This window comes from Spirillospora sp. NPDC049024, assembly GCF_040649235.1.
Lineage (GTDB): Bacteria > Actinomycetota > Actinomycetes > Streptosporangiales > Streptosporangiaceae > Spirillospora.
In genome coordinates this window covers 56,234-113,032 of record NZ_JBEZFD010000007.1, presented here as the reverse complement: position 1 = coordinate 113,032, position 56,799 = coordinate 56,234, and the positions used below count along the sequence as shown (strand labels likewise).

General features: G+C 72.8%; 49 protein-coding genes and 1 tRNA gene (2 of these 50 only partly in view). 31 read left to right on the top strand and 19 right to left on the bottom strand.

Features of this window, described 5'->3' with window-relative positions; genetic code table 11:
* The 3 genes from AB0C21_RS15110 to AB0C21_RS15100 form a co-directional block, all read left to right on the top strand.
* Positions 1–175: the 3' portion of a glutamate synthase subunit beta gene (locus AB0C21_RS15110; protein WP_500204714.1), read on the top strand. It extends 1,289 nt beyond the left edge of the window; only the last 175 of its 1,464 coding nucleotides appear in the window; its start codon lies beyond the left edge, outside the window; its stop codon occupies positions 173–175.
* A gap of 97 nt (positions 176–272) precedes the next feature.
* Positions 273–788 carry a helix-turn-helix transcriptional regulator gene (locus AB0C21_RS15105; protein ID WP_500204713.1) on the top strand — a complete coding sequence of 172 codons (516 nt, stop codon included), beginning with the start codon at positions 273–275 and terminating at the stop codon, positions 786–788.
* Entirely contained in the window at positions 785–1,237 is a 453-nt protein-coding gene (locus tag AB0C21_RS15100) for a VOC family protein (protein ID WP_500204711.1), read from the top strand. Before AB0C21_RS15105 ends, AB0C21_RS15100 begins: the two co-directional genes overlap by 4 nt.
* Before the next feature lie 7 nt (positions 1,238–1,244).
* Here AB0C21_RS15100 and AB0C21_RS15095 read toward each other — a convergent pair whose 3' ends face one another.
* Entirely contained in the window at positions 1,245–2,672 is a 1,428-nt protein-coding gene (locus AB0C21_RS15095) for a pyridoxal phosphate-dependent decarboxylase family protein (RefSeq protein ID WP_500204709.1), read from the bottom strand.
* Positions 2,673–2,961: 289 nt separating this feature from the next.
* Between AB0C21_RS15095 and AB0C21_RS15090 the strand changes: the two genes are divergently transcribed.
* Complete coding sequence (locus AB0C21_RS15090) at positions 2,962–3,822, top strand: hypothetical protein (protein ID WP_500204706.1); 861 nt, start codon at positions 2,962–2,964, stop codon at positions 3,820–3,822.
* Between the two features lie 15 nt (positions 3,823–3,837).
* On the opposite strand, the gene AB0C21_RS15085 is transcribed toward AB0C21_RS15090, so the two are convergent.
* Positions 3,838–4,521 carry a helix-turn-helix domain-containing protein gene (locus AB0C21_RS15085; RefSeq protein WP_500204704.1) on the bottom strand — a complete coding sequence of 228 codons (684 nt, stop codon included), beginning with the start codon at positions 4,519–4,521 and terminating at the stop codon, positions 3,838–3,840.
* Between the two features lie 108 nt (positions 4,522–4,629).
* Here AB0C21_RS15085 and AB0C21_RS15080 point away from each other — a divergent pair, with 108 nt between their 5' ends.
* A complete protein-coding gene (locus AB0C21_RS15080; RefSeq protein ID WP_500204702.1) occupies positions 4,630–5,187 on the top strand; it encodes a type 1 glutamine amidotransferase domain-containing protein in 558 nt (185 codons plus the stop codon).
* 109 nt (positions 5,188–5,296) lie between these two features.
* Positions 5,297–6,727, top strand: a complete 1,431-nt coding sequence (gene pyk / locus AB0C21_RS15075; protein WP_149257233.1) for a pyruvate kinase — start codon at positions 5,297–5,299, stop codon at positions 6,725–6,727.
* A 151-nt stretch (positions 6,728–6,878) separates the two neighbouring features.
* Here pyk and AB0C21_RS15070 read toward each other — a convergent pair whose 3' ends face one another.
* Complete coding sequence (locus tag AB0C21_RS15070) at positions 6,879–7,631, bottom strand: helix-turn-helix domain-containing protein (protein ID WP_500204699.1); 753 nt, start codon at positions 7,629–7,631, stop codon at positions 6,879–6,881.
* 208 nt (positions 7,632–7,839) lie between these two features.
* Positions 7,840–7,922: transfer RNA gene (locus AB0C21_RS15065), tRNA-Leu, on the bottom strand.
* Positions 7,923–8,014: 92 nt separating this feature from the next.
* Here AB0C21_RS15065 and AB0C21_RS15060 point away from each other — a divergent pair.
* The 6 genes from AB0C21_RS15060 to AB0C21_RS15035 all read left to right on the top strand — a co-directional run bounded on the left by AB0C21_RS15060 (position 8,015) and on the right by AB0C21_RS15035 (position 13,878).
* Complete coding sequence (locus AB0C21_RS15060) at positions 8,015–8,617, top strand: ANTAR domain-containing response regulator (RefSeq protein WP_160160842.1); 603 nt, start codon at positions 8,015–8,017, stop codon at positions 8,615–8,617.
* Positions 8,618–8,905: 288 nt separating this feature from the next.
* Entirely contained in the window at positions 8,906–10,078 is a 1,173-nt protein-coding gene (locus AB0C21_RS15055) for a branched-chain amino acid ABC transporter substrate-binding protein (protein ID WP_500204696.1), read from the top strand.
* A 105-nt stretch (positions 10,079–10,183) separates the two neighbouring features.
* The gene (locus AB0C21_RS15050) at positions 10,184–11,149 is read left to right on the top strand and encodes a branched-chain amino acid ABC transporter permease (RefSeq protein ID WP_149257231.1); all 966 of its coding nucleotides are present in this window, start codon (positions 10,184–10,186) and stop codon (positions 11,147–11,149) included.
* Positions 11,146–12,321 (top strand): branched-chain amino acid ABC transporter permease, encoded by a 1,176-nt coding sequence (locus AB0C21_RS15045; protein WP_500204693.1) that lies wholly within the window; start codon positions 11,146–11,148, stop codon positions 12,319–12,321. The genes AB0C21_RS15050 and AB0C21_RS15045 overlap by 4 nt, the downstream gene beginning before the upstream one ends.
* 47 nt (positions 12,322–12,368) lie before the next feature.
* Positions 12,369–13,109, top strand: coding sequence for an ABC transporter ATP-binding protein (locus AB0C21_RS15040; protein WP_149257983.1), 741 nt, complete (start codon positions 12,369–12,371; stop codon positions 13,107–13,109).
* The gene (locus AB0C21_RS15035) at positions 13,099–13,878 is read left to right on the top strand and encodes an ABC transporter ATP-binding protein (protein ID WP_500204691.1); all 780 of its coding nucleotides are present in this window, start codon (positions 13,099–13,101) and stop codon (positions 13,876–13,878) included. Before AB0C21_RS15040 ends, AB0C21_RS15035 begins: the two co-directional genes overlap by 11 nt.
* A gap of 73 nt (positions 13,879–13,951) precedes the next feature.
* Here the strand turns inward: AB0C21_RS15035 and AB0C21_RS15030 are convergent, their stop codons facing one another.
* Both AB0C21_RS15030 and AB0C21_RS15025 read right to left on the bottom strand, forming a co-directional pair.
* Positions 13,952–14,539 (bottom strand): DUF4352 domain-containing protein, encoded by a 588-nt coding sequence (locus AB0C21_RS15030; RefSeq protein ID WP_500204686.1) that lies wholly within the window; start codon positions 14,537–14,539, stop codon positions 13,952–13,954.
* Positions 14,540–14,822: 283 nt separating this feature from the next.
* On the bottom strand, positions 14,823–15,236 hold the full coding sequence (locus AB0C21_RS15025; protein ID WP_500204954.1) for a PaaI family thioesterase: 414 nt from the start codon (positions 15,234–15,236) through the stop codon (positions 14,823–14,825).
* An 81-nt stretch (positions 15,237–15,317) separates the two neighbouring features.
* Between AB0C21_RS15025 and polA the strand changes: the two genes are divergently transcribed.
* From polA to coaE, 6 genes are all read left to right on the top strand, one after another.
* A complete protein-coding gene (gene polA / locus AB0C21_RS15020) occupies positions 15,318–18,008 on the top strand; it encodes a DNA polymerase I (RefSeq protein ID WP_500204685.1) in 2,691 nt (896 codons plus the stop codon).
* A 1,821-nt stretch (positions 18,009–19,829) separates the two neighbouring features.
* Positions 19,830–20,864 (top strand): polysaccharide deacetylase family protein, encoded by a 1,035-nt coding sequence (locus tag AB0C21_RS15015; protein WP_500204684.1) that lies wholly within the window; start codon positions 19,830–19,832, stop codon positions 20,862–20,864.
* 238 nt (positions 20,865–21,102) lie between these two features.
* On the top strand, positions 21,103–22,587 hold the full coding sequence (gene rpsA, locus AB0C21_RS15010; RefSeq protein ID WP_500204682.1) for a 30S ribosomal protein S1: 1,485 nt from the start codon (positions 21,103–21,105) through the stop codon (positions 22,585–22,587).
* 214 nt (positions 22,588–22,801) lie between these two features.
* Positions 22,802–24,754: an endonuclease/exonuclease/phosphatase family protein gene (locus AB0C21_RS15005; RefSeq protein ID WP_500204680.1), complete on the top strand. Its 1,953-nt coding sequence runs from the start codon at positions 22,802–22,804 to the stop codon at positions 24,752–24,754.
* 36 nt (positions 24,755–24,790) lie between these two features.
* Entirely contained in the window at positions 24,791–25,282 is a 492-nt protein-coding gene (locus AB0C21_RS15000) for a GNAT family N-acetyltransferase (protein WP_500204678.1), read from the top strand.
* A gap of 25 nt (positions 25,283–25,307) precedes the next feature.
* Positions 25,308–25,904 (top strand): dephospho-CoA kinase, encoded by a 597-nt coding sequence (coaE, locus tag AB0C21_RS14995; protein ID WP_500204676.1) that lies wholly within the window; start codon positions 25,308–25,310, stop codon positions 25,902–25,904.
* A 9-nt stretch (positions 25,905–25,913) separates the two neighbouring features.
* Here coaE and AB0C21_RS14990 read toward each other — a convergent pair whose 3' ends face one another.
* Positions 25,914–31,778 carry a WD40 domain-containing protein gene (locus tag AB0C21_RS14990; RefSeq protein WP_500204674.1) on the bottom strand — a complete coding sequence of 1,955 codons (5,865 nt, stop codon included), beginning with the start codon at positions 31,776–31,778 and terminating at the stop codon, positions 25,914–25,916.
* Positions 31,779–31,802: 24 nt separating this feature from the next.
* Between AB0C21_RS14990 and AB0C21_RS14985 the strand changes: the two genes are divergently transcribed.
* On the top strand, positions 31,803–33,038 hold the full coding sequence (locus AB0C21_RS14985) for an ArsB/NhaD family transporter (protein WP_500204672.1): 1,236 nt from the start codon (positions 31,803–31,805) through the stop codon (positions 33,036–33,038).
* 34 nt (positions 33,039–33,072) lie between these two features.
* On the opposite strand, the gene AB0C21_RS14980 is transcribed toward AB0C21_RS14985, so the two are convergent.
* The 3 genes from AB0C21_RS14980 to AB0C21_RS14970 form a co-directional block, all read right to left on the bottom strand.
* Complete coding sequence (locus AB0C21_RS14980) at positions 33,073–33,930, bottom strand: inositol monophosphatase family protein (RefSeq protein WP_149257221.1); 858 nt, start codon at positions 33,928–33,930, stop codon at positions 33,073–33,075.
* A 30-nt stretch (positions 33,931–33,960) separates the two neighbouring features.
* The gene (locus tag AB0C21_RS14975) at positions 33,961–34,662 is read right to left on the bottom strand and encodes a hypothetical protein (protein ID WP_500204670.1); all 702 of its coding nucleotides are present in this window, start codon (positions 34,660–34,662) and stop codon (positions 33,961–33,963) included.
* A gap of 65 nt (positions 34,663–34,727) precedes the next feature.
* Entirely contained in the window at positions 34,728–35,741 is a 1,014-nt protein-coding gene (locus tag AB0C21_RS14970) for a hypothetical protein (RefSeq protein WP_500204668.1), read from the bottom strand.
* Between the two features lie 189 nt (positions 35,742–35,930).
* Between AB0C21_RS14970 and AB0C21_RS14965 the strand changes: the two genes are divergently transcribed.
* A complete protein-coding gene (locus AB0C21_RS14965; protein ID WP_500204666.1) occupies positions 35,931–37,091 on the top strand; it encodes a sensor histidine kinase in 1,161 nt (386 codons plus the stop codon).
* 92 nt (positions 37,092–37,183) lie between these two features.
* Positions 37,184–39,301 (top strand): excinuclease ABC subunit UvrB, encoded by a 2,118-nt coding sequence (uvrB, locus tag AB0C21_RS14960; RefSeq protein ID WP_149257218.1) that lies wholly within the window; start codon positions 37,184–37,186, stop codon positions 39,299–39,301.
* Positions 39,302–39,313: 12 nt separating this feature from the next.
* Here the strand turns inward: uvrB and AB0C21_RS14955 are convergent, their stop codons facing one another.
* Entirely contained in the window at positions 39,314–40,150 is an 837-nt protein-coding gene (locus AB0C21_RS14955; protein WP_500204664.1) for a GNAT family N-acetyltransferase, read from the bottom strand.
* 187 nt (positions 40,151–40,337) lie between these two features.
* Here AB0C21_RS14955 and AB0C21_RS14950 point away from each other — a divergent pair, with 187 nt between their 5' ends.
* The 4 genes from AB0C21_RS14950 (at position 40,338) to AB0C21_RS14935 (ending at position 44,209) form a co-directional block, all read left to right on the top strand.
* Entirely contained in the window at positions 40,338–41,456 is a 1,119-nt protein-coding gene (locus tag AB0C21_RS14950; RefSeq protein ID WP_500204662.1) for an ADP-ribosylglycohydrolase family protein, read from the top strand.
* Positions 41,457–41,512: 56 nt separating this feature from the next.
* The gene (locus AB0C21_RS14945; RefSeq protein ID WP_500204660.1) at positions 41,513–42,019 is read left to right on the top strand and encodes a GNAT family N-acetyltransferase; all 507 of its coding nucleotides are present in this window, start codon (positions 41,513–41,515) and stop codon (positions 42,017–42,019) included.
* 99 nt (positions 42,020–42,118) lie between these two features.
* Entirely contained in the window at positions 42,119–43,153 is a 1,035-nt protein-coding gene (locus AB0C21_RS14940; RefSeq protein ID WP_500204658.1) for an SGNH/GDSL hydrolase family protein, read from the top strand.
* A 90-nt stretch (positions 43,154–43,243) separates the two neighbouring features.
* Positions 43,244–44,209: a CapA family protein gene (locus AB0C21_RS14935; protein WP_500204656.1), complete on the top strand. Its 966-nt coding sequence runs from the start codon at positions 43,244–43,246 to the stop codon at positions 44,207–44,209.
* 15 nt (positions 44,210–44,224) lie between these two features.
* On the opposite strand, the gene AB0C21_RS14930 is transcribed toward AB0C21_RS14935, so the two are convergent.
* Positions 44,225–44,812, bottom strand: a complete 588-nt coding sequence (locus AB0C21_RS14930) for a TetR/AcrR family transcriptional regulator (protein WP_500204653.1) — start codon at positions 44,810–44,812, stop codon at positions 44,225–44,227.
* A gap of 48 nt (positions 44,813–44,860) precedes the next feature.
* Between AB0C21_RS14930 and AB0C21_RS14925 the strand changes: the two genes are divergently transcribed.
* The gene (locus AB0C21_RS14925; RefSeq protein ID WP_500204651.1) at positions 44,861–45,679 is read left to right on the top strand and encodes a class I SAM-dependent methyltransferase; all 819 of its coding nucleotides are present in this window, start codon (positions 44,861–44,863) and stop codon (positions 45,677–45,679) included.
* Positions 45,680–45,686: 7 nt separating this feature from the next.
* Here AB0C21_RS14925 and AB0C21_RS14920 read toward each other — a convergent pair whose 3' ends face one another.
* The gene (locus AB0C21_RS14920) at positions 45,687–46,181 is read right to left on the bottom strand and encodes a pyridoxamine 5'-phosphate oxidase family protein (protein WP_500204649.1); all 495 of its coding nucleotides are present in this window, start codon (positions 46,179–46,181) and stop codon (positions 45,687–45,689) included.
* A gap of 101 nt (positions 46,182–46,282) precedes the next feature.
* Here AB0C21_RS14920 and AB0C21_RS14915 point away from each other — a divergent pair, with 101 nt between their 5' ends.
* Together AB0C21_RS14915 and AB0C21_RS14910 are read left to right on the top strand one after the other, a co-directional pair.
* Positions 46,283–46,633, top strand: coding sequence for an ArsR/SmtB family transcription factor (locus tag AB0C21_RS14915; protein ID WP_500204647.1), 351 nt, complete (start codon positions 46,283–46,285; stop codon positions 46,631–46,633).
* Positions 46,630–47,151 carry a GNAT family N-acetyltransferase gene (locus AB0C21_RS14910; RefSeq protein ID WP_353821138.1) on the top strand — a complete coding sequence of 174 codons (522 nt, stop codon included), beginning with the start codon at positions 46,630–46,632 and terminating at the stop codon, positions 47,149–47,151. The genes AB0C21_RS14915 and AB0C21_RS14910 overlap by 4 nt, the downstream gene beginning before the upstream one ends.
* A gap of 49 nt (positions 47,152–47,200) precedes the next feature.
* On the opposite strand, the gene AB0C21_RS14905 is transcribed toward AB0C21_RS14910, so the two are convergent.
* Entirely contained in the window at positions 47,201–47,947 is a 747-nt protein-coding gene (locus tag AB0C21_RS14905) for a YqjF family protein (protein ID WP_500204644.1), read from the bottom strand.
* Between the two features lie 183 nt (positions 47,948–48,130).
* On the opposite strand from AB0C21_RS14905, the gene AB0C21_RS14900 reads away from it, so the two are divergent.
* A complete protein-coding gene (locus tag AB0C21_RS14900; RefSeq protein WP_500204642.1) occupies positions 48,131–49,582 on the top strand; it encodes an MFS transporter in 1,452 nt (483 codons plus the stop codon).
* A gap of 18 nt (positions 49,583–49,600) precedes the next feature.
* The gene (locus tag AB0C21_RS14895; protein WP_500204640.1) at positions 49,601–49,792 is read left to right on the top strand and encodes a hypothetical protein; all 192 of its coding nucleotides are present in this window, start codon (positions 49,601–49,603) and stop codon (positions 49,790–49,792) included.
* Between the two features lie 12 nt (positions 49,793–49,804).
* Here AB0C21_RS14895 and AB0C21_RS14890 read toward each other — a convergent pair whose 3' ends face one another.
* The 5 genes from AB0C21_RS14890 to AB0C21_RS14870 all read right to left on the bottom strand — a co-directional run bounded on the left by AB0C21_RS14890 (position 49,805) and on the right by AB0C21_RS14870 (position 56,531).
* Positions 49,805–52,651: an ABC transporter substrate-binding protein gene (locus AB0C21_RS14890; protein ID WP_500204637.1), complete on the bottom strand. Its 2,847-nt coding sequence runs from the start codon at positions 52,649–52,651 to the stop codon at positions 49,805–49,807.
* Positions 52,652–52,771: 120 nt separating this feature from the next.
* Positions 52,772–53,908, bottom strand: a complete 1,137-nt coding sequence (locus AB0C21_RS14885) for an NAD(P)H-dependent flavin oxidoreductase (RefSeq protein WP_500204635.1) — start codon at positions 53,906–53,908, stop codon at positions 52,772–52,774.
* 65 nt (positions 53,909–53,973) lie between these two features.
* The gene (locus tag AB0C21_RS14880; RefSeq protein WP_500204633.1) at positions 53,974–54,345 is read right to left on the bottom strand and encodes a Zn-ribbon domain-containing OB-fold protein; all 372 of its coding nucleotides are present in this window, start codon (positions 54,343–54,345) and stop codon (positions 53,974–53,976) included.
* 3 nt (positions 54,346–54,348) lie between these two features.
* On the bottom strand, positions 54,349–55,509 hold the full coding sequence (locus AB0C21_RS14875; RefSeq protein ID WP_500204631.1) for a thiolase family protein: 1,161 nt from the start codon (positions 55,507–55,509) through the stop codon (positions 54,349–54,351).
* Between the two features lie 68 nt (positions 55,510–55,577).
* The gene (locus AB0C21_RS14870; protein WP_500204629.1) at positions 55,578–56,531 is read right to left on the bottom strand and encodes a GlxA family transcriptional regulator; all 954 of its coding nucleotides are present in this window, start codon (positions 56,529–56,531) and stop codon (positions 55,578–55,580) included.
* Between the two features lie 94 nt (positions 56,532–56,625).
* On the opposite strand from AB0C21_RS14870, the gene AB0C21_RS14865 reads away from it, so the two are divergent.
* Positions 56,626–56,799: the 5' end (the start) of an HD domain-containing protein gene (locus tag AB0C21_RS14865; RefSeq protein ID WP_500204627.1), read on the top strand. It continues 480 nt past the right edge of the window; 174 of the gene's 654 nt are visible here — the first part of the coding sequence; it begins with the start codon at positions 56,626–56,628; the stop codon falls past the right edge of the window.

The window sequence follows — 56,799 nt, the reverse complement described above, 5'->3', positions numbered from 1 at the left end:
CTACCGGACGTCCGTGGACGGCGTGTACGCCGCGGGCGACATGGGCCGCGGCCAGTCCCTGATCGTCTGGGCCATCGCCGAGGGCCGCGCCGCCGCGCACGGCGTCGACGCCTACCTCGGCGGCCGGACGAACCTGCCGTACCCGATCCCGCCGACGGCGCGCCCGATCGCCTGACCATGCGGTGACGGCCGGGCCCTGGAGCACTCCTCCAGGGCCCGGCCGTCGTGCGCCGGCCTCCAGGCCTGTCGGAGGCGTGTGCCAGCATCGGGGCATGGGAACCGCTCGGGGGACGGCGGCCGCGCCGCCCGCCCTGGACACCGCCGTCCTGCGCCGGATGAGGATCGCCCGCGACGCCATGGACCGCGAGTGGGCCGAGCCGCTGGACGTCTCCGCCGTCGCCGCCCGCGCCGGGTACTCCCGCTACCACTTCGTCCGGCTCTTCCACGAGGTCTACGGCGAGCCGCCCGGCGCCTACCTCGCCCGGCGCCGCATCGAACGCGCGCAGGACCTGCTCCGCACCGCCAACCTCACCGTCACCGAGATCTGCATGCAGGTCGGCTTCAGCAGCCTCGGCACCTTCTGCACCCGCTTCAAGCAGCAGACCGGCACGACCCCCACCGAGTTCCGCAGGCGGGCCCGCGCCGGCGGCGCCTCCGCCATCCCCGGGTGCTTCGTGCTGTTCTGGGCGGGCGGCTTCCGCGAGCAGCAAGAATCGAGAAGGCCGGGCGGGCCGCCGCGTTCTAGCGTGAACGCGTCAACCCAGTTCACCAAGGAGACACCGGCATGATCACCAATCTCGGGCTGGCCACCGTCTGGGTGCTCGACCAGGACTCGGCCAAGGCGTTCTTCACCGAGAAGCTCGGCCTGGAGGTCCGCGACGACATGACGCTCGGCGAGGGCGGCATGCGGTGGGTCACCGTCGGCGCCAAGGGCCAGCCCGAACTGAGCCTCGCCCTCATGGTCCCCGGCCCGCCCACCATGGACCCCGACTCCGCCGCCCACATGAGGGCGCTCATCGCCAAGGGCGTCCTCGGCGCCGGCGCCTTCAACACCGACGACTGCCAGGCCGAGTACGAGCGGCTGTCGGCCCTCGGCGTCGAGTTCGTCCACCCTCCGGAGAGGCGCCCCTACGGGATCGAGGCGGTCTTCCGGGACGACTCCGGCTGCTGGTACAGCCTCACCCAGCCCTTCGACGAGCTCGACGAGACCGCCCCCTGGCCCGGCGGCGCGGGCTGAGCGGCCCTCACCCGGCGAGCCGGGCGCCGAGTTCCCGGAGCACGTCCACGAGCCGCTCCACGTCGGCCTTCGTCGTCCGCCAGTTCACCGGCGCCGGACGGAACACCGTCATGCCCCGGTAGGTGGTGGTGCCCGCGTAGACGCGGCCGTCCGCGAGCAGGGCCTCGCCCAGGCGCGCGTTCAGCTCGTCCAGACGCTCCTCCGGGACGCCCTCCGGGCGGTACCGGAAGCACGCGATGCAGAGCCGCACCGGCGCGAGCAGCTCCAGGTCGGGCGCCGCCTCGACGAGCCCGCCCAGATGGGCGGACACGTCGAGGTGGCGCTCCACCATCTCCCGGTACCCGTCCCGCCCGTACGCCCGCAGCGTCGCCCAGATCGGCAGCGCCCGCGCGCGGCGGGACGACTCCGGGCCCAGCATGTTGTAGTTGACCCGCTCGCCGTCGGGGTCCGGCAGGTACGCCGCGCCCCACGCGCCGAACGCGCGGCTCAGCCACGCCGGGTCCCGGACGAAGGAGAACCCGCTCTCGTACGGCACGTTCAGCCACTTGTGGCCGTCCGCCGTCACCGAGTCCGCCCGCTCGACACCGCGCGCGAGATGCGCCGTCCGCGGGCTGAGCGCCGCGAACAGGCCGAACGCGCCGTCCACGTGGAGCCACGCCCCGTGCCGCTCCGCGAGGTCCGCCAGCTCGGCGACCGGGTCGCTGTCGCCGGTGTTCACCTCGCCGAGATTCGCCACGACGACCGCGCGCCCGCCCGCCTCGGCGAGCGCGGCGTCCATCGCCGCGAGATCGACCCGCCCCGCGTCGTCGCGGGCGAACGTCCGGACGGTGTCGCGGCCGCAGCCCAGGATCTGCAGCGCCTTGCGGGTGCTGACGTGCACCAGCCCGCTGCTGAGCACCGGCATCGCCGGCAGCCCCGCCAGGCCCTGCGACGCGACGTCCACGCCGTGCTCGGCCGCCCACCAGTGCCGCGCGCACGCCAGACCCGTCACGTGCGCGAACGTGGCGCTCGGCGTCAGCACGCCGCCGAACCCCGCCGGCAGCCCGAACAGCTCCTTCAGCCAGCGCAGCACGACCGTCTCCGCCCGCGCCGCCAGCGGCGACGTCAGCCACAGCCCGGCGGCCTGGTCCAGCAGCGACGCCGCCCAGTCGCCCGCCATCGCCGCCGGCGTCGACCCGCCCACCACGAAATGGAAGAACCGCGGACCCGACGAGTGCGTCGCCGCCCGGGTGCCGACCCGCACCAGCCGCTCGACCGCGGCCACCGCGCCGTCCCCCTGCTCGGGCAGCGGCCCGTCGAGCTCGTCCAGCAGCGGGTCCATCGACCGGTCGTGGACGGGACGGTCCGGCAGGCTCGCCAGGTACGGTCCCGCCGCCCGGGCCACCACCGCGAGCGGGTCACCGGCCACGTCATGCTCGTCCAGCGGATCACTCATGGCGCAAGGAGATCACAGACACGGTCCCGCCGGGAACGCCCGATGGTTCGGAAAGGGGCGACTTGTGGTCTTCGCGCTGGTCGGCTACGGTCCCGCCAGGGTTCGCCCCGCGGCGGCCGGGCGCCTCCGCGGCTCCCTCCGCGCCCCCGGCGACCACCCCGGGGCCGCTCGCTCCCGCACCCCGCGACGCGGGACCTCAGGGGCCCGGCCACCCACCGCTGGGGTGGCCGGGCCCACCGCGTCCGATTCCTACAAGACGCGCGCCCCTCTCCCGCCTAGCGTCGGGACCATGAAGGTCCTGCACCGAACCGGCCTCGCACGCGCCGCGGAGTTCATGCGCCTCAACGCCCGCCTCATCGACCGGCACCGCTTCGCCCTCCACTTCCGCGGCGGCCCCGCCGCGCCCGTCCTCGCCGCCCTCAGGGCCTACGAGAACCCCGACGGCGGATACGGGCACGCCCTGGAACCCGACCTGCGCGGCGAGGACAGCCAGCCCGTCCCCGCCCAGCACGCCCTGCAGTTCCTCCACGAGGCCGGCGCCGACGACGACCCCGCCGTCACGCGCGTCGCCGGCTACCTCGCCTCCATCACCACCGACGGCGGGGGAGTGCCGTTCGTCCTGCCGACCGTCCGCGACGCGCCCCACGCCCCCTGGTGGCAGACCCCCGACGACCCGCCCGGCACCATCAACCCCACCGCCACCCTCGCCGGCATGCTCCACCGCGCCGGCGCCGACCACCCCTGGCTCGGACCCGCCACCGACTTCTGCTGGCGCTACCTGGAGGCCCCCGGAGCCGAACCCGGCGCCTACGACGTCCTCGCCGTGCTGACCTTCCTCGACCACGTCCCCGACCGCGACCGCGCGGAGGCCTCCTTCGCCCGCGTCCGCGACCTCCTCGCCGCCCACGCCCGCAGCGACCACCAGGAGCCCCTCGACTTCGCCCCCGACCCCGGCGGCTACGGGCGCCGCCTCTTCGACACCGACCGCATCGACGCCTGCCTGGACGCCCTCATCGACGAGCAGGGCGACGACGGCGGCTGGGACGTCGCCTTCCCCATCTGGACGCCGATCACCCGTCTCGAATGGCGCGGCTTCGTCACCGTCGAACGCCTCAGGGCGCTGCGCGCCTACGGGCGCCTCAAGCCCTGACCGGGCCGGAAGCGGTCACAGCAGGTTGCGGACGGGCTCGCCCGCCAAGTCCCGCACTTCGTGGGCGAAATGGGCCTGGTCGGCGTAACCCGCCGCGAACGCGGCCTCCGCCAGCGGCGACCCCGCCCGCGCCAGGCCCAGCGCCCGCTGGAACCGCAGCACCCGCTGCAGCGTCTTCGGCCCGTACCCGAACGCCGCCAGCGACCGGCGCCGCAACTGCCGCTCACCGATCCCGAGCGCGTCCGCCACCCCCCGGACCGAACCCCTCGCCAGGCCCGCGACCACCCCGGCGACGAACGGATCCGCGGGCCCCATCCGCTCCCGCACGGCCGCGACAAGCGCACCCCGGCGATCGTCCGCCGCCGCCACGGCCTCCGCCAGCCGGTCGGCCTCCCCGCCCCACAACTCCCGCAGCGGCACCCGCCCGTCCCGGAGCGCGTCGGCCGGGACGCCCAGCACCGGCGGCGCCGTCCCCGGCGCGAACCGCACCGCCGCGATCTCCTCACCCGGCCGCATGACCGCCGGCATCGGGCCCGTGTCCGGACCCGCCACCAGGATCCCGCCGCCCGCCCAGATGAGGTCCACGCAGCCGTCCGGGAGCACGCGCTGGACGAACGGCTCGGCGTCCGGCGGCAGCGCCGCCGTCCACGAGCAGGCCAGGCCCGGCGTCCGGTGCTCGCGATAGCCCGTGGGGTTCACCCCTCCTGCATACCACCCGCGTGCGCGGAGCCTGCATACCGCCCGCGTTCCCGGGCAGGGGCCACAGAGCCGACTTGACCGACCCCATCGGCTCAAATGGAGGAGACCATGCCTAACAACGATCTTCAGGGCAAGACCATCGCCTTCCTGTGCGCTCCCGAGGGCACCGAGCAGATCGAACTGACCGAGCCGTGGAAGGCCGTGGAGCAGGCCGGCGCCACCCCGCGCCTCGTCTCCACGCAGTCCGGCCGCCTCCAGGCGTTCAACCACCTGGACAAGGGCGACACCTTCCCCGTCGACACCACCGTCGACGTCTCCCGGCACACCGAGTTCGACGGCCTCGTCCTGCCCGGCGGCGTCGCCAACCCCGACTTCCTGCGCACCGACCCCGACGCCGTCGCGTTCGCCCGGTCCTTCTTCGACGCGGGCAAGCCCGTCGCCGTGATCTGCCACGCCTCCTGGACCCTCATCGAGGCCGGCGTCGTCCGGGGCCGGACCATGACGTCCTGGCCGAGCCTGCGGACCGACCTGCGCAACGCGGGGGCGACCTGGGTGGACGAGGAGGTCCAGATCTGCGAGGACGGCCCCAACGTCCTGGTCAGCAGCCGCAAGCCCGACGACCTCAAGGCGTTCTGCCAGGCCGCCGTGGAGGCGTTCAAGCGGTGACGCGGCCACATGTGGTCTAGACCTCTGACCTAGACCACTGGGTGAACCCCGGGGGACCATATCCTGCACGAATATCCGTACCAGCAAGTAACTAAGTACGGTTGTGCACGTGACCCGTCGAGCGAAGATCGTCAGCACCATCGGTCCGGCCTGCTCCAGCACCGAGCAGATCCACGCCCTCGTCGAAGCCGGCATCGACGTCGCCCGCCTCAACATGAGCCACGGCGAGCATGCCGTCCACGAAGAGGTCTACCACCGGATCCGCGCCGCCGCCGACGCCACCGGGCGCGGCGTCGGCATCCTCGCGGACCTGCAGGGCCCCAAGATCCGCATCGGGCGCTTCCCCGACGGCCCCGTACGGCTCACCCTCGGCGACGAGTTCACCATCACCACCGACGACGTCCCCGGCACCCGCCGCGAGGTGTCCACCACCTACGAGGGGCTGCCGGGCGACGTCAGCCCCGGCGACACCGTCCTCATCGACGACGGCCGCGTCGCCCTCAAGGTCACCTCCGTCGACGGCCCCCGCGTCAACACCACGGTCACCGTCGGCGGCATGGTGTCCGACAACAAGGGCCTCAACCTCCCCGGCGTCCCGGTCAGCGTCCCCGCCCTCACCGAGAAGGACGAGCGCGACCTGCGCTGGGCCCTGCGCCTCGGCGTCGACCTCGTCGCCCTGTCCTTCGTCCGCACCCCCGCCGACGCCGACATCTGCTACCAGATCATGGAGGAGGAGGGCGTCCGCGTCCCCCTCATCGGCAAGATCGAGAAGCCCCAGGCCGTCGAGCGGCTCCCCGAGATCGTCGCCGCCTTCGACGGCATCATGGTGGCCCGCGGCGACCTCGGCGTCGAGATGCCCCTCGAACAGGTGCCCATCGTCCAGAAGCGCGCCATCGAGCTGTGCCGCGAGAAGGCCCGCCCGGTCATCGTCGCCACCCAGATGCTCGAATCCATGATCTCCGCGCCCCGCCCCACCCGCGCCGAGACCTCCGACGTCGCCAACGCCGTCTTCGAGGGCGCCGACGCCGTCATGCTCTCCGGCGAGACCAGCGTCGGCCAGTACCCCATCGAGTCCGTCCTCACGATGAGCCGCATCGTGCAGACCGCCGAGCAGGCCTCCCTCCAGGCCACCCACACCCTCGAGCGGATGCCGGAGACCGTCGGCGGCGCCATCGCCCGCGCCGCCGCCGAGGTCGGCGCGATCGTCGGCGCCGAGGCCCTCGCCGCCTTCACCATGTCCGGCGAGACCGCCCGGCGCCTGTCCCGCTACCGCTCGCCCATCCCGCTGCTCGCCTTCACCTCCGTGCCCGCCGTCCGCGGGAGGCTGGCGCACGTCTGGGGCGTCGAGACCTTCATCGTCCCCCAGGTCGACCACACCGACGCCATGTTCCGCCAGGTCGAGCAGGCCCTCCTCGAAATCGGCCGCTGCCAGAAGGGCGACAAGGTCGTCGTCGTCGCCGGCTCGCCCCCCGGCACGCCCGGCTCGACGAACGCCCTCCGCGTCCACAGCCTCGGCGACGCCATCGCCATCCCGCACTGACCACCATCCTGCCGGGCACCGCGCGACCCGCACCCCGCGCGGTGCCCGGCTCCTCCCACGGCCCCTGCACGGCCGGTCCCGGAACCTTGCCCACCGGGCATTAATCACCGCGCGGTCTCATTTCCACGACGCTCCGGAAACCCGCGCACCCTCAGTACTTCGGCCCGACGAACCCGTCCAGCCGCGCCACCGCCTCCCTCTTCGCGACCGAGATGTTCCGCGCGTTCATCTGCGTCCACTCGACCCCGAGCCGATCCAGCGCACCGGTGAACATCCTCTGGATGTCCAGCGACACGTTGGCGAAGTTGTAGCGGGGGTACTCGTACCACCGGTCCCCGCCTCGGAGACGCTTGCGCACCCGGTTGATGACCCGGCACCCGTCCGAGTGGATCAGTCCGCGGACGAACTCCTCCGTGCGCGCGTCGACGATCTCCCGCTGCCACCCCTCCAGCTCGATCTTCCGGGTGTGCTTCGCCCCAGGCCCGTGCTGGGGGAACAGGCAGGGCCAGTGCTTGGAGTACGAGCCCACCATCGTGCAACCGGGTTTCTGGCGGCGCCCGACTCGCGACGACAGGACCGTCCCCACTGCCTCGGCCGCCGCGTCGATCAAGCCCGGCCACGCGTCGGAACAGGCAATCTCCAGCCGGTAGACGCCGTTGTGCTGCCGGGCGAGATGTCCATCTCCGAGATAGAGACCGAGAAGGTAGGAGTAGGCCGCGGGATCGACCGCCCGGTCGTGGCACCGGGGGCATAAAGGAGGGGTGTGGCTCGCGGCCTTTTCGGGATGTTTCTTCCAGTAGCCCAGTGTGGACTTGGGGACGCCGGTCTGGCGGTGGACCTCGGCGATGGTGAACCCTGCGGCCAGCAGGCGTAGCGCCACTGGGCGCTGTCGCGGATCGTACATGGCCGCAGTCTTGCGGCCGCCACCGACAGTTCTGCCTTGATCACTCCCTGTGGAGGTCATGGGTGGCTTCTGCCGCTGATATCAACCGTCGCCTTGCGAAAGGGCGGAATTCTCCCGATGGTGCATTGCCTGCGGTAGAGGCGCCACCTCGATGCGGCAACGCCCCCAGCGTGATGCTTGGGGGCGAGGAGAAGTGCTCGCATATGGGTACCGGGAGCGGGATTCGAACCCGCACGCCCTTTCGGACAAATCCTTTTGAGGGATTCGTGTCTACCGTTCCACCATCCCGGCTTTTATCCGGACATGTCCCTTTCTTGCCCGGTCGGTCTCCCTGGTGTGGGGCGACGGGAACCAGGGTAGCGGGTTTCGGTAGGCTCGGGGGCGTGGAGAGTGCTCGGCGAGTTGTGATCGCGGAAGACGAGGCCCTGATCAGGCTGGACCTGAAGGAGATGCTTCAGGAGGACGGCTACGACGTGGTCGGGGAGGCCGGTGACGGTGAGACGGCCGTCCGGCTCGCCGGGGAGCTGAAGCCCGATCTCGTGATCCTCGACGTGAAGATGCCGGTGCTGGACGGCATCTCGGCGGCCGAGCGGATCTCCGCCGAGCGGATCGCGCCGGTGGTGATCCTCACGGCGTTCTCCCAGCGCGAGCTCGTCCAGCGGGCGACCGAGGCGGGCGCGATGGCCTACCTCGTCAAGCCGTTCTCCAAGACCGACCTGACGCCGGCGATCGAGATGGCGGTGAGCCGGTACACCGAGCTGCGCGCGCTGGAGGCCGAGGTCGCGGGCCTGCAGGACCGGCTGGAGACCCGCAAGGTGGTCGACCGGGCGAAGGGGCTGCTGCAGCAGGCGCACGGATGGTCCGAGCCGGAGGCGTTCCGGTGGATCCAGAAGACCTCGATGGACCGGCGGCTCACGATGCGGGCCGTCGCCGAGGCGGTCGTCGCGGGCGCCTCCGGAGGTCAGGACGAGTCCGCCGCGGGCTGACCCCTCGGCGCCGTCGCATCCCGGGTTTGTCAAGGTCCAAAGCGCAGGTCCGCGCGTGGGCCCTCATCGTCACGTTCGGTAATCGTCCCAGGCAATGCATGGTGTCGGATGGGCACAGGGGAGTAACGAACGAGTAACCCTTCGATCCGGGGGTCCTGTTCTGGGGTGGGTCGACGGTGTACGACATAGCTGGTCCCCGAGTGACCGGATTCCTCCCCTGAGGCGCCGGCGTCGGGGCTTAACTCGTACCCGATCCCCTCCCGGATCCGGATGGAAAGGTTGGGCACCTTGCGGCGCAACAAGATGAGGATCACCGGCGCGGTTGCGGTGAGCGCGGCGCTCGCGCTCAGCGCCGTGGCCTGCAGTGACGACGATGGCGGCTCCGGCAGCGGCAACGAGGTCACTATCGGGTTCATGGGTGACCTGACCGGTGAGAACTCCGGCCTGGTGATTCCGCCCAAGCAGGGCGCGCAGCTGGCGGTCGAGCAGTACAACGCCACGAACCCCAAGGTCAAGATCAAGCTCAAGACCTACGACAGCCAGGGCAAGCCGGAGCAGGCGACGACGCTGGCGCAGGGCGCGGTCAAGAACGACAAGATCGTGGCGCTGGTCGGCCCGGCGTTCTCGGGTGAGTCGCAGAGCGTCGCCCCGATCCTGGAAGAGGCCAAGATCCCGAGCGTGTCGCCGTCGGCGACCAACATCACGCTCGGCGAGAAGGGCTGGAAGTACTGGCACCGGGTCGTGGCCGACGACGCCGCGCAGAGCGAGGGCGCCGCGAACTTCCTGGTGAACTCGGTGAAGGCGAAGAAGATCTTCACGGTCTCCGACAACCAGGACTACGGCAAGGGCCTCGCGGACGCCATCGCCAAGGCCGCCGGCTCCAAGGGCGCGCAGACCCAGACCGACGCGGTGGACGACAAGGCGACGGACTACTCCTCGACCGTCAACAAGATCAACCAGTTCAAGCCGGACGCGGTCTACTTCGGCGGCTACTACGCGGTGGCGGGGCGGCTGTTCAAGCAGCTCCGCGAGGCCGGCTACAAGGGCAAGATGATGTCCGGCGACGGCTCGCTCGCGACCGGTCTGATCGAGGGCGCCGGCAAGGAGAACGCGCAGGGCGCGCTGCTGAGCTGCGGCTGCCTGATCGACGCCGAGGGCAAGACGAACCCGAAGGCCAAGAAGTTCGCCGACGACTACAAGGCGAAGTACAACTCCGAGGTCGCGATCTACTCGACCGAGGGCTTCGACGCCGCGACGGCGCTCATCGAGGCGGTCAAGGCCGGCAAGACCGAGCCGGAGGACATCAACACCTACCTCAAGACCGAGGACATCCAGGGCGTCGGGAAGCAGATCAAGTTCGCCGACAACGGTGAGCTGGCGGTCAACGACATCTTCATCTACGAGGTGAAGGACGACAAGCTGCCGCTGCTCGGCAACAGCAACGAAGCGAAGGTCTCGTAGGGCGTCACCACGCCCGGACCCCGCCCCCGGTCCCCGGGGGCCCCTGATGGCGCGGGAGCGGGAGCGCTACAGCGCTCCCGCTCCTTTTGACGAAGGCGACCGAAGGTGCTCGACGACTTCATCAATCAATTCTGGCCGTCGACCGTCGACGGCCTGGCGCTGGGCGCGATCTACGCGCTGCTGGCGCTGGGCTACACGATGGTCTACGGCGTGCTCCGGCTGATCAACTTCGCGCACGCCGACATCTTCATGGTCGGCACGTTCGCGGCGCTGTGGACGGTGCGGACCCTGGACGTGTCCGCCGTGGGCGGCGTCGCGCTGATCGGCGTGGTGGCGCTCATGGCCGTCGTCGGCGGCGCGGTGGCGGGCGGCGGCGCGATGCTGCTGGAGGTGGCGGCCTACCGGCCGCTGCGCAAACGGGGGGCGTCGAGACTCGCGGCGCTGATCTCGGCGATCGGCGCGTCGATCTTCATCCAGCAGCTGATGGGCACGGTGCTCATCAGCAAGGTGTTCGGGACGTCGAAGGAGGGCGGCAAGCTCGACGTCAACGAGCACTTCAAGAAGCTGTCCGACGTCGTGGACTTCGGGCCGATCCTGATCCGCAACGACCAGCTGATCGTCTTCATCGGCGCGGTGCTGATGATGGTCGCGCTGGACCAGTTCGTGAACCGCACGAAGCTCGGCCGCGGCATCCGCTCGACGGCGCAGGACCCGGAAACGGCCGTGCTGATGGGCGTGAACATCGACCGGGTCGTGCAGGTGACGTTCCTGGTCGGCGGTGTGATGGCCGGTGTGGCCGCCGCGCTGTACTTCCTGCGCTTCGAGAGCACGAACTACTTCGTCGGCTTCCTGCTCGGCATCAAGGCGTTCACGGCGGCGGTGCTCGGCGGCATCGGCAACATCCGGGGGGCCCTGGTGGGCGGCTTCACCCTCGGGTTGCTGGAGATGTACGGTTCGAGCTTCTTCGGATCCCAGTGGCGCGACGTGGTCGCGTTCTCCGTGCTCATCCTTGTCCTGATGTTCCGTCCCACCGGCATTCTCGGTGAGTCCCTCCAGCAGGCGCGCGCATGAACCTCACGAAGAACGGAAACGGCAAGGGCGGCGCGGGCGGCCTCGCCTCGCGGCGCGACATGTTCTCCCTGGACCCGCTGCGCGACTGGTGGGCGGGCGCCCCCGGCGCGGTGCGGTGGGTGGTGTACCTCCTGCTGGTCGTCGGCGGGCTGCTGCTGCCGAGCGAGGCGATCGGCTCGTTCATGGCGCCGAGCGGCAGCGACTGGGCGTCGATGCTGAGCAGCCAGATCGCGATCTACGTGCTGCTGGCGATCGGGCTGAACGTGGTGGTCGGCATGGCCGGCCTCCTGGACCTCGGGTACGTGGCGTTCTACGCGGTCGGCGGCTACACGATGGCCATCTTCGCGACGCGCTACGGGTGGAACTTCTGGGAGTCGCTGGGGCTGGCGATCGGGTTCTCGGCGCTCGCGGGGGTCATCCTCGGGGCGCCGACGCTGCGGCTGCGCGGCGACTACCTGGCGATCGTCACGCTCGGCTTCGGTGAGATCGTCAAGCGGACGGCGAACAACAGCTCGTTCGTGAACGGGCCGCGCGGCGTGCAGGAGATCCCGCACCCGCCGTCGCTGTCGGAGTTCGAGATCTTCGGTGTGCAGCCGCTGAAGTACGGGCTGCTGGACGCGCGGCCGTACTACTACCTGCTGCTGCTGTTCATCGTCCTCGCGATCATCTTCGTGAAGCGGCTGGAGCGGTCGCGGGTGGGCCGCGCGTGGGCGTCGATCCGGGAGGACGAGGACGCGGCGGAGCTGATGGGCGTGCCGACGTTCAAGTTCAAGCTGGCGGCGTTCGCGATCGGCGCGGCGATCGGCGGCAGCGGCGGCGTGGTGTTCGCCGCGCAGATCACCTCGATCAACCCGCAGAACTTCGAGTTCCTGGTGTCGGCGCTGATCCTGGCCGGCGTGGTGCTGGGCGGTTCCGGCAACCTTCCGGGCGTCATGCTGGGCGCGGCGGTGCTGGCGTGGCTGCCCGAGCGGTTCCGGTTCCTGCACGACTACCGGATGCTGATCTTCGGTGCGGCGCTCGTGGCGATGATGATCTTCCGTCCGGAGGGCCTGTGGCCGTCCCGGCAGCGGAAGGCGGAGCTGGCCGAGGGCACCGGCGGCATGGGCAGCATGGGCGCCGAGGTGGCCGGTCCGGGCCAGTCCGACGCGGTCGCCGTGGAGGAGGGCAAGTGAGCGAGGCGGAGGGCGGTGCGCCCGTCCTGGAGCTGCGGGACGTCGTCATGCGGTTCGGCGGCGTGGTCGCGCTCAACAAGGTGGACATCACGATCCGCGAGGGCGAGATCTTCGCGCTGATCGGCCCGAACGGGGCGGGGAAGACGACGGTGTTCAACGTGACCACCGGCGTCTACCGGCCGACCGAGGGGCAGGTGGTGTTCCGCGGGAAGCGCATCGACGGCAAGAAGCGGTACACCGTCACGAAGCTGGGCGTGGCGCGCACGTTCCAGAACGTGCGGCTGTTCCACAACATGACGGCGGTCGAGAACGTGATGGTGGGCGCGGACGCGCACCACCGGACGGGGTTCGTCGGGGCGGCGCTCGGGCTGCCGTGGCACCGCAGCGAGGAGCGCCGCGGGCGCGAGCGGGCGCAGGAGCTGCTTGAGCTCGTGGGCATCCCGCACCGCGGCGAGGAGGCGGCGAAGAACCTGCCGTACGGCGACCAGCGGCGGCTGGAGATCGCGCGGGCGCTGGCGACCGAGCCGAAGCTGCTGCTGCTGGACGAGCCCGCGGCGGGCATGAACCCGGCCGAGAAGGTGGCGCTGCAGCAGCTGATCCGCGACATCCGCGACACCGGTGTGACGGTGCTGCTGATCGAGCACGACATGAGCCTGGTCATGGGCATCAGCGACCGGGTCGCGGTGCTCGACTTCGGCCAGAAGATCGCGGACGGCCTGCCGGCCGAGGTGCAGAACGACCCGCGGGTCATCGAGGCGTATCTGGGGGCTCCGGCCGATGCTTCTTGAGATCAGTGACATCCACGTCCACTACGGGAAGATCGCGGCGCTGAAGGGCATCAGCGCGGAGGTCGGCCAGGGGGAGATCGTCACGCTGATCGGCGCGAACGGCGCCGGGAAGACGACCACCCTGAAGACGGTCTCGGGGCTGCGTCCGCTGTCGTCGGGCGCGATCCGGTTCGACGGCCAGGACATCAGCAAGATGCCCGGGCACAAGCGGGTGCTGGTCGGCATCGGGCAGGCGCCGGAGGGCCGGGGGATCTTCCCCGGCATGACGGTGGAGGAGAACCTCCTGATGGGCGCCTACGCCCGCAAGGACGACTCCGCCAAGGAGCTGGCCGAGGCGTACGAGCTGTTCCCGCGGCTGGCCGAGCGGCGCAAGCAGATGGGCGGCACGATGTCCGGCGGCGAGCAGCAGATGCTCGCGATCGGGCGGGCGCTGATGGCCAAGCCGAAGGTGCTGCTGCTGGACGAGCCGTCGATGGGGCTCGCGCCCATGCTCGTGCAGCAGATCTTCTCGATCATCCAGGAGATCAACCGGCGCGGCACGACGGTCCTGCTGGTGGAGCAGAACGCGCAGCAGGCGCTGCAGATCGCGCACCGGGCGTACGTGCTGGAGACGGGCCGGGTGGTGAAGTCGGCTCCGGCGGCGGATCTGCTGGACGACCCGGAGGTCCGGGCGGCCTACCTGGGCGGCGAGCTGGGCGACGGCGCCGGTGCCGCGGGCGGTCCGGCGGCCGGCTCGGCGGCCGGTTCGGAGGAGGACAAGCCGGAGTAGCGGCTCGTCCGGGCGTCTCAGGCCCGCTCGGTCCGGTTCGTCCGGGCCGGGCGGGCCTCGCGCGTCGCGGGGTTCAGGGCAGCCGGATCTCGGCGGGGACGGGGTCGCTGGTCGCGCCGACCGGCGGCGAGCCGTACAGCCGGACGGCCTTGGTCTTCGCGCCGCGGGGGACGTCGAACCACAGGTCGAACTCGACGCGCATGGACGCGCCGACGGAGATCCGCTCCGGCTGCCGCTTGATCATGGTGGCGTTGACGTCGGGGGAGTAGGTGCGGCCGTCGGTGGTGACGAGCCGCTGCTTCCAGGTGTCGAAGACCTGGATGTCGCGCCCGGTGTTGACGGCGAGGATGCGGACGCGGGTGAACGCGCCCTTGGCGTTCATGGCGGCGTGGGTGCCCATGACGTCGGTCATGGACTCGCGGAACCCGACGACGGTGAACCGCATGTCGGCGCTCTTGCCGGTCCTGCCCTCGGGGACGGCCTCTCCCTCGCGCGCCTTCTCGGCCGGGATCCTGTAGTCGGGGAGGGAGGTGGCGTGCCCGGATCCGGAGCACCCGGCGAGCGGGAGGGCCGCGGCGAGCGCGAGCGCGGCGCCCGCGAGGGCGGTGCCCGCGCGGGGGCGGCGCCGCGGGCCGCGGGTGCGCGAGTGAGGGTGGCGCATGCCTCGGAAGGTACGTCCGGCGGGCGGGCCGGGTGAACGGGCGGGATCGTTTCGCAACGCAACCGCAACCGGTGACGGACCTACACCGGTGTCGGGGCGGGCGTCGCCGCCGGGCCCGGACATGCGTTGACCCGGGGTCACCTTTGGGGCCGTACGAACCTTCCCCGGGCGCGTACGTTGTCTACTCGGTGACCCCGGGCCGGTCTGATCCACGCTACAGACCCGGGGCCGCGCATCGCAAAGAAAGTGCGGATCAAGGCGCGTCAGCGGGGCGGGCGGCGCCTCAGCCGCCGGACGGGGCGTCGCGCAGCATGCAGGTGAGGCGCGCGGTGCAGACCCGCCGGCCCTGGTCGTCGGTGATGACGATGTCGTAGGTGGCGAGGGTGCGGCCCCCGTGCACCTGGGTCGCCACGGCCGTGACGTACCCCTCGGTCGCGGACCGGTGGTGGGTGGCGTTGATCTCGATGCCGACGGCGATGCGGCCCGGGCCCGCGTGCAGGGCGGCGCCGGCGGAGCCGATCGACTCGGCCAGGACGCAGGAGGCGCCGCCGTGCAGGAGGCCGTAGGGCTGGGTGTTGCCCTTCACCGGCATGCGGCCCACGACGCGCTCGGGCGACGCCTCCAGGTACTCGAGGCCCATGGTCTTCGCCAGGTCGCCGTGCGGGTCGAGCTCGCCCCCCGCGAGGATCTTCGCGATCGGGTCGTGCGGGCTCGCGCCGTCGGTGTCAGTCACTTACGCCTCCACAAAACTGTCGTACGCGCAGACTAGAGTCCTGGTGTGGCGACCTCACCAACGACCCCTGACAAGCGCGACCGGCTCCTTCTGCTCGACGGCCACTCCCTGGCCTACCGGGCGTTCTTCGCCCTGCCCGTGGAGAACTTCTCCACGACCGACGGGCAGCCGACCAACGCCGTGTACGGCTTCACCTCGATGCTCATCAACGTCCTGCGCGACGAGCAGCCCTCCCACATCGCGGTGGCGTTCGACCGTTCCGAGCCGACGTTCCGGCACGAGCAGTACGTGGAGTACAAGGCGGGCCGGCAGAAGACGCCCGACGAGTTCCGCAGCCAGGTCAGCCTGATCTTCGAGGTGCTGGACGCGCTGCGCATCCCGCGGATGTCGGTCGCGGGGTTCGAGGCGGACGACATCATCGCCACGCTGTCCGTCCAGGCCGCCCGCGCCGGGATGCAGACGCTCATCGTCACCGGTGACCGCGACGCGTTCCAGCTGGTCAACGACTCGGTGACGATCCTGTACCCGGTGCGCGGCGTCTCGGAGCTGGCCCGGATGGACCCGGCCGCCGTCGAGGCCAAGTACGGCGTCCCGCCCGAGCGGTACCGCGAGCTCGCCGCCCTCGTGGGGGAGAGCAGCGACAACCTGCCCGGCGTGCCCGGCGTCGGCCCGAAGACCGCCGCCAAGTGGCTCACCAAGTACGGCGACCTCGACACCCTCGTCGACCGCGTCGACGAGATCAAGGGGAAGGCCGGCGACAGCCTGCGCGAGCACCTGGCCGGCGTGCTGCGCAACCAGCAGATCAACAAGCTCGACTGCGAGGTCGGCCTGGAGCTGACGCCGCCGCAGCTGACGATGGGCCAGTGGGACCGCGAGGAGATCCACACCCTGTTCGACTCGCTGCAGTTCCGCGTCCTGCGCGAGCGGCTGTACGCCACGATCTCGGCGGCCGAGCCCGAGGCCGAGGAGGGCTTCGACGTCGAGGTCGAGGCGCTCGAACCCGGCGCGCTCGGCGCCTGGCTCGACGCCAACACCGCCGACCGGACCGGCGTCGCCGTCACCGGCACCTGGGGCCGCGGCACCGGCGAGATCACCGCGCTGGCGCTGGCGTCCAAGAAGGGCCCCGCCGTCCACATCGACCCGGCCGAGCTGATCGAGGACGACGAGCGCGCCCTCGCCGCCTACCTCGCCGACCCCGCCCGCCCCAAGGCGATCCACGAGGCCAAGGGGCCGATGCTGGCGCTCGCCGCGCGCGGCATGCGGCTGGAGGGCGTCACCAGCGACACCGCGCTCGCCGCCTACCTCGCGCTCCCCGGCCAGCGGACGTTCGACCTCGCCGACCTCGTCCTGCGCTACCTGCACCGCGAGCTGCGCAGCGAGACCGAGGACTCCGGCCAGCTCACCCTGGACGGCTCCGGGGAGGAGGAGGCCGCCGAAGCCCTCGCGGTCCGCGCGCGCGCCGTCACCGAGCTCGCCGACGTCCTCGACAAGGACCTCGACAAGCGCGGAGCCACCCGCCTCCTGCGCGATGTCGAGCTGCCCCTGGTCGGCGTCCTGGCCGGCATGGAACGCGCGGGCATCGCCGTCGACGCCGACCACCTCGCCGGCCTGTCCGCGTCCCTGGGCGGCCAGGTCAAGGAGCAGGAGCAGCTCGCCCACGCCGCCGTCGGCCGCGAGTTCAACCTCGGCTCGCCCAAGCAGGTCCAGCAGGTCCTGTTCGACGAGCTGAACCTCCCCAAGACCAAGCGCACCAAGACCGGCTACACCACCGACTCCGAGGCCCTCACGACCCTCCTGGAGAAGGACGGGCACCCCGTCCTGGAGCACATCCTCCGGTGGCGGGAGGTCGCCAAGCTCAAGAGCATCGTCGACTCCCTCATCCCGATGGCCGACGACGCCGGGCGCATCCACACCACCTTCAACCAGATGATCGCCGCCACCGGCCGGCTCTCCTCCACCGACCCCAACCTGCAGAACATCCCGATCCGCACCGCCGAAGGCCGCCAGATCCGCGAGGCGTTCGTCGTCGGCGACGGCTACGAGTCCCTCCTCACCGCCGACTACTCCCAGATCGAGCTGCGCATCATGGCGCACCTCTCCGAGGACGACGCCCTGCTGGAGGCGTTCGGCTCCGGCGCCGACTTCCACACCATCACCGCGTCCCGCGTCTTCGGGCTGCCGCCCGAGCAGATCGACTCCGAGCTGCGCGCCCGCATCAAGGCCATGAACTACGGCCTCGCCTACGGCCTGTCGGCCTACGGGCTCTCCCAGCAGCTCCGGATCTCCCCCGACGAGGCCCGCGGCCTCATGGAGGAGTACTTCGAGCAGTTCGGCGGCGTCCGCGACTACCTGCACGACATCGTCGGCAAGGCCCGCCAGGAGGGCTACACCGAGACCATCCTCGGCCGCCGCCGCTACCTGCCCGACCTCAACTCCGACAACCGCCAGCGCCGCGAGATGGCCGAACGGATGGCCCTCAACGCCCCCATCCAGGGCTCCGCCGCCGACATCATCAAGGTCGCCAGCCTCAACGTCGACCGCGCCCTCCGCGACGCCGGCCTGACCTCCCGCATGCTCCTCCAGGTACACGACGAACTCGTCTTCGAAGTCGCCCCCGGCGAACTCGACGAACTGAAGACCCTCGTCAGCACCCAGATGGCCGGAGCCTACGAACTGCGCGCCCCCCTCAGCGTCTCCATGGGCACCGGCCGCACATGGCAGGATGCGGCGCATTAATTGCTTTTTTCTCCTCCTTCGGGCCTGGCGGCCCTCCATCGTCGATAAAAGCGGGCGATCGCTGGCATCGCTCCGACTCGCCTGGCGGCTCGCTGCGCGATCAGATTCTTGCTTCGCTTGAATCTGCCTTCGGACGCGATCGCGGGTCCCCAGGTTGTTGCGGGGTGCTGTGGTGGGTGGCGGTCGGTGTGCGGGGCTCGCCTGGCGGCTCGCTGCGTGATCAGGTTCTCGCTTCGCTTTGAACCTGCGCTTGGCGCTATCGCCACCGTTGAGGTGGTCGGGTAGGTGCTGTGCCTATTGCAGTGCTCTCCTCCTTCGGGCCTTGGCTGCCCTCCATCGTCGGGCACTGCGGGCGATCGCTGGCATCGCTCCGGCTCGCCTGGCGGCTCGCTGCGCGATCAGATTCTTGCTTCGCTTGAATCTGCCTTCGGACGCGATCGCGGGTCCCCAAGTTGTTGCGGGGTGCTGTGGTGGGTGGCGGTCGGTGTGCGGGGCTCGCCTGGCGGCTCGCTGCGCGATCAGGTTTTCGCTTCGCTTTGAACCTGCGCTTGGCGCTATCGCCACCGTTGAGGTGGTCGGGTAGGTGCTGTGCCTATTGCAGTGCTCTCCTCCTTCGGGCCTTGGCGGCCCTCCATCGTCGGGCACTGCGGGCGATCGCTGGCATCGCTCCGGCTCGCCTGGCGGCTCGCTGCGCGATCAGGTTCTTGCTTCGCTTGAATCTGCCTTCGGACGCGATCGCGGGTCCCCAGGTTGTTGCGGGGTGCTGTGGTGGCTGGGGTCGTTGCGGTGCTTATTGCAGTGGCCTCCTCCTTCGGGCCTGGCGGCCCTCCATCGTCGGACACTGCTGCGATCGCTGGCATCGCTCCGGCTCGCCTGGCGGCTCGCTGCGCGATCAGATTCTTGCTTCGCTCGAATCTGCCTTCGGACGCGATCGCGGGTCCCCAGGTTGTTGCGGGGTGCTGTGGTGGCTGGGGTCGTTGCGGTGGTGGGTGGCGGTCGGTGTGTGGGGCCTCGCCTTGCGGCTCGCTGCGCGATCAGGTTCTCGCTTCGCTTGAACCTGCCTTCGGGCGCGATCGCCAGGCTTGGGTCGTCGTCTCGTTACGGTGCGGCTGCGGTTGTCGCAGTGGGGGATGTCGGAAGTGTGTACGGCTCGCCTGGCGGCTCCTGGGACGGACGGGGCTGGAGCTGCGTTGACGGCGGGCGTAATCGTGGGGGTGTCGGTGGGTGTGGCGGTTGCCGTGGTGGTGGCTGCTCCGCATGGCTCTTTTCGTCACGCTGCTGCGTGTCGCCGCGACGTGTCAGTGCGCGCGGCAGCTTTTGGGGGGCGACGTCATCGGATGGGTTGAGCCGAGCGACGCACGGCACGCGGAGTGCCTTCGGGAGGCCTGGGGCGCCTCGAGGGTGTGATCGCCGTCGTGTGGGCGGTGGCGGGGTGCTCGGACTGCGGCTGTAGATGGTGTTGAGGTGGGTGTTTTGAGTTAATTGCGGCTTTTGTGGGTTTGTGTCCTTTGTGGTGGGGACTGCTTGTCGGCTTGGGTTTTTGGGGGCGTTGTTTTTCGGGGGTGGGTGGGTTTTACCGGGGGTTTTCGGACTTGGTTTGTTGTGGGGCGGGGCGGGGGTGGTGGGTGAGGGTCATATGGGTACGTCGGTTGGTGTCCGTAGATGTCCGGGGGGTCGTACGCTGTCCTCCTGGTCCTGATCGGGTCGACCGGCGGGGGTAATGTGCCTCTCCTTCACAAGATCGCTGGAGTTGTGATCGTCTGCGCCGTGGTCCTGGGGCTGACGCTTCCCGGGAGCGGGAAGGAGCGTCGTAGGGAGAACGTGGCCCAGCGGGTCGGGGCCGCGTCGGGGGCGACGCCGACCGCGCGGGCGGCCAAGGCGGGGACCACGCCGGTGCCGGGGGCCTCTGGGGCCTCGGGCAGCGCGACGCCCACCGCGGTGGTGTCCACGCCCATCGCGGCGGCGGCGCCCGGGGCGGCCGCCGTCAAGGCGAACGAGCTGGGGCAGGTCCCGGTGCTGATGTACCACCGGATCATGAAGAAGCCCGAGCTGTCGCTGGACCGGTCGAGCAAGGAGCTCTACGACGAGCTGACCGGGCTGGCCAAGGACGGCTACTACCCGATCACGGCCGCCGAGTTCGTGAGCGGGCGGATCGACGTGCCGGCGGGGAAGCACCCCGTGGTGCTCACGTTCGACGACAGCACGCCCGGGCACTTCGGCCTGGACCCGCAGGGCAACCCCAAGCCCGACACGGCGGTCGCGGTCATCCAGCAGGTCGCCCGGGAGAACCCCGGGTTCCGGCCGGTCGCGACGTTCTACCTGAACAAGGAGCTGTTCGGGATGGACGACACGCAGGCCGCGGCCGGGCTGCGGTGGCTCCAGCAGCACGGGTTCGAGCTCGGCAACCACACGGTGTCCCACCCGAGCCTCTCCGGCATGTCCGAAAAGGGCGTGCACAAGGAGATCGGCGACATGGAGGACCGGATCGTCCGGCTCACCGGGGCGCACACGACGACGTTCGCGTACCCGTTCGGGGCCGTGCCGAAGAAGAAGGCCTGGGCCGAGAAGCTGGACGGCCGGTACGCCTTCCAGGGGATCTTCCTCGCCGGGTGGCGGCCCTCGGTGTCCCCGTTCGACGCCGACTTCGACCGGTGGAACATCGACCGGGTGCGCTCCGAGGGCAAGATCAAGGAGAACGACTGCACCAAGTACTGCTCCACGGCCTGGCTCGAGTACCTGGACAAGAACCCCGATGAGCGGTACACATCTGACGGAGACCCGAACACGGTGACGTTTCCCAAGGCGGCCGAGGACCGGATCGCCAAGTGGTACAGGGCCTACGCGCGGACGTACTGACCCGCGCCCGCCGGCGGCGGATTGACCACGGGAGTTCGGTCCCATATCCTGATCGCTGCGCTGTGGGCCTGCGCGCGCTTCGGACGGAGCAGGCTCGCGCTCGGTCAGGTCGGCGACATCGGTTCGGTTCACTGACGCGGCGTTGGTCGCGTTCCATTCCGGTCCTCGGCAGGGCGGATAACGGCCCTCCGCGCACAACCCATACGACTTCCATGTCCGTACCGGAGCCAGCCGACACATGACGAGCAGCACCGAGGCCACCTCGACCACCCCGCAGGTAGCGGTCAACGACATCGGGTCCGAGGAAGCCTTCCTCGCAGCGATCGACGAGACCATCAAGTACTTCAACGACGGCGACATTGTCGAAGGCACTGTCGTCAAGGTCGATCGTGACGAGGTCCTCCTCGACATCGGCTACAAGACCGAGGGCGTCATCCCCTCGCGCGAGCTGTCCATCAAGCACGACGTCGACCCGAACGAGGTCGTCTCCACCGGAGACCACGTCGAGGCCCTCGTCCTCCAGAAGGAGGACAAGGAGGGGCGTCTGATCCTGTCCAAGAAGCGCGCGCAGTACGAGCGCGCCTGGGGCACGATCGAGAAGATCAAGGACGAGGACGGCATCGTCACCGGCACGGTCATCGAGGTCGTCAAGGGCGGCCTCATCCTCGACATCGGGCTGCGCGGCTTCCTGCCGGCCTCGCTCGTCGAGATGCGCCGGGTCCGCGACCTGCAGCCCTACGTGGGCCGCGAGCTCGAGGCCAAGATCATCGAGCTGGACAAGAACCGCAACAACGTGGTGCTGTCCCGCCGTGCCTGGCTTGAGCAGACGCAGAGCGAGGTCCGCCAGACCTTCCTCAACACCCTGCAGAAGGGCCAGGTCCGCAAGGGCGTCGTCTCCTCGATCGTCAACTTCGGCGCGTTCGTCGACCTCGGCGGCGTCGACGGTCTGGTGCACGTCTCCGAGCTGTCCTGGAAGCACATCGACCACCCCTCCGAGGTCGTCGAGGTCGGCCAGGAGGTCACGGTCGAGGTCCTGGACGTCGACATGGAGCGCGAGCGCGTCTCCCTGTCGCTCAAGGCGACCCAGGAAGACCCGTGGCAGCAGTTCGCCCGCACCCACCAGATCGGGCAGGTCGTCCCGGGCCGGGTCACCAAGCTGGTGCCGTTCGGCGCGTTCGTCCGCGTCGAGGAGGGCATCGAGGGCCTGGTGCACATCTCCGAGCTGGCCGAGCGGCACGTGGAGATCCCCGAGCAGGTCGTCCAGGTCGGCGACGAGATCTTCGTGAAGATCATCGACATCGACCTCGACCGGCGCCGGATCAGCCTGTCGCTCAAGCAGGCCAACGAGGGCGCCGCGGGGATCGAGGAAGAGGACTTCGACCCGACCCTGTACGGCATGCCGGCCGAGTACGACGAGCAGGGGAACTACAAGTACCCCGAGGGCTTCGACGCCGACACCGGCGAGTGGCTCGAGGGCTTCGACGAGCAGCGCGAGACCTGGGAGCGGCAGTACGCCGAGGCCCGCGCCCGCTTCGACGCGCACCGCAAGCAGATCGAAGAGGCCCGCAAGGCCGAGGCGGAGGCCGGCGCCGAGCCCGCGGGCGGCGGCGGCGGTGGTGAGACCTCCTACTCCGGCGGTGGCGAGAGCGAGTCCGGCGGTGGCGCCCTCGCCACCGACGAGGCGCTCGCCGCGCTGCGGGAGAAGCTCTCCGGCGGCCAGTGAGGCCCTGACGCGCCGTCCGCGCGCGGCCGCCCAGGCGGCCCCGCGCGGCGGCCGGTGACATACTGAGCACGGCCGGAGAACGATCTTTCGGGATCGGCCTCCGGCCGTGCTTCGGTTACGCCACCATGGCTCCGAGGCCGCGCGCCGGTCCGCGGCGCCCCCCAGCATCCGCATGTCCCGAAGGTCCGCTCGTCCCCCGGGAGCACTCGTTCAATTGGCCAGCACAGACGTAGGCACCAGGACCGGCGGCCCCGCGGCGGCCGGCTCCCCGATCGTCCCGCAGGGCCCCGCGCGACTCGCGCTGATCGCCGTCACCGTCGCGGTGCTGGCGCAGACGCTGAGGTTCTCGCTGCCGCAGCTCGACCACTTCGCCGACCAGGCCGGGACCGCGGCCGCCGCCGGCGCGGTGCTCGTGGTCTACCTCGCCGGGTTCGCCGCCCCGCTGATCCGCCGCCTCGCCGGCCCGCGCGGGCTGCTGCTCGCCGGCGTGGGCGGGCTGTTCGCGGTCCGGCTGCTCGCGCAGGCCGTCGACCCGCGCACCTGGCTCGCGTTCGCCGGCACCGCCATCGGCATGATCGCCGTCGCGGCGCTGTACGAGGGCGCCCGCGGCCTGTCCGGGGTGGGGTTCGCGACGGCCACCGTCGCGGGCCTGTCCATCGACACCGCCGTGCGGATGTGCTTCGCCACCTGGGACGCGGTGTGGCGCGACGGCATCGGCCCCTGGCTGGCCTGCCTGGCGTTCGTCGGCGTCGGCGCCGCCGCGCTCTACCGCGAGCTGGCGTCCGGGCCCGTCACCGCGCCCGGCGTCTCGTGGCGGGACGCGCTCGGCGCCGCGGCGTTCGGGCCGTTCCTCGCGCTGCAGGTCCTCGTGCTCGCCAGCCCCGCGTTCGTGGCCTCGTCGGGGTGGCAGTCGCTGACCGGCGCGCACGTCGCGATCGTCATCGGGCAGGGCCTCGCGCTGGCGTTCCTCGCCTCCGGGCTCGCCGTGCGGGCGGTGCCGGGCGGCGTGTGCGTGCTCGGCGGGACCGTCCTCGGCGTCGGCGCGGGCGCCGTCGCGGGCACGTACGCGATCTCCGGTATCGAGGTCGTCCCCATCGTGATCGTCGGGCAGGTGCTGTCGGCGTGGCTGCTGGCCGTCGCGTGCCGGGCGCCGCTGCGCCGCGCGGGCACCGGCGGGCCGGTCTGGCGGGTGGACGCCGGCGCCGCGCTCGGCGGCCTGCTCATCGCCGCGATCCTCATCCCGTACCAGGTCAGCGCGGTGTCGCCGCTGCCGGTCCCGAACAACGTGCTGCCGGGCGTCGCCGGCATCGCGCTCGGTGCGCTCGCGGCGATCGCGGCCGCCCGCGGCGGCCCGCTGCCCGCCCGCGCCCCGCTGCGCGCCCTCACCGCCGGCGGCGCCGCGCTGGTGCTGCTGGCCGGCACCCTCGTGTTCACCGTCGCCGCGCCGGACGGCGAGGCCCCGGCGGCGCCCGCCGGCGGACAGGTGCGGGTGCTCAGCTACAACATCCACGACGCCGTCAACCAGGACGGGCGCCTCGACCCCGAGGGCGTCGCACGCGTCATCGAGGGCCAGCACGCCCAGGTCGTCCTGCTCCAGGAGGCCGGACGCGGGTCGCTGCTGTCGGGCACCACCGACGTCGCCGTGTGGCTGTCGCGGCGCCTCGGCATGAAGCTGGTCTGGGGGCCCGCCGCCGACGGCCAGTTCGGCAACGCGATCCTGACCTCGCTGCCGGTGCGCAGCTCCGGGACGGGCCGGATGCCGAGGGGCGACTGGTCGCAGATCCGCGGCTACGTGTGGGCGCGGCTCGCCGTCGGCGGCACCACGATGGACGTGTGGTCGACGCACCTGGAGGGCGGCGACGACCAGCGCGGCGAGCGGTCCCGGGAGATCGCGGCGCTGCTGCGGGCCTGGGGCGGCGCGCCCCGCACGCTGATCGGCGGCGACTTCAACGCCGGGGCGGGCAGCGCGGAGCTGACCGCGATGACCGACGGCACCGACCTGCGCAACACCGCGATCGGCGGCGAGCAGTACCCGACGCGGCCGGACGGCACGAGCACCGACTGGGTCTTCGGGTCCGACGGGGTGCTCGTCACCGACTACTCCGTGCCCGAGTCCGAGGCCTCCGACCACTACCCCGTCGCGGTGACCGTCCGGATCGGGCGGTGACCCGAACGCCGGCGCCGCTCGCGCTAGGTTCCTGACATGAGCGGCGAGACGGTCGTGATCGAGCGGGCGGGCCCGGCGGACGCGGGGGAGTTGATGACCGTGCAGCGGGCCGCCTACGTCACCGAGGCGCAGCTGTACGGCGACCCGTTCATCCCGCCGCTGGTGGAGTCGGCCGAGCAGCTGCGCAAGGTGCTCGCCGGTGACGCGGTGGTGCTGAAGGCGGTGCTGGGCGGCCGGCTCGTCGGCGCCGTGCGCGCCCAGTTCAACGACCGTACGTGCCTGGTGGGGCGGCTCGTCGTCGTCCCCGACCTCCAGGGGCGCGGGATCGGGCGGCGCCTGCTGACGGCGCTGGAGGGCGAGGTGGCCGGGCGCGCCGACGCGTGCGTGCTGTTCACCGGCCACCTGAGCGAGTCGAACCTGCGCCTGTACCGGAGTCTCGGCTACGCGGAGGTGCGCCGGGAGCGCGTCGCCGCTCACCTCACGCATGTGCACATGCGCAAACCCCTCGTCCCCGCCGGAACGGCCTAGCGACCGCGCCGCTAGGGTGAGTCCCGTGCTGAAAGTGGGACTCACCGGCGGTATCGGATCCGGCAAGAGCGAGGTGTCGAAGCGGCTGCGCGAGCACGGCGCGGTCGTCATCGACGCCGACATGATCGCCCGCGAGGTGGTCGAGCCGGGCACCCCGGGCCTCGCCGCCGTCGTGGCGGAGTTCGGCGAGGACGTCCTGCTGCCGTCCGGCGCCCTCGACCGGGAGAAGGTCGGCCGCGTCGTGTTCGCCGACCCCGACCGGCTCGCCGCCCTGAACGCGATCGTCCACCCGCTGGTGGGGGAGCGGATGCAGGAGCTGATGGACGCCGCCCCCGCGGACGCGGTCGTCGTCTACGACGTCCCGCTCCTGGCGGAGAACGGTCTCGCCGGCATGTACGACGAGGTCGTCGTCGTGGACGCGCCCGAGGAGGTCCAGTTGGACCGGCTCGTCGCCCGCCGCGGCATGACCGAGGAGGACGCCCGCGCCCGGATGGCCAACCAGGCGTCCCGCGAGGAGCGCCGCGCCGTCGCCACCCGCGTCATCGACAACTCCGGCTCCCTCGCCGACCTGAAGAGCCAGGTCGACGCCCTCTGGGAGGCCCTCACCCGCAGCGCCTCCTAGAACCGCCCCCTAGAACGGGGCGTCGAGGGGGAGGCGGTGGACCTCGGCGAGGTAGGCGTCGAGTTCGCCCGGCTCGAAGCGGCACATGCCCACGGCGTACCAGAACTCGGCGGTGGCGTTGCCCTCCCACTTGTAGCGGCCGTCGGGCGCCAGGGCCGCCCAGCCCTCGGCCAGGCCGAGGAGGGTGGCGCGGCGCGCCGGGGCGTCGCGGTCGGTGACGTCCCACAGGATGATGGCGCCGTCGTCGCCCGCGGTGGCGAGGAGGGAGCCGTCCGGGCTGAACGCCGCGGACCAGACGCGGCGGGTGTGGCCGGTGAGGGTGTGCAGCAGCCGCCCGTTGGACGGGTTCCACAGGCGCACCACCATGTCGTCGCCCGCGCTGGCGAGCATGGCCCCGGACGGGTGGAACGCGGCCGTCCACAGGCGTCCGGTGTGCCCGGTCAGGGTGTGCAGGAGTTCGCCCGCGGACGGGTCCCAGAGGCGGACGGTCCCGTCGTTGCCGGCGCTGGCGAGGGTCTCGCCGGACGGCGAGAACGACACCTGGTACACCCGGTCGGTGTGGCCGTGCAGCGCGGAGGCGAGTTCGCCCGTGCGGGGGCTCCAGAGGCGGACGAGGCCGTCGTCGCAGCCCGTCGCGACCAGCGCGCCGCCGGGCTGGAAGTCGATGGAGCGGACGCGGCCCCGGTGGTCGGCCAGGTTGACGATCTCGCGGCCGGTCGTCCAGTACCAGAGCCGGACGGAGTCGTCGTCGTTGGCGGTGGCGAGGACGTCCCCGGACGGGGCGAACGCCTGCGCCCAGACGTGGTCGGTCTCGACGTTCAGCTCGCGTTCGAACGTGCCCGTCCCGGCCTGCCACAGGTGGACGCCGCCGTCGTTGGTGGCGGTGGCGAGCTGGGAGTCGCGGGTGTTGAACGCGGCGGAGGTGAGGTTGTCGGCGACGCCGCGCAGCTCGCGGATCATGCGGCCCGAGCGGGGGTCCCACAGCCGGACGAGGCCGTCGTTGCCGCTGCTGGCGAGCATCCCGCCGTCCGGGCTGAACGCGACGCGGGTGACGCGGCGGCCGTGGCCGCGCAGCACCACCCGGCACTGGCCGGTCTCGGCGTCCCACAGCCGGGCCGTGCCGTCGTTGCTGCTGGTGGCGAGCTGCGAGCCGTCCGGGCGGAACGCGAACGGCCACACGGCGCCGCGGTGCCCGGCCAGTTCGAGGCGCTGCCGGCCGGTGCGCGGGTCCCACAGGCGGACGGAACCGGCGCTGTCGGCAGTGGCGAGCCTGCCGCCGTCCGGGCTGAACGTGGCCTGGTAGATGCCGCCGCCGTGGCCGGTGAGGACGCTGCGCTGCCGGCCGTCCTCCCAGATCCGGACGGACCCGTCGGTGTCGCCGGTGACGAGGAGGTCCCCCTCGGGGTGGAACGCGATGGCGTAGACGCGGCCGGTGTGGCCGAGGAGTTCCTGGCGGATCTCGCCGGTGCGGATGTCCCAGAGCCGGACGACGCCCGCCTCGTCCCCGGCGGCGAGCAGGGAGCCGTCCGGGTGGAAGACGGCGCGGAACACCGCGCCGTGGTGCCCGGCCAGCTCGCGGCGCAGCGCGCCGGTGGCGAGGTCCCAGACGCGCAGCGTGCCGCCCGCGTCGCCGGTGACCATGAGCGAGCCGGCGGGGTCGAACACGGCGGTGTAGACGGGGGCGGTGTGCCCGGCGAGCTCGTGCAGGAGCACGCCGGACACGGTGTCCCACACGCGGATCGTCCCGTCGGCGGCGCCGGCGGCGAGGAGGTCGCCGCCCGCCGGGGAGCGTCCACCGACCACCACGGGCCACACGCCCGCGGGGTGGACGGCGAAGGTGTGCGCGGTGTGCCCGGTGGCGAGGTCCCACAGCCGGACGGTTCCGTCGGCGGACCCGCTCGCCAGGAGGCGGCCCTCGGAGTCGAACGCGACCGCGTAGGCGCGGTCGGTGTGGCCCTGGAGGTTGCGCAGGGGCGTGCCCGTGACGGCGTCGCAGACGAGGACGCCGCCGTCCTCGCTGCCGACGGCCAGGACGGAGCCTCCGGGGCTGTAGGCGAGCGGCTGCGGGAGGCGGCTCGTCTGGAAGTGGAAGCCGTAGGGGACGCCCACCGCGGCCGGGGCGACCTGGATGTCGATCGGGCGGCCCGGCGCGATGGCGGCCTCGCGCAGTTCGGGGGCGGTCGCGACGCGGTCGGGGAGCACGGCGTCCACGAGGGCGGCGCGGGTCCAGCGGCTGCCGTCCACGGCGACGTCCCGCAGGTCGGCGCGGGCGAGGCGGGCCCGGGACAGGTCGGCGCCGCGCAGGTCGGCGCCGGTCAGCGTGGCCTCGTCCAGCCGCGCCCCGGCGAGGGAGGCGTCCCGCAGGACGGCGCGCGAGAGGTTCGCGCCCACCAGTTGGGCGTCGGTGAGGTCGGCGCCGGTGAGGTCGACCTCCTGGAGGTCGCGGTAGGAGAGGTCCTCGCCTTGCAGGCGGGCGCCGCGCAGGTCGGTGTGCGCGGGGGTGCGCAGCCGTGTCGTGATGCGGATCGCGTTGGCGCGGGCGATGTCGTCGGCCTCGGGGTCGGCGAGGACGCCCGCCGTCCACTCCTGGCAGGCGCGGGTGTCGGCGAGGTCGCACAGGAAGTCGACCGTGAGCTGGGTCAGGGCGCGGCGGTTCAGAGCGGCCGGGGCCTCGCCCTTGGCGAACTCGTCGGCGATGTGCCGGGCGACGAGCCATTCCATGACGGACTGGTGGATGAACCCGAACAGCCCTTCGGGCGTGCGCACGAGCAGGCTTCCGGCGCCGACGGCGTGGGTCACCTGGTGCGGCGACATCCGCCCCGCGGTGAGGCCGGTGAGGGCGTCGGCGACGTCGGCCAGCTCGGCGAGGCGCAGGAACTGCTCGTTGCCCTCCCACAGCCGCAGCGCGAGCGTGCCCACGGCCTGCCACATGTCGTCTGCCTTCATCCCGGACGGGCCGCCCGCGCCGCCGACCCGCTCCGCCTCGTACGCCAGCCAGGACGACAGGATCTCCTGGTAGAGGTCGGCGGGGCTGACGGCGCGGCGGGCCTGCGCGACCGCGCGCAGCCGCTCCTCGGGGAGGTCGGCGATGAACGACAGCATCCGGGGGTTGGACGTCAGCGCCAGCAGCTCCTCGATCCCCGCCAGCAGGCTCAGCCGCTCCTCGGCGGCGCCCTCGTCGCCGTACCGGTTCACCAGGTACGAGCGGACCTGCGTGGGCGCGAACTCCTCCAGGGAGAGGACGCGCCGGTGCGGCAGCACGCCGACCTTCTCGCCGAGGGCGGTCAGCACCTGCGCCTGGGACTTGAAGTGCTGCGTCCGGCTCGCCACCACGATCTTCGCCTTGTCCTGGGCGGCCCGCAGCAGCGTGTCGAGGTGGTCGGCGGCCCGGTCGTAGGTCATCCGCGTCACCAGCTCGTCGAACCCGTCGAAGAGCAGGACGATGCGGCCCTGGCGGAGCATGTAGTGGAACGCCTTGAGGTCGATCAGCTCCTCGCCGTGGTTGGCGAGGTGCGCGGCGACCAGGCCGTCCACCGAGTGCGCCTTGTCGAGCGCCCGCAGCTCGATGAGGATCGGGATGACGTGCGGGAGCTCCTGCGGGATGCGGCGGGCCAGCTCCCGCAGGGCGAAGGTCTTGCCGCGGCCGAAGTCGCCGAGCAGCAGCAGGAACCGCCCGTGGTCGGCGGCCAGCAGCCGCAGCATCTCGCCGACGACGTCGTCGTGGACGTCCGTGCCCGAGCGCCTCTCGCCGCCGGGGCCGCCCTCCGGAAGGAACCGGTCGAGCTCCCGGTAGCGCTGCGGGACGTACAGGGACGGCGGGTAGAGGCCGCCCGCGGACAGCCGCCGCGTCTGGGCCGCGACGTACTCCGACAGGTCGACCAGCCCCTGGAACTCGGTGAGGCTGCGCACCCGGATGCCGCGGCGCAGCGCGTCGTCGCGCACGGACCGCGCCGGGGCCGGCCCCAGGTACACGAGTTCGGACCCGTGGTCGGTTCCGTCGGCGTGCACGTGCCGGACGAACGCGTCCACGTCCGCCTCGGTCACCTGCCCCACGTGGGCGCCGATCCGGTACTGGCGGACGAAGCCGTCCTCCAGGTGGGTGAGCAGCAGGTGCGGCGGGTCGGACCGGCCGTCCTCGCGCGCGGGCGGGACGACGCGCCGGATGGTGGCGCGCTCGAACCGCGTCTCGCACGCCTCCGTCAGCCGGTCGAGCAGGCGCGCCGTGGGGTCGGGGACGGGGTCGGCGCCGCCGTCGGCCCCGGGGCCGAGTTCCGGGGAGGGAGGGGCGGGAGGGGTCTGCGCGCGCGGCGGCGGGAACGTTCCGCTCACGGCCGTCCAGGACCGTTCGAGGCGTTCCGGGCCGCGCCTCCCGGCCTCCTCGGGGATCCAGCGCTCCAGCCCTTCCGGGTGCACGACGACGAGCTGGTGCCGGCCCGGGCCGAGCGCCGGGACGGACGGGACGCCGCCGCCCGCCAGCAGGGGGACGGTGCCGTACTCCGACTCCGTCCCCTGGAAGAACAGGTTGACGTGGGAGGCGAGGAGCGTCTCCACCGTCTCGGGGTCGCGGAGCACGCCCGGCTCCCCGGCGACGGGCGTGTGCTCGATCGCGCCGAGGCGCAGCCAGCCCTCGCCCTCGAAGTGCCGCAGCCGCTCGTTGAACCAGGCGGCCTGCGCCTGCCCGACGCGCCCGTACCGGTCCTCCTCGCGGTGCGTCTGCGGCAGGGTCGAGTTGAGCCCGGCCACCACGACCTTCAGATCGGGGACGGGGAACAGCGTCCACGGCTGGGCGCTGTCGAAGATGAGCGCGTCGATGCCCTGGTAGAACTCCTTGAACAGGCCCGCGTAGTGCCGCCACTTCGGCCAGTACGGCGGCTGGGGCTCGATGTCGTCGGCCTCGCAGCTGGAGAAGTACGCCTGGCACGCCGCCCGGGTGACGTCGTGCGTGCCCGGCACCACCACGACGCGCTGCGCCTCCAGGCCCAGCAGCGCGCGCAGGCTCGTGAGGAACGACAGCGCCTCGGCGAACTCCTTGCGGCTGCCTGAGTGGGTGATGTTGCCGGTGACCACCAGCAGGTCGGGCCGCGGCACTCCGGAGTCGGCGAGCCGGGTGACATCGCTCCAGATCCGGTCCTGCAGCTCGGTGGCGGTCGTCGGCTCCCCGGGCTCGGCGAGCGTCCGCCCGAACCGGGGGCCGGAGACGTGCAGGACGGTCAGCCGCTCGCGCGGCTCCTGCGCGGTGTCGGCGGCCGGGAACGCCGGCGCGGCGACGGGCGCGCGCCGGGGGGGCCGCTCCCCGGCGGGCTCGGGCCGCCGCTCCCCGCCCGCAGGCCCGTCAGCCTCCTCCAGACGGCCCACGAGGGGCTCCCGGCCACCGGGAAGCGGCCCGGGGCGGTTCGGGGCCCCTCCGGGGAACCCAGGGCCGTTCAGGGGGCGCGCGTGGCCGGCGAGGGCCTCCTGGATGCGCCGCATCAGCAGCCGCCGCGCCTCGTCCGGGTCGTCGACCCCCACCAGGTCCACGTAGGTGATGGTGGAGAGGAGCCCGTCGATCGGGCAGTCCTCGATGCGGACCGTGACCAGCTTGCGCGCCGGGTCGTCCGGGTCGGCCCGCAGCGCCGCCATCCACTCCAGCCGCCCGTACCGGGAGCGCAGGTAGTTGCGCGACAGCACCGCCACCACGACCTTCGCCTCCGACAGGCCCCGGTCCATGTAGTCGATGAAGTTGGTCCCGGGGACGAAGTCCCACGCCTGCATCATCGTGCGGTGCCCCGCGGCCTCCAGTTGCCAGGCGATCCAGGACGCCCACCGTTCGTCGGCCGGGGAGTAGCTGATGAAGAAGTCGGTCGGGCGCTCCTGGGGGTGGCCGGGGGTCGTCATGGCGCCAGTATCGCCTGTGGAATCATGACGCGCGTGCCGCCCGCCCCGATCGAGGCCCTGCGCCGCGCCCTCGGCTCCCTGGGCGTCCTCGACTGGATCCGCATCGCCGTGCTGGCCCTCGGCCTGGTGTTCGTCGCGACCGGCCTGCTGCCCGCCGACACGGCCCGCTCCAGCGTCGGACGGATCGCGCCCCTGCTGCTCTTCCTGTTCAGCGTCATCATCCTGGCGGAGCTGACCAAGGAGGCGGGGGTCTTCGACGCGATCGCGCAGCGGATGGCCCAAGCCGGACGCGGCAACTATCTCGCGCTGTTCCTGCTGTGCGTGGCGTTCGCGTCGCTCACCACCGTCTTCCTCAACCTGGACACCACCGCAGTGCTGCTGACCCCGGTCATGCTGGCGCTGGCGGCGCGCGCGCGGATCGCGACCCTGCCGCTCGCGATGACGACGGTGTGGCTGGCCAACACCGCGAGCCTGCTGCTCCCGGTGTCCAACCTCACCAACCTGCTCGCCGCCGACCGCGTGGCGCTGGAGACGCGCGCGTTCGCGGCGCGCATGTGGGCACCGCAACTGGCGGTCCTGGCCGTGACGATGGCGCTGCTGTGGGCGTTCTACTGGCGGCGGCGGATGCGCGGCGAGGAGACCTACGACCCGCCCGAGCCGGTGCCCGTCCGCGACCCGGTGCTGTTCTCCGCCACCGGCGCGGCGTGCCTGCTGTTCATCGGGGCGATCCTCGCGGGCGTGCACACCGGGATCCAGCTGGGCGTCGCCGCCACGGTCGCCGCCGCCGTGGCCGTGGCCGCCTTCGCCGTGCGCGACCGGTCGGTGCTGCGCCCCGTGCTCATCCCCTGGCAGCTCATGGTGTTCGTCACCGGGCTGTTCCTCGTCGTCCCCACCCTGGAGCGGTTCGGGCTGGACGACGCCATGCGCGGCCTGATCGGCGGCGACGGCGGCACGGCCGGGGCCTTCCGGGCGGCGTTCTCGGGGGCGGGCCTGTCGAACGTCCTCAACAACCTGCCCGCCTACGTGGCGGGGGAGTCGGCCGTGCCCCCCTCCAACAGGGACCAGTTGCTCTCCCTGCTCATCGGGACGAACGTGGGGCCCGTCATCACGCCCTGGGGGTCGCTGGCCACGCTGCTGTGGTTCGAGTGGTGCCGGCGGTGGGACGTCCGCGTGCCGATGCGCACGTTCGTCCTGGCGGGGACGGTCTTGGCCGTGGCGGGTTCCGCCGCCGCCGTGGGCGTCCTCCTGCTGACCCGCTGACCCGGTCGCCCGGCAGGCGAAAGCGGGGCCCGTCCTACGGGTCGATCTTCGCCGTGGTCTCCAGGAGGCGGTCGAGCAGTTCCGGACGCGCCGCGACGAACCCCAGCTCGGACGCCGGGCGGTCGATGCCCAGCTCGTAGGGCGCGCCGTCCAGGCGGCGCAGCTCCGCGCCCGCCTCGGCGGCCACCAGCGCCCCGGCGGGCAGGTCCACGATCTCGGGCAGGTAGCCGACGATGCCGTCGATGTCGCCGCGCGCCAGCATCGTCCACGCCACCAGCGGCGCCCACAGCTGCAGCATGCGCGCGCAGCGCAGCTCCAGGGCCGAGCGCATGGCGAACGCCACCGGATCGCCCGCACCGACCTTGTGGCCCTGCGTCCAGGCCAGCAGCGGGTTCTTCTCCCGCCCCGGCCGGGGCCGGTCGGCCAGCGCCAGGGGCTTCCCGTCCGGGCCCAGCGTGCCCCTGCCGCGCACCGCCGACCACGTCCGGCCGCTCACCGGGTCGTGGACGACGCCCAAGACCGGCTCGGCGCGCGCGCACAGCGCCAGCCCGACCGCGTACACCGGCATGCCGATCGCCACGTTGTTGGTGCCGTCCAGCGGATCGACGAGCCACACCATGTCCTCGCCGGGCGCGCCGTCGAGGATCCCGGACTCCTCGGCGATGATCCGGTGCCCCGGGTACGCGGCCCGGAGCCGCCCGACGATCAGGTCCTCGGCGGCGGTGTCCAACTCCGTCACCACGTCCCCGCCGTCGCCCTTCGGCCGCACCCCCAGGGGGCCGTCCACGCGGGCGCTGAGCAGCGCGCCCGCTGCCTCCGCGGCCTCCACGGCCACGCGGCGCGCCTCGGAGAGGTCGACCGGAAGGGCCGCTGACGGGGTCGTGGGTCTCATCGGGCCTCTCCAGTCGGATCCGGCGGCCGGCTACCGGCGCGGCGAGCAGTGGGCGGCGGCGATCCTGCGGGCCGAGCGCCGCAGGGCCCGCACAGTGTCGGCGTGGTCGGAACGCGACCGGCGCACCTTGTGGCTGGGGACGTCCAGGGGGCCGAGCGACAGGTCGCCTCCGCCCGGCGTCTGGCGGCCCAGGGCCACCGTGGCGGCGTCCCGCCCGTCCTCTATCAGCGTGCTGTGGAAGACGCCCGCGGGCAGAGTGTAGGACTCGCCTGTCCGGTGCGTGGTGGACTTGGCGGGGGCGCAGTTGACGGCGCGCCCGGTCGCCCTCAGCTCGTCGAGGTCGCCTTGGCTCACCACCTCGAAGACCTGTTGCGTCCCGGTGGCGGAGGCCTCGCTGACCTCCATCCGCACGTTCCGGACCGTCCCGTACAGGACGAAGCTGAGCAGGTCCCAGCTGTGGCAGTGCACCGGCGACGTGGTGGACGGCGCCGGGAGCACCTCCGGCGTCCAGATGTGGAGGCACACCCCGAGGTCGCCGCTGCGCTCCAGGGGGAGGCACAGGAAGCCCAGGGGGTGCCGCACGGCCGGGAGGGTCGAGCGGCCCGCCGCGACGTCCTCCAGGACGCCGTCGAGGACGCGCCCCGCCCATGCCGGAAGCGTCCGCGCCGCGGTACCGGCGTGGATCTCCTCGCGGATCTCCTCGTACCTCACTCCGGCGGCCTCACCCTTCACCGAGACGCCTTCCCGGGCGCCTTGCGGCCCGTCGCCCGCGCCTTGCCCGGCCTCTCCAGGCCCGGTCACTCGTACGGGTCCTTGGGCCGCAGGGCCTTACGTATGATCTCTATGACATCGCGGTCGGCATAGCCCTGCGCGAGGTCGATTCCGATGACCTCGAAGAGCTTGCGGACTTCCTCCACGGTCGGCTCGTCGTCCAGGGGCGCGAGCCTGGCCTGCTCGACCGGGACGCGGCGCGCCTGGTCGAGGCTGGTCTGCAGCTCCGCGCTCACCCAGCTGTAGTAGAACTTCGCGTTGTCGATCACCAGGGCCTCGCCGCGCGGGTCGTCGCGGGTGACCACGACGCGGGACGAGGCGAGGTCGTACCGCAGCGTCGTCATCGTCTGCGCGAGGCCGATGTCGATGTCGAGCATCGCGAACCGCTGCTTGTGCCAGCACGCCGCCAGGATCGTGGCGTAGGCCTCCTTGCGGGTGCGCTCCAGCGTCCAGGGCTCGCCCGTGGCGTCCGGGCCGTCCGACACCGAGCGGCGGTGGCGCGCGTACGCCTCGCACACCTCCACGTTCGTGGGGTCGAGGATCTCCAGGCGGAACAGCAGCGTCCGCCGCTCCCTGCGCGCGGCAGCCACGCACTCGGGCAGCGTGCGCGCGCGGATGTAGGTGCCCGTGCCGCCCTTGAAGAACCACCGGTCGGTGTCGCGGCGGGCGTCCGCGAGGACCTGCGCCACCTGCGCCCCGCTGATGACCCGGACGACCGTCGTCTCGTCCAGCGCGCGCTTGGTGTCGGACAGGACGCTCTCGAACCCCTCGATATGGGTCAGCTTGGCGTCGAGCTCGCCGAGCGTGGCCGACGAGGCGCGCAGCGTGTCGCGCACCTCCGCCTCGACCGGGAGGCGCCGCCCGCGGTCGCGCAGCACCGACGTCGCCAGCAGGCCGATCACGGCGAGGATCCCGCTGTTGGTGATCTCGGTCTCGTTCGGCAGGTTCACCCCGAGGCCGAGGACCGCGACGACGATCGCCAGCACCAGCGCGATCACAGCGTCGGCGTTCTTCCCGAACCAGTTGGCGAATCGGGCCATTGTGCGGTTTCCCCGTCCTAGTCGGCGCCGGGGGTGCTCGGGAGGCGTCTGAGGGTCGCGTCCCCTGGAACGACACGGCCGGCGCGGTCATCGTAACCACAGCGTCCGTCCGCCGGAAAAGCCCCGCAGGTAGGGGGTTCGCTCACCTGTGCGACGATGTGCCCTTCCGGTCGCTATAGGCTCGTCGCCATGCGCGTGCGGGGCTGGTGGACGGGGGCGGCGGGGGCATGGCCCACCCGGCGTTCCCGTGCCTTCGACATCGCGCTCGCCGTGACGCTGGCGGTGGCCGACGGCCTCTTCCTGTGGTTCGCGGAGCAGAAGTTCTGGCTCCCGCCCCCCGTCGTGTCCGTCAGCAGCGTCGTGCTCGGGCTGGCCCTGATCGTGCGGCGCTCCCATCCGGTGGGGCTGGCCGTGTTCGCGGTGGTGTTCGGCACCGTCACCGGCGCGGGGGCGTTCGGCACCCTCGTGATCCTGTACTCGCTCGCCGCCTACACCGCCTCCCGCCGCACCGTGGTGGTCATCGCGGTCGCCGGATACGTCGCCAACCTGGTCCTGCCCGGCCCGACGGCGGCGACGGAGTCCTTCCTCGCGCAGGCGATCTTCGGGATCGCGTTCGTCGGGGTCCCCGTCCTGCTCGGCCTCTACATGGGCGCGCGCAAGCAGCTCCTCGCCTCCCTCCAGGAGCGCGCCGCGAGGCTCGAACGCGAACAGCACCTGCTCGCGGAGCGCGCGCGGGGGGAGGAGCGCACCCGCATCGCACGGGAGATGCACGACGTGGTCGCCAACCGCATCAGCGTGATGGTCGTCCACGCGGGCGCGCTGAAGGCGATCGCGGTCCGCGATCCCGAACGGGCCGCCGAGACCGCCGCCGTCATCGGAGACATGGGGCGGCAGGCCCTGGAGGAGCTCCGCCACGTCGTCGGCGTGCTCAGGCAGGGGGAGGAGGCCCTCCCGCAGCAGGCGGTGACGCTCGCCCACCTCCGCGAGCTGGTCGGCCAGTCCGGCGCCGCGGGCCTGCGCGTGGACCTGAAGGTCCGCGGGGAGGAGCGCCCCATGCCGCCCGCCGTCGGGCGGACGGTCTACCGGCTCGTGCAGGAGGCCCTCACCAACGTCCACAAGCACGCCGGCGCCGCCGACACCCGCGTGGACCTCGGCCTCCTCCCGGAGGCGATCGAGGTGGAGATCGCCAACGAGCCGCCCACCGCCGGGCCCGAGCACCGGCTCCCCTCCGGGGGCAACGGCCTGATCGGGCTGCGCGAGCGCGTCACCGCCCTCGGCGGCAGCTTCGACGCCGGCCCCCGCGGCGGCGGCTACGCCGTCCGGGCCAGGCTCCCGCTCCCCGCCTCCTGAGCTCCGGGCCGCGCCCGCTCGGCCGCGGAATGTCGGAGCCCCTGCATACAGTTGGGAGAGCAGGGGAGTACGCCGGATCCAGGGGAGTGCCGATGCGCCCAGTCACGGACCTGCGGCGCCGCGTGGCGCCGTTCGAGGTCGTCACCGAGATGACGCCGTCGGGCGACCAGCCGACGGCGATCGCCGACCTCGCCGCCCGCGTCGAGCGCGGCGAGAAGGACGCGGTGCTGCTCGGCGCGACCGGCACCGGCAAGACCGCCACGATCGCCTGGCTGGTGGAGAAGCTGCAGCGGCCCGTCCTCGTCATGCAGCCGAACAAGACCCTCGCCGCCCAGTTCGCCAACGAGCTGCGCGAGATGCTGCCGAACAACGCCGTCGAGTACTTCGTGTCTTACTACGACTACTACCAGCCCGAGGCGTACATCCCGCAGACCGACACCTACATCGAGAAGGACTCCTCGATCAACGACGAGGTCGACCGGCTGCGGCACTCGGCGACCAACTCGCTGCTCACCCGCCGCGACACCGTCGTCGTCGCGTCGGTGTCCTGCATCTACGGCCTCGGCACCCCGCAGGAGTACGTCGACCGGATGGTCCGGCTCAGCGTCGGCCAGGAGATCGACCGCGACGACCTGCTCCGGCAGCTCGTCGGCATGCAGTACACCCGCAACGACCTCGCCTTCACCCGCGGCACGTTCCGCGTCCGCGGCGACACCGTCGAGATCATCCCGCAGTACGAGGAGCTCGCCGTCCGGATCGAGATGTTCGGCGACGAGATCGAGAAGCTCGCCACCCTGCACCCGCTCACCGGCGAGCTGATCACCGAGGACGACGAGCTGTACGTCTTCCCCGCCTCCCACTACGTCGCCGGCCCCGAGCGCATGGAGCGGGCCATCCGCGACATCGAGGCCGAGCTGGAGGAGACCCTCGCCGTGATGGAGCGGCAGGGCAAGATGCTGGAGGCGCAGCGGCTGCGCATGCGCACCACCTACGACATCGAGATGATGCGGCAGGTCGGCACCTGCTCCGGCATCGAGAACTACTCCCGCCACATCGACGGCCGCGGCCCCGGCACGGCCCCCAACACCCTCCTGGACTACTTCCCCGAGGACTTCCTCCTCGTCGTCGACGAGTCCCACCAGACCGTCCCGCAGATCGGCGCCATGTACGAGGGCGACGCGTCCCGCAAGCGGATGCTGGTCGAGCACGGGTTCCGGCTCCCCTCCGCCATGGACAACCGGCCGCTGAAGTGGGAGGAGTTCCTCGACCGGATCGGCCAGACCGTCTACCTGTCCGCGACGCCGGGGCCCTACGAGATGAACCGCGTCAAGGGCGACGTCGTCGAGCAGGTCATCCGCCCCACCGGCCTGATCGACCCGGAGATCGTCGTCAAGCCGACCAAGGGCCAGATCGACGACCTCATCCACGAGATCCGCGAGCGCACCGAGCGCGACGAGCGCGTCCTCGTCACCACCCTCACCAAGAAGATGGCCGAGGACCTCACCGACTACCTGCTCGAACTCGGCATCCAGGTCCGCTACCTGCACAGCGAGGTCGACACGCTGCGCCGCATCGAGCTGCTGCGCGAGCTGCGCGCCGGCGAGTTCGACGTGCTCGTCGGCATCAACCTCCTCCGCGAGGGCCTCGACCTGCCCGAGGTCTCCCTCGTGGCGATCCTGGACGCCGACAAGGAGGGCTTCCTGCGCTCCGAGACGTCCCTCATCCAGACGATCGGCCGCGCCGCCCGCAACGTGTCGGGCCAGGTGCACATGTACGCCGACACCGTCACCCCGTCCATGGAGCGGGCGATCGACGAGACGAACCGGCGCCGCGCCAAGCAGCGGGCCTACAACGAGGAGCACGGCATCGAGCCGCGGGCGCTGCGCAAGCGCATCGCCGACATCCTCGACTCCCTCGTCCGCGAGGACGCCGACACCGAGACCCTCATCGGCGGCGCCGGGCGCCAGCAGAGCCGCGGCAAGGCGCCCGTGCCGGGCCTCGCGTCCCGCACCAGGGAGGTCGGCCGGCACGCCGCCGACCTGGTCGGCGAGCGCCCGCGCGAGGAGCTGGAGGGCCTCATCGAGCAGATGACCGAGCAGATGCACCAGGCCGCCACCGACCTGCAGTTCGAGCTCGCCGCCCGGCTCCGCGACGAGATCAAGGAGCTCAAGCGCGAGCTGCGCGACATGAAGGAGGCCGGCGTCAGCTGACGCCCGGGGCCGTCACGCGAAGGCCAGCACGACCCGGTCCTCGACCGGGCGGTAGCCGAGCCGCCGGTAGACGCCGTTGCTGGTCGGGTTGGCGAGGTCGGTGAACAGCACGACCTCGGCGGCGCCCGCCTCCTGGGCGGCGCGGGTCACCGCGGCGGTCACCGCGGCCCCGTAGCCGCGGCGGCGGTGCTCGGCGGGGGTGTACACGGGCGCCACCCGCGCCGCCCCCGCGACCGCCGGCGTCCGTCCCGCCATCGCCACCGGGCGGCCGCCGGCCTCCCACAGCGTGACGCCGCCCTCCGCGAGCCGACCCTCGATCACCGCCGGGTTCGGATCCCCGTGGCCGCCGGCGTCCCGGTGGAACGCCGCGAACCAGTCGCGCACGAGGTCCCGGTCCCCGCCGTCCGCGACCCGCGCGGCCCCCTCCGGCGGCGGGTCCGGCATGTCGAGCCCCGCCAGCCGGTGGAGCCGCTGCCGCAGCTCGACCCGGGCCCGCGCCCCGGTGCGGCGGGTCCACGCCTCCGCGAACACCTCGGCGAGGTCCGGAGCCCCGTTGACGCCCTGGAGCCTCGCGTCCCGTCCGGCCAGCGCTTCGGCCAGCTCCGGGACGGCCGGTTCCGGCATCGCGCTGAGCAGGACCGGGTACGCCCCGGTCCACATGAACGTGCCCGCGACGCCGCCGCCGTCCGACAACCAGCCGAAAAGCGCCGTCCGGTAGAGGCCGGACCCCTGCCGCCGGATGGCCTCGGCCACGGTCAGCGGCACCGTGTTGGCGACGGGATCGGCGCGCAGGAACCCTCCCGCCCGCGCGAGGAACTCATGGACATCACCGGTCAGATTCCACGCCATGCCCCAGCATGCCCACGCCCGTGCCGGGGACGCAGCCCGTTTTTCCACCGAGCCGCACCAGGGTCGGGTGCGGAGGACCGCTTCCTCAGCGGCGGCGATCTGGGGAGGGGGCTGTTGGCGCCTTGGCCGGGGGCGCGGGGCGGGCATTCCGGACGTTGCCGGAGGAGGGGGCGCTAGCGTGGCGGGCATGGCGGACATGGCGGCTGATCGGATGCTGGGGTGCCTGTTCGGCGGGGCGGTCGGCGACGCCCTCGGACGGCCCGTCGAGGGGATGTCGCTCGCCGAGATCCGCGCGGCGTACGGGCCCGCGGGCGTGACGGGCCTGCCGAGGCGCGCGGAGATCGGGGAGGCGACGCAGCTGAGCCTGGTCACCGCGCAGGCGGGCGTCCAGGCGTCGATCCGGGCCCGGGCGCGGGGGATCGGCGGCGCGTACTTCGGGCTGGTGCAGGCGAACTACATCGAGTGGCTGCGCGTCCAGGGCGAGCCGATGCCCGAGCAGCACCTGAACACGGGCGGCCCGGCGCAGCGCGACCCCGCGGTGACGGCACCGCGCGGCGCGGGCCGCACGACGCTCGCCGCGCTGCGCATGGCGGCGGCGCGCGGCAAGCCGGGCCACCCGCTCGGCAGGGTGGACGAACCCGTCAACGACTCCAAGGGCTGCGCCGGGACGGTCCGCGCCGCGCCGTGCGGCTTCGGATACCCGGACCCCGGGGCCGTCTTCACCCGGGGGCAGGGCGTCGCGGCCCTCACCCACGGACACCCGTCCGGCCACCTGCCCGCGGGCACGCTCGCCGTCGCGGTGTCGGCGCTCGTCAACGGCGCCACCCTCGTCGACGCCCTGGGGGGCGCCATGGCGGAACTGCGCAAGCACGCCGGGCACGAGGAGACGGCCGCCGCGCTGGAGGAGGCGCTGGAACTGCCGCGCGGCGGCCCGGCGTTCCAGGCGCCCGAGCGGCTGGAGAGCCTCGGGCGCGGCTTCACCGGCCCCGAGGCCCTCGCCATCGCCGTGCACGCCGCGCTGGTCGCGGAGGCCGTCGGCGGGTACCCGCTGGAGATCGTCCCGCGCGGGCTGCTGCTCGCCGTCAACCACTCCGGCGACAGCGACTCCACCGGCGCGATCTGCGGGAACCTCCTCGGCGCCCGGTACGGGGCCCGGGCCGTCCCCGAGCACTGGCGCGCCGGCGTCGAGGCCGCCGGGATCATCACCGCGCTCGCCGAGGGCAGCGCCGTGGAGTTCGGCGCGCGGCCGCCCGCCGACTCCTACGGCGAGCCTCCGATGGACTGGCACATGCGCTTCTACTCCTGAGCCGGGCCGTCGGTTAATCGGGCGACGGGCGCGGGGGCGGCGCTTACGATCGCGTCATGGTGCATGAGGTCCGGACGGCGCGGGACGAGGACCTGCCGGGGCTGGCGGCGATCGAGGACTCGGGCGACGCGATGTTCGGCGAGATCGGGATCGTGTTCCCGCCCGGTCCGACGGTGATCGAGCAGGTGGCCGGCAGGGGTGCCGAGATCGTGGTGGCCGGCGACCCGCCGGTCGGGTTCGCGGCCGTCGAGGAGGTCGACGGCGCCGCGCACCTGGAGCAGATCTCGGTGCGGGGCGACCTGACGGGGCGGGGGATCGGCGTCCTGCTGCTGGAGGAGGTCAAGGCGCGGGCCGCCGCGGCCGGGGCGCCCGGGGTCAGCCTGCTGACGTTCCGGGACGTCCCGTGGAACGGCCCCTGGTACGCCCGGCACGGGTTCGCGGAGCTGCCGGAGGAGCGGTGGGGCCCCGGGATCAGGACCTACTGGGACGCCGAGATCAAGGCGGGCCTGCACGAGCTGGGGCCGCGGCTCGTCATGTGGGCGCCGCTGGGGCGGTCCAGTTAAAGATCTACAATGTAAAGGCGGGAACCCGGGACGACCGGGAGACGTCTGGCCCATGGGCGTCCGCGCCATGGACGCCGGGTTCGTCGACGGAGGAGGACGATGATCAGCCCGGTCGCGTGGGTGCGGGGCCGTCTCGGCGAGCGGGGAACGGCGCTCGCCTGCCTGGTGCTGCTGCTGGCGCTGGGGGTCGTCCCGCTGGTGGCGCTGCCGGCGGCGCGGTGCGAGGTCTTCGGCAAGGGGTGCCGGACGCCCGATCCCGAGACGCGGGCGGACCCGGTCGCGGCCACCCGGACGCCCACCCCGGTCGAGGTGGCCACGCGGGGCGCCTACGTCGCGCTGGGGGACTCCTACTCGGCGGGCGTCGGGGCGGAGGCGACCGTGGCCGACCAGAACCCCCTCGAACGGTGCCACCGGACGTCCAAGGCCTACTACCACGAGGTCTCGCGGGCGTTCCGCTTCGCGAAGGGCACCGCGTTCTGGGCGTGCTCCGGCGCCACCACCGACGACGTCCTGGACGGTCGAGGCGGCGAGCCCCCGCAGATCGACCGCATCGGGCGGGACACCAGCCTGGTCACCCTCAGCATCGGCGGCAACGACGTCGGGTTCTCCCGGGTGCTCGCCGGCTGCGTCGTCAAGCTGCCGTGGGGGAGGGGCTGCACCTCGCAGGGCGAGGAGATCGCCCGCCGCCTCTCCGAGCTCCGGCAGGACCTGCCCGCCCTGCTGACCAGGATCACCGCGCGGGCGCCGTACGCGCGGGTGGTCGTGATGTCCTACCCGAAGGCGTTCTCCGAGATCAGCGGCGTGGACGGGGACAACATCACCGTGCCCGACCAGCGCTGGCTGAACGCGCGGGCCTACGAGCTGGGCGGGGTGATCCGGCAGTCGGTGATGGAGGCCGACGCGCGGAAGGCGGCCGGGCGCAAGCACGGCAGCGTCGAGTTCGTGGACGCCTACAGCGCGTTCGCCGGCCACGAGGTCGGCAGCCGCGACGCCTACATGAACGGCCTGACGCTGAACCTCGCGGCGCTGGAGGCGGAGCCGCGCAGCTACCATCCGACGGTCGCCGGGCAGCAGGCGCTCGCCCGGCTCTTCGTCGACCAGATCAAGAAGGGCCCGGGGCGCCCGCTCTCCTGACCGCCGCCGCGCGTCCCGGTGGCCCATTTTTCCCCGCCGGCCGGTGAGGGCCGCCCCCGAGCAGGGCACGACTGTCCAAGGGGTTTTGCGATGCCCATCACGATCGCGCTCGCCGGGGACACGATGCTGGGACGCGGCGTGGCGGAGGAGATCGCCGCGTCCGGCCCGCACGGCCTGTTCTCCGAGGGGGTGCGCGAGGTCTTCCGCGAGGCCGACCTCGCCCTGGTGAACCTGGAATGCTGCGTGTCCGACCGCGGGCGGCGCTGGGAGTCGCCCGGCAAGCCCTTCCACTTCCGCGCCCCGCCCGCGGCGGCCGAGGCCCTCGCCGACCTCGGCGTCGACTGCGTGACGCTCGCGAACAACCACGCCCTGGACTACGGACCCGACGCGCTGGCGGACACGCTCGACATCCTCCGGCGGGCGGGCATCCGGACGGTCGGCGCGGGCGAGAGCCTTGGGCGGGCGCGGGAGCCCGCCGTCGTGGAGGCCGGGGGAGTGCGGGTCGCGGTCCTCGGCGTCACCGACCACCCGGCCGACTTCGCCGCGGCCGCCGACCGCCCGGGCGTCGCCCTCGCCGATCTGGAGGGCGGCGTCCCCGCCTTCCTGCTGGAGGAGATCCGGCGGCTCCGCGACGGGCACGACGCCGTGCTGGTCATGCCGCACTGGGGCCCGAACATGATCCCGGCGCCGCTGCCCTACGTGCGGCGCGCGGCGGAGAGCCTGGTGGACGCCGGCGCGACGCTCGTCGCCGGGAGCTCCGCGCACGTCTTCCACGCCGTGGTGCGGCCGGTCCTGTTCGACATGGGCGACTTCATCGACGACTACGCGGTGGACCCCCTGCTGCGCAACGACCTCGGCCTGCTGTTCCTGGTCACGCTGGACGCCGCCGGGCCGTCCCGGATCGAGGCGGTGCCGATCCGGCTCGACTTCTGCCGCACCCGCCTGGCCGACGGCGCCGACCGCGCCTGGATCGCGGACCGGTTCACCGCGGCCTGCGCCGCCTTCGACACGCCGGTGGCCGTCCGCGACGGCCGACTCGTCGTCGAACGGCCGTAGCGGCCCGGGCGGCGGTCAGGGCAGCGCGGGCGCGACGACGCCGGCCACCATCCTGCGCACGGCCTCGTCGTCCGGCGGCGCGGCGGTCCGGTCGGCGAACAGCAGGTGGGCCGCGCCGATGAGGGTGGGGGCGAGCAGGTCGACCTCGGCGTCCGCCGCGAGGCGGCCGAGATCGCGCTCGGCGGCGAGGTAGGAGGCGATCATCTCCACGGCCTCCGTCAGCACCGGGACGCCCGCCGGCCAGGTCCGCCGCAGCCGGGCGCGCAGCTCGTCCCGGAAGGTGACGAGGGGGACGACCGCGACGGCGACCGATTCGAACACGGCCCTGAGCGCGGCGGTGAGGTTGCCGACGACGGTGCCGGTGCCGGCGGCGTCGCGCAGGGCGGCGGCCTCGGCGTCCATCCTGTGGACGCGGTCCAGCACGAACTCGGCGAGGAAGGCGTCGAAGTCGTCGAAGTGCCGGTGCAGGACGCCCTTGGCGCACCCGGCCTCCGCGGTGACGGCCCGGCTGGTCAGCGCGCTCGCCCCCTCCCGGAGCAGGACGCGCTCGGCGGCGTCGAACAGCTGCCTGCGCACGTCGCGCATGGCGATCCCTGTCGGCACGGCGGACTCTCCTTGACGAGTGGGCATGCGCCCACTAAGAATGGGCGCATGCCCACTATATCGGCCGCCCCTTCCCCCGAGCCGCATCGCGCCCGCGAGGTGGCGGAGTCCTTCGGCACGGACCCCGAGCGCTACGACCGCGCCCGTCCCCGCTATCCCGACGCCCTCGTGGAGCGGATCGCCGCGGCCTGTCCCGGCCCCGACGTCCTCGACGTCGGCTGCGGCACCGGCATCGAGGCCCGGCAGTTCCAGGCGGCCGGCTGCACGGTGCTCGGCGTCGAGCCCGACGCGCGGATGGCCGCCTTCGCCCGGCGCGGCGGGCTGGACGTCGAGGTCGCGACGTTCGAGGCGTGGGACCCGGCGGGCCGGGACTTCGACGCCGTGATCGCCGGGACGGCCTGGCACTGGGTGGACCCGGTCGCCGGCGCGGCCAAGGCGGCGCGAGTGCTGCGGCCGGGCGGCCGGCTGGCGGCGTTCTGGCACGTGTTCCAGCTCCCGCCGAGCGTGGCGGACGCCTTCGCCGCCGTCTACCGGCGGGTCGTGCCCGACTCCCCGTTCCACCTCCAGGCGGACAAGCCGGCCATGGAGATCTACCAGGCGATGTTCGCCAAGGCCGCCGACGGGATCACGGCCGCCGGCGGCTTCGGCGAGCCGGAGCAGTGGCGGTTCGACTGGGAGCAGGCCTACACCCGCGACGAGTGGCTGGACCAGATGCCCACCCACGGCACGCTCACGAGGCTCCCGGACGCCGAGCGGGCGGCGGTGCTGGAAGGCGTCGGCGAGGCCATCGACGCCATGGGCGGGAGCTTCACCATGCCCTACGCCACCATGGCCGTCACCGCGTCGAAGGCCGCCGGCCCCGCCTGACGCCCGGTCAGGCCCGCGGGGCCGGGTCCACGCGGCGCCGGGTGTCGATGCCCGAGGCGTTGCGCGGGTCCCGGCCCGGCAGGTGCACCTCGTATCCGGTCGCGTCCGCGCGGTAGAGGCGCAGCGGGGCGTCGCCGCTGAGCTCGTCCGGCCGGAAGGCCACGGCACCCGGATCGACCTTGGGGAACGCCTCGGCGCAGCGCTCCGGCAGTTCCTCGTCCGGCACGAGGGAGGCCGCGGCGTCGATGTAGACGGCGCTGCCCTGCCCGATCTCCATCGACGAGTCGTAGATGACGATGGCGACCTCCGGACGTGCGGCGATGTTGGCCGAGTGCCGCGCCTCCGGAGAGGAGACCCAGTAGAACGTCCGGTAGCCGGCGTGCGTGAAGTACACCGGCGACAGGCGTGGCCGGTGGTCGGCTTCGCTCGTTCCCAGGGTCATGTAGCGGTTCCCGTCGATGACGGTCCGCGCCAGCGCGTCCAGATCCTCTGGCAGGCTCATGGCAGGAGTGTGGCCGACGGGTACGACATCGCGGCGGCGGGCGCAGCCCCGGACGGCATGATCTGGATCTTTCGCGCTCCATCGTTTATCGTCGATGGACGATGGATATCGAGAAGGGGCCGCTGGACCGGTCCACCGCCGCCGAGTACGCCTCCTGGTTCAGGGCGCTGGCCGATCCCACCCGGATCCAGATCGTCTCGCTGCTGGCGCGCCAGGGCCGCCCGATGGCCGTCGGCGAGATCGTGGACGCGGTCGAGGTCGGCCAGTCGACCGTCTCGGCCCACCTGAAGGTGCTGGCCGGGGTGCGGTTCGTCCTGGCCGAGCGGCGGGGCACCGCTTCCTACTATCGCGTCAACGAGGCCTGCGTGCGCTGCTTCCCGTCCGCCGCCGACGTCGTCATGGGCAGGCCCGTCCCCGCCCTGCCCGCCGGGGCCCCGGGGGGACGGCCATGACCGGGCGGGCGGCGGACCCCGGTATCGCCGTCAGGCCCATGCGCCCGGACGACGCCGCACGGGTGCTGGCGATCTACCAGGACGGCCTCGACACCGGCCAGGCCAGCTTCGAGACCACGGCTCCGACCTGGGAGGAGTTCGACGCCGCCAAGCTGGAGCGCCACCGGTACGTGGCCGCGGACGCGGCCCCGCCGGGCGAGGTGCTCGGCTGGATCGCCGCCGTTCCGGTGTCCGACCGCTGCTGCTACAGCGGGGTGGTCGAGCACAGCGTCTACGTCTGCCCACGCGCCCGGGGGCGGGGCGTCGGGTCCGCCCTGCTGGCCGCGTTCATCGCCTCCACCGAGGCCGACGGCATCTGGACGATCCAGTCGGGCATCTTCCCCGAGAACACCTCAAGCCTCCGGCTGCACGCCAAGGCCGGGTTCCGCACCGTGGGCGTCCGCGAACGCCTGGGCCGCCTCAACGGCCACTGGCGCGACGTCGTCCTCCTCGAACGCCGCAGCCCTCTCGTGCTCTAGCGGGAACGCCCGGCCCCCGGCCGGGCGGACCGTCCCGCGAAGCGGCGGCTCAGGGGGCCTCGGTGAGAGGTGCCGGACGGCCGAAGCGCACCGGCACGCCCGGCGAGTACAGCACGCTCGCCGGCGTCCCGAGCGGCCCCGGCAGACCCGCCGCCGCCACGAGGTTCTCCTCGCAGTGCAGGAGCGACGCCCGGTGCAGCGGCCACCGCGGATGGACGTTCGGCAGGAAGGCGACACGTCCGAGATGGGCGTTGTGCATGCCCCAGCGGGCGGTCAGGAAGTGCTCCAGTTCCGAAGGCTCCTCCACCCGTTCGCCGATCCGCACGGCGATCCGGCTGTAGGCGCCGCGCGGGCCCGGCCAGCACCGCGAACTGGCGTAACTGATCACGTCGCCCCGGGCACGGATGGTCATGCGCGACCACTGGTACGGCAGGCCGAGGCCCGCCCGCGCGATCAGCACGGGCAGCAGCCGCGAGGCGTCCAGCGACCGGAAGACCACACCGCGCCGGCCCTGCGCGTCCACCGAGTACAGCCGCACGTTGGTCTCCGGGAACGTCCCGAAGTACGGGACCCCGGGCAGCCGGAACCAGCCGACCCGGTCCATCCAGAACGCGATGAGGCCGACATACGTGGCCCCGTGCAGCGTGTCCGGGACGACGCCCTCCGGCAGCAGCGGCGCCACCCGTCGCGGCTCCACGCGCCAGTGGATGAACGCCAGGTCACGCCACGACTGCGTGACCCAGGGCCTGGGGACCACGCCGGGCGGATCGGCCGCGATGGGCTGCGGAATGGGCACGGCCCCATCGTCTCACTGGGAACGTCGCCGATGCCGGTATCCGCGCGGTAACCGAGGGACTCGGAAGTCCCGTCTTCCACGCTCACGGGCGGTGCCGGACGATGTTGCCGGTTACAAGTGGGAACCGGCCGTCACCAGGGGAACCGCCCCGCCCGGTTCCCGTCGAAGGAGAGCCGGGCGACGATGTCGGATTCGAGCGAGCGAATGAACGGGCGCGCGTGGGCCGTCCTGATGGTGCTGTGCGGCGCGATCTTCCTGGAGGGGATCGACGTCGCGATGCTGAACGTCGCGCTGCCGTCGATCCGCGCCGACCTGGGCCTGTCCACGGGGATGCTCGGCGGCGTGGTGAGCGCGTACGTGCTCGGCTACGGCGGCTTCATGCTGTTGGGCGGCCGGGCCGCCGACCTGCTGGGGCACCGGCGGATGTTCGTGCTGTGGCTGTCGGTCTTCCTGGTCTTCTCCGGGGTCGGCGGATTCGCCACCGGGGGCTGGATGCTGCTGGTCGCGCGCTTCCTCACGGGCGTCGCGGCCGCGTTCATGGCGCCCGCCGGGCTGGCCCTGGTCACCTCCGCCTTCCCCGAGGGGCGGTCGCGCACCCGGGCACTGGGCGTGTACGCGGGGACGGCCGCGGGCGGGTTCTCGCTGGGCCTGGTGGCCGGCGGCGTGCTCGCGTCCTTCGGATGGCGGTGGGTGTTCTTCGCGCCGGTCATCATGGCGGCGGTGATCCTGGTGGCGGCGCTGGCCCTGCTCCCCGGCACGGGCGCGGTGCGGCGCGGGGGCGGTTTCGACGTCGCGGGGGCGCTGGCCGTCACGGGGGCGATGCTGCTGCTGGCGTACGGGGTGGTCCGGCTCGAGAACCTCGGCGCGGGCCCCGGCCTGACCGCCGGCGTGTTCGCCGCGGGCCTGGCGCTGCTCGGGCTGTTCGCCGCGATCGAGCGGCGGTCGAGGTCGCCGCTGGTGCGGCTCGGCATCCTGCGGACGGTCCCGCTGGTGCGCGTGAACGCGGCCGCGCTGCTGTTCCTGAGCGCGTTCGCGGGCTTCCAGTTCCTGGCCACCCTGTACTTCCAGGAGGTGCGCGGCTGGAGCACGATGCAGACCGGCCTGGCCATGCTGGTGATCGGCATCGACACGGTGCTCGCGCCCACGCTGACGCCCCGCCTGGTGGAGCGCTTCGGCAACACCCGCGTGCTGTTCGGCGGGATGCTGCTCGCGGCGGTCGCGTACGCGCTGTTCCTGCCCGTCGGGACGGACTGGACCTACGCCGCCATGCTGCCGTCGCTGGTCCTGCTCGGCCTCGCGTTCTCGCTGGCCTACGGACCGCTGACGATGGCGGCGACCGAGGGCGTCCAGGAGGACGAGCACGGCGTGGCGGGCGGCCTGCTCTACACGGCCATGCAGTTCGGGACGGCGCTCGGGCTGTCGGCCGTCACCGCCGTCAGCGTCGCCGCCGGAACGGGCCCGGGCGCCCTGCGCACCGCCCTCGCCGTCCCGGTCGCGGCGGCGGCGCTGGGCGCGGTCGTGATCGCGTTCGGCCTCCGCACGCGCCCGGCCCCAGAGGCCGCTCTGGTGGCGGCCCTGGACGATGCGACCGCGAACGGGAGCCCGCCCGCCGAATCCGCCACGACCGCCGTCTGATCTGGAAGGGAGGCGCCAGTGGCCGCGAAGGTGAAGTCGTTCGCCGAGATCCCAAGCGCCGCGTCTGGGACCTCTACCGCCGGACGAGCCCGGCGGGGGCCGGGTACGTCCTGGGAGCAGATCGACGCCGCCGAGCTGGAGCGCCACCGGTACGTGGCCGCGAACGGGAAACGCCGCAGCCCGCTCGTGCTCTGGCGGATCGTCCGGTGACGCGTGCCGGGGTCAGCGCGGGCAGGGGGCCAGGCGGGGCACGCGCCTCATGCCGTTGAGGCGGGCGCAGATGGGTTCGGAGAACGGCTCGCCGTCCTTCATCGTCACCCTGATCATGGTGATGCCGCGGGTACCGGGGCCGCCCCACTTGTGGCCCTCGTCCTCGAAGGCGATGGTCCCCGTGGCGCCCTCCAGCCCGGACAGGCGGGGCAGTTCCTGCAGGACGGAGCCGGAGGTGACGGTGCGGCTGCCGGCCACCACGCCCGCCGGGTCGCGGGGGAGAGCGAGGGCGTCGTAGGCGTTCTGGGCGGCCTCCCCGAGGGCGAGGGCGGCGTCGTAGGCGAGGGCCATCTGGCCGTCGACGAGCAGCGGCTCGTCGGGGTGGACGCGCGGGGCGCCGATGCGCAGGACGTTGCGGGCCAGCAGGAAGAAGCCGCTGGTCTGGTCCCGGTCCCCGGCGATCAGGAACGGCAGGTGGACGAACGCGGTGTGGTAGACGACGGTGTTCTCCGGCAGCGGGACGTCGTGGGGGCCGGTGCCGAAGCGGGACTTGGTCACGTCGTCGCCCGCGAGCAGGACGAGGCGGCGGCGGGTGCAGCCGCCCTGGATGAGGCCGTCGCGGAGGCCGCGCAGGTCCTCCGAGCGTCCGGCGAAGTAGACGAGGCGGTAGGAGGCGGCCTTGCAGGCGGCCTTCACCGCCCGGGCGACGTCGTCGGCGCCGGTGTACTCGACGCGGTCGGTCCTGCCCGGCCGCAGGACCCGGGTGACGTCGTCGGCGATCTCGCGGCTGTAGGCGTCCCTGGACGGGCCCGGGGCGCGGTGGACGATCATCGCGCGGGTGATCGGGCGCTCCCCGAACTCCGCGCGGACGGCGGCGCGGGTCGCGGCGGCCTCGTCGTAGTCGGTGGCCGCCAGGCTGTAGTAGTGCTTCAGCCGGGGCAGCTCGTCGGAGGAGTTGACGGTGTCGACGACGGGCAGGCCGGCGTCGTTGAGCCGCCTGATCGCGGCCTTGGACCGCTCGGTGTTGCGGCCGAAGCCGACGACGCCGGCGAGGGTGGGGTCGCGGCGGGCGAGATGCAGGATCCGGTCGGCGGTCTCGTCGGAGAACGCCATGTCCTGGCCCGTGTTCGCGGGCAGCAGGCGGATCTTGAGGGGGTTGCCGACCTCGCCGGGGCCGCCGGCCCGGTTGTTGCGGCGCTGCGCGAGGTAGGCGCCCGCGAGTTCGTGGACGCTGCTGACGGTCACCTCGCTCTGGTCGGGGCTCGCGGTGAATATCCCCGCGTAGACGAGCGTCACGTAGGGGTCGCCCGAGGCCGCGACGTGGGTGTTCTCCTCGTCGATGCGGCGCTGGAGGTCCGCGAGGGTGAGCCGCGGACCGGTGTTGGCGTCGGACGGCCGGTGCCGGTCGCCGTCCATGCCGATGCTGTCGGCGTGGCGCTCGAACCGGATCCCGTGCGTGGAGACGCCGACGCATTCGCGGCTGCCGTCGGTGTTGGTGTGCAGCCGGGTGTCGCCGTTCCAGCTCATCGGCACTCCGACGCTGCAGTAGGTGGAGCGCAGGTTCAGCTGTGCGTAGGTCACCGCGAACGCGCACACCAGGACGGCGGCGACGAGGCTGCGCCACGACCACAGCCACGTCCAGCGCGGGCGGCGCCGGAAGGCGAAGTCGTCGGCGGGGCGCTGCGCGGCGGGGTCGCCGGAGACCGGGATGCGCAGCAGGTAGGGCAGCGGGACGGACTCGCTCGGCCCCTGCGCGGTGCCGAGCGAGGACCGCCAGTGCTCGTAGCGGTCCTTCGCGTCGCGGCCCGCGGGTGCCGGCCCGCCGAGTTCGTCCCTGGTGGCCGCGTCGATGGACGCGATGACGAGCAGCGGATGGAACTCGCTGCGGCGCGCCCGGATGTCGCTGATCGCCGACAGCACGGCGAGGCCGCCGTTGCGGCGCCCGGGTCGCGACAGGAACACCACGGGCGGCGCGGGGCGCTTGAAGCCGCGCAGGCTGGGCGCGAGCCGCCGGTACTGGTCGCGGATGTCCTCCAGCAGCGCGAACGTCTTGATGTTCAGCAGGAACCGGGCCGCGTCCGGCTTGGTGAGCCGCTCGGACACGCGGTGCAGGCGGCCCTCGAAACCGAGGTCGTCGCCGCTCTCGTCCAGGACGGCGAAGAACGACGTGCGGGCGAACCAGCGGTAGCGGCCGCCGAGCCCCGCGCGCGACAGCACGGGCAGCCAGATCCGTGGCGTGGCCAGCGCGGCGACGGCCATGAGCGCCACGGCGAGGACCGCGGCGGCGGTGGCGAGGATGCGCCTCGGCGTCTGCTCGGCGATGCCGCCGGCGAGCACCGCGATCAGCGCGACGATGGACGCGCCGATGCCGGGCCACCACGCGGGGGCGCGCAGCGGGACGCCCTGCCAGCGGAACAACCCGGCGTGCTCGTTCCAGCGGTCGACGGTCGCGACGGGGGAGCGGCGGTACGGGGGCGGGGCGAGCGAGCCGTCCGGGCCGGGTTCGGCCGCGGCGGCCTGGATCGTCCGGATGAGGTCGGAGCGGGGGAAGCGCAGGCGGCCGAACTGGGACCGGGTGTGCCGCCAGGTCAGCGGCTGGGACATCGTGTCGACGAGCGCGATGGCGGCGTTTTCGCCTCCGGCGCCCGCGAGCTCGGGGCTGATGGCGGACAGCCCCATCTCGCCCGCGAGGCGCTTCAGCTCCTCCAGGTGCTCGTCAGGGTCGTCCTGGTCGCCGACCGGTTCCAGGACGGTGACCGGATACGGGCGCGAGTCCAGCCGCCAGGGCAGGCGGCCGGTCATCCAGTCGAAGAGCGCGAAGAGTCCGCGCTCGGAGTCGGCGGGTCGGGGGTCGGCCACGGCGCCCTCCCCTGACGGCGGGCGGATCATGCTGTCGCACGGAAGCGTAGGCCGGGGGTGCGGCGGCGTCACGCCGTGAGCGCCGCCTCACCCACCGAAATGATGTCCGGTTTCGGTCGTTCAGTCGGCATCCGTGATGGCGTTGAGGCGCTCCACGGCGTTCGCGAAGTCGTCGACCATGTCGTAGACGACCTGGCGGGCGGGCTTGACGGTGTTCATCAGGCCGACGCACTGGCCGACGAAGTAGTTCGCGAGCGCGCGGGCGCCCGGGTTGCCGGACTCGGCCACCTTGGTGATCTGCCGCATGGCGCCCTCCGCGACGATCATCTGGAGCGGCATGCCGAGCGGGCCGGGGCTGGCGGGGCCCTCCCACTCCTCCGTCCAGGCGGAGCGGAGCTGGCGGGCGGGCTTGCCGGTCCGCGACCGCGACCGGATCGTGTCGCGGGACGTGGCGGCGAGCATCTTCTCCTTCACCGCCGGGGGCGTCTCGGCCTCCTCGGTGGTGAGCCACACCGAGCCGCACCACACGCCGGACGCGCCGAGCGCGAGCGCGGCGGCCATCTGGCGCCCGGTGGCGATCCCTCCCGCGGCGAGGACGGGGATCGGCGCGACCGTGTCGACCACCTCGGGGACGAGTACCATCGTGGAGATCTCGCCGGTGTGCCCGCCGGCCTCCCCGCCCTGCGCGACGACGAGGTCGACGCCGGCGGCGACCTGGCGGCGGGCGTGCTCGGCGGTGCCCACCAGCGCGGCGACGGGGATGCCGGCGGCCTTCGCCTTCTCCACCATCAGCGGCGGCGGGGTGCCGAGAGCGCTGGCGATGAGGCCGATGGGGTGGGCGAGCGACACGTCGATCAGCTCCGTCGCGCCCTCCTTGGTGACCTGCGAGCCGCCGCGCGCGTTGGACCGCTTGGCCTTCTCGAAGTCGGGCAGCGGGACGTCGTACTTGGCGAACAGGCCGGTGAGGAACGTCCAGTGCTCGTCGGGGACGGCGGCGAGCAGGGCGTCCATGCCGCCGCCGCCCTCCGCCGCCTTGTCGATCTTGCCGGGGACGAGCACGTCGACGCCGTAGGGGCGGCCGTTCACGTGCTCGTCGATCCAGCGCAGCTCCTCCTCGAGCCGGTCGGGCGTGTAGGCGACGGCGCCGAGGACGCCGAACCCGCCGGCGTTGGTGACGGCGGCGACGACGTCGCGGCAGTGGCTGAAGGCGAACAGCGGGAACTCGATGCCGAACCGTGCGCATACCTCGGTGTTCATGCCTCGAAGCTAATGGACCGAACGTCATTCGGTCTAGGGGCGGAGGGGTTCGGCGCGGCTCGGGTTCAGGGGCGGAACAGCACGAACGACTCGCCCTCGTCCGGGTGCTCGAAAACCGCGCGCAGCGGGAGCCCCTCGCGCAGGTCCGCGCGGGTCACACCGTCCAGGCGGGTGTGCAGCCACGGTCCCTCTGCCAGTTCGACCAGCGCCAGGAAGACGGGCGGCTCCTTGGGCAGGATCGTCCACGTCACCAGGGTCGCCGCGCCGCTCGCCTCGGCCCAGGCGAGGCTCTCCTCGCCGCAGCCGGGGCAGCCGCTCGCGTCCGGCGCGAACCAGCGGTCGCACGCCTCGCAGCGCCGCACGACCAGCCGGTCGGCGGCGGCGCCGTCGAAGAACGGGTCGGTCCGGCCGTCGCGGCGCAGAATGCCGATGTCCACCGGCTAGGCCCCCTTCTCGTGCGGGCTGACGATCAGCGTGGAGTGGTGGTCGAGGATCCCGCCGTTCCCGCTGACGAGGATCACGTCGGTGGACGGCGCCTGCCGCTCCCCGCCGTCCCCCCGCGCCTGGATCACGGCCTCCGACAGCGGCGTCATGCCCCACATGTAGTACGCCGACAGCTGCCCGCCGCCGGTGTTGGTCGGCAGCGACCCGCCGGGCGCGAGCGCGCCGGACGCGGCGAACGCGCCGCCCTCGCCCTTGGCGCAGAACCCGTAGTCCTCCAGCGTCACGAGGACGGTGTAGGTGTAGCAGTCGTACAGCTCGCACACGTCGACGTCGGCCGCGGTGATCCCGGCCATCTTCATCGCCGTCGCGCCGGACGCCGCGGCGCCCGTCGTCAGGCCGAAGTCGCTGCCGCGCTCCTTGCGGTGCCCTGGGTGGCCCTGCCCCCAGCCCCGCAGGTGCACGGGCGGGCGGGCCAGGTCGCGGGCCCGGTCGGCGCTGGTCACGATGACGGCGATCGCGCCGTTGGAGACCAGGCAGCAGTCCAGCAGGTGCAGGGGCTCCGACACCCAGCGGGAGGCCTGGTGGTCCTCGATCGTGATCGGCTCGCGCATCTGGGCGAGCGGGTTGCCGGCCGCCCACCGCCGGGTCGCCACGGCGATCGCGCCGAGCTGCTCGCTCGTCGTCCCGTAGCGGGCCATGTGCCGCTGGGCGGCGAGGGCGTAGTGGGAGTTCACGCTGCGCAGGCCGAGCGCCGCCGTCATCCCGCCGAACCCGTACCATTCGCGGGCGTCGCGGTTGTAGGCCGAGCCCGCCGACTGCTTCGGCTTCAGCGGCGCGTCCGCGAACACGCAGGCGACCGTGGTCGCCGACCCGTTCAGCACCGACATCGCCGCGTACGACACCATCGCCCCGGCGGTCGCCCCGTAGGAGTTGACCAGGGCCAGCAGCCGCAGGTCGCGCAGGCCGAGCGTGTCGGCCAGCTCGATCCCGGGCGAGCCGCCCATGCCGTGGCTGACCAGCAGGCCGTCCAGGTCGCCGAGGGCCAGGCCCGCGTCGGCGGCGGCCAGCCGTACCGCGTCGGCGGCCAGCCGCCGGGGGCTGCGCCCGTACACCCTGCCGAGCTCGGTCATCCCGAGCCCCACGATCGAAGTGCCCATCGCCTCGCTCTCCTCGTCCGTGCCCGCCACGGTACAGAATCGCATTCGGTAGACGCCCGGCGGGGTGATCAGCGGGCCCGGAACGCGCTCCGGTACGCCAGCGGGGAGGCCCCCACCCGCCGGGAGAAATGGGCCCGCAGCGTCACCGGCGACCCGAACCCGGCCTCGGCCGCCACCCGCTCGACCGGCAGGTCCGTGGTCTCCAGGAGCTGCTGCGCCCGGTGGACGCGGGCGCGCGACAGCCACTGCTGCGGCGTCGTCCCCGTCTGGTCGCGGAACCGCCGCGTCAGCGTCCGCACGCTGACGGACGCGTGCCTGGCGATGTCGTCCAGCGTCAGCGGGCGGTGCAGGTTCGCCTCCAGCCAGGCCAGGAGCGGCTGGAGGGCTGCCTGCCCGTCCGGCGGGTCCTCGTGGCGGATGAACTGGGCCTGGCCGCCGTCCCGCTGCGGCGGCATGATGATGCGCCGCGCGGTCCGCGCCGCCGTCGCGGACCCGTGGTCGCGGCGGACCATGTGCAGGCACAGGTCGATGCCGGCGGCCACTCCGGCGGACGTGAGGACCTGGCCGCCGTCCACGTACAGCACCGACGGGTCCAGGTCGACGCCGGGGAACCGCCTGGCCAGCTCGTCCGCGAACCGCCAGTGCGTCGTCGCCCGCCGCCCGTCCAGCAGCCCGGCCGCGGCGAGGACGAACGCGCCGACGCAGATGGACGCGATGCGGGCGCCCCGCGACGCCGCGTCGCGCAGCGCGTCCAGCACCGCGGCGGGCGGCTCGGACCGGACGTCGTCGTGGCCGGGCACCACGATCGTGTCGGCCGCGGCCAGCGTGTCGAGCCCGAAGGGGGCCTCGACCCGGATCCGGCCGAGCACGGCGGACGTCTCCACCCCGCCCGGCGGCGTGCACACCCGCGTCTCGTAGAGCGGAACGTCCCCGGAGGTGGTCGTCACCCCGAACACCTGGCCCGGGACGGCCAGATCGAACGCGACCACCCCGTCCAGCGCCAGCACCGCCACCACATGCATGGCCAGAACGTAGCGGATCCCGGCATTCCGGCCACTGGCCGCCTCCGGGCCGGCCGGCGGACGATCGGGACGACCTTCCGACCGAGGAGCCCTGATGACCGATGCCTTCGCCGAGTTCTCCCTCCCCGACACCGACCTCACCCGCAGGGCGTACGACCTGGCGTTCGCCACGGAGACGGCGGCGCTCGCCAACCACAGCGTCCGCGCCTACCTGTTCGGCCGCGCGCTGGGGGAGGGCCGCGGCCTAGGCCCGGCCGACGGCTACGAC

Coding starts and splice junctions, on each gene's coding strand:
- AB0C21_RS14925 (WP_500204651.1), top strand. CDS start 44,861: ATGCCCACTATATCGGCCGCCCCTTCCCCCGAGCCGCATCGCGCCCGC.
- AB0C21_RS14985 (WP_500204672.1), top strand. CDS start 31,803: ATGACGCGCGTGCCGCCCGCCCCGATCGAGGCCCTGCGCCGCGCCCTC.
- AB0C21_RS14970 (WP_500204668.1), bottom strand. CDS start 35,741: ATGGCCCGATTCGCCAACTGGTTCGGGAAGAACGCCGACGCTGTGATC.
- AB0C21_RS14980 (WP_149257221.1), bottom strand. CDS start 33,930: ATGAGACCCACGACCCCGTCAGCGGCCCTTCCGGTCGACCTCTCCGAG.
- AB0C21_RS14945 (WP_500204660.1), top strand. CDS start 41,513: ATGGTGCATGAGGTCCGGACGGCGCGGGACGAGGACCTGCCGGGGCTG.
- AB0C21_RS15080 (WP_500204702.1), top strand. CDS start 4,630: ATGCCTAACAACGATCTTCAGGGCAAGACCATCGCCTTCCTGTGCGCT.
- AB0C21_RS15030 (WP_500204686.1), bottom strand. CDS start 14,539: ATGCGCCACCCTCACTCGCGCACCCGCGGCCCGCGGCGCCGCCCCCGC.
- AB0C21_RS14965 (WP_500204666.1), top strand. CDS start 35,931: ATGCGCGTGCGGGGCTGGTGGACGGGGGCGGCGGGGGCATGGCCCACC.
- AB0C21_RS14915 (WP_500204647.1), top strand. CDS start 46,283: ATGGATATCGAGAAGGGGCCGCTGGACCGGTCCACCGCCGCCGAGTAC.
- AB0C21_RS14940 (WP_500204658.1), top strand. CDS start 42,119: ATGATCAGCCCGGTCGCGTGGGTGCGGGGCCGTCTCGGCGAGCGGGGA.
- AB0C21_RS14910 (WP_353821138.1), top strand. CDS start 46,630: ATGACCGGGCGGGCGGCGGACCCCGGTATCGCCGTCAGGCCCATGCGC.
- AB0C21_RS15090 (WP_500204706.1), top strand. CDS start 2,962: ATGAAGGTCCTGCACCGAACCGGCCTCGCACGCGCCGCGGAGTTCATG.
- AB0C21_RS14950 (WP_500204662.1), top strand. CDS start 40,338: ATGGCGGACATGGCGGCTGATCGGATGCTGGGGTGCCTGTTCGGCGGG.
- AB0C21_RS15000 (WP_500204678.1), top strand. CDS start 24,791: ATGAGCGGCGAGACGGTCGTGATCGAGCGGGCGGGCCCGGCGGACGCG.
- AB0C21_RS14935 (WP_500204656.1), top strand. CDS start 43,244: ATGCCCATCACGATCGCGCTCGCCGGGGACACGATGCTGGGACGCGGC.
- AB0C21_RS14900 (WP_500204642.1), top strand. CDS start 48,131: ATGTCGGATTCGAGCGAGCGAATGAACGGGCGCGCGTGGGCCGTCCTG.
- AB0C21_RS15095 (WP_500204709.1), bottom strand. CDS start 2,672: ATGAGTGATCCGCTGGACGAGCATGACGTGGCCGGTGACCCGCTCGCG.
- uvrB (WP_149257218.1), top strand. CDS start 37,184: ATGCGCCCAGTCACGGACCTGCGGCGCCGCGTGGCGCCGTTCGAGGTC.
- AB0C21_RS14870 (WP_500204629.1), bottom strand. CDS start 56,531: ATGCATGTGGTGGCGGTGCTGGCGCTGGACGGGGTGGTCGCGTTCGAT.
- AB0C21_RS14990 (WP_500204674.1), bottom strand. CDS start 31,778: ATGACGACCCCCGGCCACCCCCAGGAGCGCCCGACCGACTTCTTCATC.
- AB0C21_RS15045 (WP_500204693.1), top strand. CDS start 11,146: ATGAACCTCACGAAGAACGGAAACGGCAAGGGCGGCGCGGGCGGCCTC.
- AB0C21_RS15105 (WP_500204713.1), top strand. CDS start 273: ATGGGAACCGCTCGGGGGACGGCGGCCGCGCCGCCCGCCCTGGACACC.
- AB0C21_RS14885 (WP_500204635.1), bottom strand. CDS start 53,908: ATGAACACCGAGGTATGCGCACGGTTCGGCATCGAGTTCCCGCTGTTC.
- AB0C21_RS15035 (WP_500204691.1), top strand. CDS start 13,099: ATGCTTCTTGAGATCAGTGACATCCACGTCCACTACGGGAAGATCGCG.
- AB0C21_RS15040 (WP_149257983.1), top strand. CDS start 12,369: ATGCGGTTCGGCGGCGTGGTCGCGCTCAACAAGGTGGACATCACGATC.
- AB0C21_RS15100 (WP_500204711.1), top strand. CDS start 785: ATGATCACCAATCTCGGGCTGGCCACCGTCTGGGTGCTCGACCAGGAC.
- AB0C21_RS14875 (WP_500204631.1), bottom strand. CDS start 55,509: ATGGGCACTTCGATCGTGGGGCTCGGGATGACCGAGCTCGGCAGGGTG.
- AB0C21_RS14920 (WP_500204649.1), bottom strand. CDS start 46,181: ATGAGCCTGCCAGAGGATCTGGACGCGCTGGCGCGGACCGTCATCGAC.
- rpsA (WP_500204682.1), top strand. CDS start 21,103: ATGACGAGCAGCACCGAGGCCACCTCGACCACCCCGCAGGTAGCGGTC.
- AB0C21_RS14955 (WP_500204664.1), bottom strand. CDS start 40,150: ATGGCGTGGAATCTGACCGGTGATGTCCATGAGTTCCTCGCGCGGGCG.
- AB0C21_RS15070 (WP_500204699.1), bottom strand. CDS start 7,631: ATGTACGATCCGCGACAGCGCCCAGTGGCGCTACGCCTGCTGGCCGCA.